Raw genomic sequence first — 57,671 nt, 5'->3', positions numbered from 1 at the left:
GAAGCTCGGTGGCAATTTGCTGCGATCGGCTGGAAAACTTTGGTGGAATACAATTCTGCCCTTTGTGCAAGGGTTGCTCCCGGCTCCCTGGAATCGTCGTTTGTCGAAACCTGTTCTCACCGGAATCACGATCGCCCTACTCACTCTGCTCTTGTGGCTTGCTTCTACGCTGTCTCGCCCTGCGGTTTCTTCGGTTGAGGAGCCTCCGACTTCCAGCCAGGAGCTGCGCGCTCCCGAATCCAGGGCTTCTCGTCCTGAACCTGCCCTCTCGCCCGAAAAGCTGATCCGCCTTCAGGAAAAGCTGGCGCAGGTGACAGAATCCTACGGCGAGGCATTTATCCTATCTGTGCAGCCCGGAGTCCGGCATCATCTAACGTTGACTCTAGGCGATCGTTGGTATAGCCTGCCTGCTGAAACTCAAGACCAGCTGGCCCGCGAACTCTGGGAGCGATCGCGCCAGTTTGACTTTACGCAGCTCGAAATTCTTGATCTAGAAGACCAGCGCATTGCCCGGAGTCCGGTGGTGGGGCAACAAATGCTAATTTTGAAGCGATCGGGGCGTCTGCCTGTGATTGAGCCGCAGTTTTCCGAAGGGGTTGAGCCTTCTCCAGAACTTGCTCCAGCAGACGTTTTAGAACCTGTTCTGGAACCCGCCTTAGAACCCGAAACTCCTTTTTTGGAATCGCCAGACCTGTAGAAGCCTGTAAAAGAAGGTTGGAGCAGTATATTGACTCCTTTGTTCCGTTGTTCAGTTTGGGTAGTAATGCCTTCTTTGCAACCTGCCCTTAACGCTCCTCGGCTTTAATAATGTGAAATCCGTTTAGAATGCCGATCGTCTCAACGTAGTAGGACGGCAATGACCCATCCAGCAGCGACGGCAGCAGCGGATCGAGAGACAGGTTGGTTTGATAGACGCTCCACAGCCCGTAATTCTCGCGACGTGTTCCCTTGGCAACTAGGCTGGCGATCGCGGTCTGATTGTCCTGAATTGCCTGACTGCAAGCACCCGTGAGCAGGCTACCTGCATCGGGGCAAACTTCGGTCTGCAAATATTCGCTGAGTCGCTCGGTCGCGTATTGATCGAACGATGCTGGGCGTGGGTTCGTGATTGCCAGTGCTGCTCCCAGTCCTGCAAAAACAATGCCTGCAATGGTCAGTCTGCGAAAATGTTTCATGCTCGATCGCCCAATTGCTGAACTCAAATTACCTATCTCCCGCTTGATTATGACATCTAGATCAACTGTGAAGCAGGATGCTATAATGACTAACGCATGGCGAGCGTGGCCAAGTGGTTAAGGCAGCGGATTGTGGTTCCGCCACTCGGGGGTTCGAGTCCCCTCGTTCGCCCTCAAAAAGGGATTGCAGCACTCACCATTTGCAATATCTACTAAGCGTTAGAAGGCAAACTGGGTTCTGAGGTTCCACTGTGTGATCTATCCTGCTGTTGCTCTTTCAGCAAAAGACTAAAACAAAGCCCCTAACTGCGACCGAGTTGAGGGGCAAAATTTTGGAGCTATCTCAGCAAAGTCGTCATTTTAGGCAGGATTTTAGGCAAGATTTCAGCCAATCAGTTTGCCTCAGCAGCAGAACAGAGCAATTAATCCTTGTCGTACAGATCTAAGCCCAGCCCAAACTTAGCGGCAGCACGGCGAAACGCCATCGATTCCGCGTTGCTGGAAGGATCGCCATAGCTGCCGCAGTCAAGCAGTTCTTGTCCGGTTGCGGTGCGAACAAAATCACCTTCTTCGGCGTGAATGGTCAGCGAGTAGGTCAGCACAATCCGTTCCCCCATCACCTGAATGTGGGTAATTTCCCCTTCCCAGGCCGGTGCGTAGAAGTCGAGCAGTTTTGCGACGTGATACCAGGGAATATAGTCTAGATAGCTGACTTTCCCAGTTCTGCGGTCTTTTTTCTCAAGCTGTCCGATAAAGCGACGGGGAATGGGTTTTGCTAGGTCAGCCAGGATATCGGCGATCGGACGCCTAAACGTTTTGTGCAGCGATTGCTCGGTTTGTGGCTTGAGAGGGGTTACTTTAGCGTGAGTCATCGTTCAAAATCCTTGAAGTCGAGTCGCTCTTGATGAAATTTGACTAGGTAGAGTCTGACCTTAAGTGGCTTCAAAAGTGGCTTCAGAAATGGCTTCAATATATTGGGCTTGTAGTTCAATTGTACTAAATCTTTCTGGAAATGACCATATTCGAGCAGCAAAAGAATTTTTTAGACAAGGTGGCGATCGTCACTGGTGGAGCACAGGGCATTGGCAAAGCGATCGCGCTGCGGCTGTTGCAGGCAGGAGCACGAGTGATAATTGCTGACCAAGATGCTGAGGCAGGACAAGAGACGATCGAGGAATATCGAGAACTGGGACAGGTGCGGTTTGTGAAAACCGATGTGGCAGATGAAACAGCAGTTCGATCGATGGTGGAGCAAACGATCGCAGAATTTAATCGCCTGGATCTTCTGGTGAACAATGCGGGGATTGCTAATCCAAACAATGAGCCGATCGAACAGCTCACTCTGGAACGCTGGAATCGAATGCTGGGCGTTAACCTGACGGGTGTGTTTCTCTGCACAAAATATGCCGTTCCCTATCTGAGGCGGCAGAGCGGAGCAATTGTCAATATTGCCTCCACGAGAGCAGCGATGTCTGAACCTGATACCGAAGCTTATTCCACTACAAAGGGTGGACTAGTCGCGTTGACCCATGCGCTGGCAAATAGCCTCGGTCCTCAAATTCGCGTGAACTGTATCAGTCCGGGCTGGATTGCGGTCAGTGAATGGCAAAAGCGATCGAAGCGTCGCCTACCAAAACTCAGCGAAGCCGACCATCAGCAGCACCCGGTGGGACGAGTTGGTAAACCCGAAGATATTGCAGCGATGGTGCTTTATCTGGCTTCAGAGGAAGCTGGATTTATTACAGGTGTGAATCTGACGATTGATGGTGGAATGACGCACAAGATGACTTATTTAGGATAGTCTCTGGCATTGCTGCATCACCGTTTTAATCGTGATCATGCTGCCTGCTGCTGCTGCTGCTGCACGGGAATTTCAATCGTGAATTCTGTTCCATTTCCTGGAGTAGAACCACAGCTAATTCTGCCAGCGTGCTTATTTACAATCACTTCATAGGCGATCGCCAAGCCTAATCCCGTTCCTTTTCCGACTCCCTTAGTCGTGAACAAATGATCATAAATTTTTTGCTTCACGTCCTCCGTCATTCCAATTCCATTGTCTTTGATTCGAATGACAACAGATTGTTTATCATCTGTCATGCCAGTTTTAATCGTAATTCGGTTGGGCTTTTCTTTGAGTGATTCAAAGCTGTGTCCCTGATTTGATTCCTCCAGTGCATCGATCGCATTCGCCAGAATGTTCATAAATACCTGATTAAGCTGTCCTGGAAAACAGGAAACTACCGGAATATTGTCATACAGCCGTACAACTTCGATCGCCGGACGTTCCTCGTTTGCTTTGAGGCGGTATTTGAGAATCAGGATTGTGCTGTCAATGCCTTCATGCAAATTGAACTCTACCGGATGGTCTGTGTCGGCTCTTGAGAATGCTCTCAGGCTGGTGCTGATATCGCGTATCCGTTCCGTTGCACCTTTCATCGAGTTAATGAGTTTGGGTAAGTCTTTGACCAGGAATTCCAGATCGATCGTTTCTGCATGGTCTTGAATCGTGGAGACCGGATCAGGATATGCCTGCTGGTACTGATGCAAATGGCTCAGCAAATCCTCAACATATTCCGTTGTGTTACCGAGGCTGCCTTTTAGGAATCCGATCGGATTGTTGATTTCGTGAGCAACGCCAGCCACAAGATTTCCAAGTGCAGACATCTTCTCACTCTGAATCAGCTGCATCTGTGCGTGCTGAAAATCCTGAATAGCTTGTTCTAAATCCTGTGCCTGCTGTCGAAGCCGTGCCTCTGACTGAAGTAAAGCTGCTTCTGCCTGTTTGCGCTGTGTGACTTCCTGCTCAAGCTGCTGATATGCTTCGACTCGCATTGCCGCCGCCTGAATTGTCTGGGCAAGAAACTGAATTTCGTTATCCGGCAATTCCGATGGCATCACAAAACGATCGATACTTTGACTTTCTGTAATCGCTTTGTTCAAACGCTGAATTGGACGCAGGATTGTCTGCTGGACTAGCATCGTCATGAGTACCAGAATCACTAACATTCCAACCAGCAGCGTCAGCGTTGAAGCCGAGAAAGTTTGCCAGGTCTGCTGCTGCAATTTTTCGACATCAAGAATCGCAACCACCAATCCGCGTTGGTCTGCTTGACCAAACAGGCTGCTGCTAAAGGGCAAAATTTCTACCAGTGCCGCTTTGCCGTCCACCGTCGTTCTAGAGCTTGTGTCTGAACCTGTGCGAGACGCTTGCTGCAAATCCTGCGCCAGTTCTGGATAAATCGAGGCATAGGGCAGACTTTGTGATACTGTGCCGCTACGAGCGAGAGTTTGCCCATCAGGACTGACGATCGCCACTTCAACCACGGTGGGGAGCGTGGCATAGTTTTGAACAATGCGCTTGATGATGCTGGTATTGCCCAGTTCGAGCAAACCTTCGGTGGAAAACCCGACTCCCTGCGTAATCGATTGGGCACGCTGCTGAAGCTCCTGCTCCAGTTTCACTTGGATCAGGAAGTAGTTTAATCCTAAGGTAGTTAAGCCAACGGTCACCAAGGAAAGACCAAATCCGGCAAGTAGTTGACGAGATAAAGAATGATTTCCAAATCGAGAGGGATATTTCTTCATGGCTTCCATGCTTTCATTGCCTCACTGACCAGTGCTCCACCGATTTCCACATCTTGTCGAATCGTGCGACCATGACGGCGATCGGTCTGCAATAGCTGAACAATTTCGGCTTGTGCAGCCTTGAGGCGACCATTTGCCTGAAACATGCGTTGGTTTAAAGCGATGTCTCCTTTTTCTAGTCCTGCATAGTCACTCGCAAAAGCTTCACCGCTTTGTCCAAGTTTTTGCCCAACGGTGTCAAATACCTGAGTCGGCTTTGTTTCGACGGCGTGCATAATGTCAAACCATGCCAGCATGAACTGCTTTAATTCTGCTTTTTTGGCATTCATCATGCTGTCACTAGACATCAATATGTCTATGACTAAGCTATCAACCTGTTTAGTAGTATGAATGACGTTGCCCTTGATCTTTGCAGCCGTTTCACTTAGCATTGGCTCCCACAAGACAGCAGCATCGATCGCTCCAGATGCAACTTGCTCCGCTGCGACCTCATTAGAATAATCGAGAATTTCGACTTCGCTGGGTTGAACTTGATGCGCTTTCAGTGCCTCTAATAAAATCAAATGATTGACGGTTCCTAGCTTTGCACCGACTCGCTTGCCGCGCAGGTCTTCAACTGCTTGAATACCCGATGTGGCAACCATTCCATCCGCCCCCGCAGAAATATTAGCCGTCATTAACACCACAGGTTTGGCATTGCCTGGATCAACCTGCATCACATCCCAGAAAGAAGTAAATGCGGCATCCAGGCTACCTCGCATTGCTGCCCGGCTAGCATCCTGGTTACTTTCAAATCGCACCAGTTCAACGTCCAGTCCTCGCTGCTTGAAAATCTCCGATGGCTCACCATAGAGTGCAACATCAAAACCAACCCAATTGGGAATTCCTACTCGCAATGGCTGGAGCGACTGATTAAACCCGATACTACAGGCATTGATCAACAGTGCGAGGGAAAGGGCGATCGCAAACAAACTGAAAAAGGCAGGCTGAATCCTGGGTCGCAGATTTTGCTTCCATTGCATCCCCAAACAAGCAGCGATCGGCGCAATTCCCATGAATTCCCTCACTAAGTCTTAGGAGTAAGGTTCAACATTCAGCATTCCCAAGGACTGAGAAGGCGTAACAAGAATTTTTAGGGAATAATAAAAAGAATCTTTTAGTTCCCTTGTGTCCGATCGCCCTAAATTTCAACTGGATTGGTTACAAATAAAATTGGCAAAATTTGAACTCTTGTAAAGAACCAGCACAATCTGTAAAACAAACGAATCAAATTAAAGAAATTCTGGGGATGATAAACGAATTATAGATAGCTCCAGCCTCACTCCGGTTTGGGCTTACTACGAGGAAAGACATTATGCAGATTTCGCTTCAAACTGCCTACAAAAATCTCTGCTTGCTGGATCAGGTAGATATTGCAACAAGCGCATCCTATCGGCAGTTGGCTCAAGACATTCTTGCTGATCCCTCGATTAGTCTGGAATGGCGACAAGCCATTAGCGATCGTTTGAATCGTGCTAATTATTTGCTGACTCTGGTTACAGTGAGCGGCGACGATAGCTATTAAAAGAAAAAGCTGATTGGCAGCAATTGGCAGGAAAAGGACTGTGTAGCAGTCATACTGTAGCAGTCACAAGGAGCTTTAAAACTGGGTTGTAAGGGAAATCCCTCTTGCAGCCCCTTTGTTTTTAGGCTTATTGCTCAACGCAGCTCAAAGCGTTTTTTCTTCTGGACGAGCGCAATTTGTCAGGCTCTGTTGGCAAGGTTAAGGAAAACCAAAAAAGATAATTTTGATACCATTTGCCGTCAGTAAATTCAGTGATTGGGAATCAATAGTTTACGCCGAAATAAAACTTTCTCTACAAGTAAACACCCCTCACCATTGATTGATCTGGGGTTAACCCGTGGCTGACCTACTAATTGGCTAATTTGAAAGTCTTTTATAAAGTTGTGTTTCGTGTTGCCGTTAAGAACAGCGAGTAGCAATGCTATGATAAAAAACGCTTTTGCCTGAAGCATTGCGTAAAACACCCCCTGAAAATTCTAAATTTGTTAGTTTTTAATGCTCCAAATGAATGCTTCAAATGATTGAGTCAATGAAAGTTCTCGAATTGTTACGAATGCTGCTAAATGACACCCAGTTGAGAATGCAGATCTGACAATTTCCTTAAGACCTGTGATGCGATCGCATAACTTATTAGAGAATCTCTCAATTAGCTCTCGAAGCGTCGCTTTTGAAACGAGATAGAAAAACACCGGTTTTTGCCCCCACTTCCTGCCACTTGTAAGGCATTTATCAATGAACAGTAATCAACTGCCACCGAAACAAGGTCTCTACGATCCACAATTTGAACACGACGCCTGCGGTGTTGGCTTCATCGTTCACATGAAAGGGCAAGCCTCCCACGACATTGTCGAGCAGGCACTCACCATTCTGCTGAACATCGACCACCGGGGTGCCTGCGGAGCCGAAACCAACACGGGCGATGGAGCCGGAATTTTGCTCCAGATTCCGCACCAGTTTCTGAAGAAAGTCGCGGCTACCGAAAACATCGCGCTTCCAGAGGCAGGTCGGTATGGGGTGGGGATGATCTACGGTTCCCCTGACCCTATCCGGCGGGAAGAAGGTCGCCGAGTGTTTGAGCAGATTGTGGCAGAAGAAGGGCAGAAGGTTCTGGGCTGGCGCGATGTGCCAACAGATAACGCGTCGCTGGGCAATTCGGCAAAAGCGAGCGAGCCGTTTATGCAGCAGGTATTCATCCAGCGAAATCCAGACCTGAAAGACGATCTGGCGTTTGAACGGAAGCTCTACGTGATTCGCAAACGATCGCACAGTGCCATTCGATCGCCCCAAATTGATTCTGCTTGGTATCCCTCTAGTTTGTCGTGCCGCACGATCGTCTATAAGGGAATGCTAATGCCCGTTCAGGTGGGGCAATACTATTCCGACCTGCATGATCCCGATCTGAAAAGTGCGCTGGCGTTGGTACACTCGCGCTTCAGTACCAACACATTTCCAAGCTGGGAGCGATCGCACCCTTATCGCTACATTGCCCACAACGGGGAAATCAATACGCTGCGCGGCAACATCAACTGGATGCACGCCCGTCAGTCTCTGTTTGAATCAGAGGCATTTGGGGAAGACATTCACAAAATTCGCCCGGTGATCAACATTGACGGCAGCGATTCGCTGATTTTCGACAACGCGCTGGAACTGCTGGTGCTGGCGGGACGATCGCTCCCCCACGCCATGATGATGATGATCCCGGAACCGTGGACAGCGCATGAGTCGATGAGTGATGAGAAAAAGGCGTTTTACGAATACCATTCCTGCCTGATGGAACCGTGGGATGGTCCTGCCTCGATCGCCTTTACGGATGGCACCATGATGGGGGCAGTGCTCGATCGAAATGGGCTACGTCCTTCTCGCTATTACGTCACGCACGATGATCTGGTGATTATGGCATCGGAGGCGGGTGTATTGCCGATCGAGCCAGAGCGGGTGAAACAAAAGGGAAGACTGCAACCGGGACGGATGTTCCTGGTGAATATGCAGGAAGGGCGAATTGTTGCTGATGAGGAAATTAAACAGCAGATTGCGACGGAGAATCCCTATCGAGAATGGCTGGATCAATATCTGGTGGATTTAGCACAGTTGCCGGAAGTGAATCTTGCCGATCCGGTTCTGGCAGCGAATCCTGACCTGACGACCGTAATGCAGCAACAGATCGCCTTCGGATACACCTTTGAGGAAGTGCGCTTACTGTTAACTCCGATGGCGCGAGATGGCGTAGAAGCCGTGGGATCAATGGGATCAGATACGCCGCTCGCTGTGCTGTCCGATCGCCCTAAGCTGCTCTACGACTATTTCCAGCAGCTATTCGCGCAGGTGACGAACCCGCCGATCGACTCGATTCGCGAAGAGATTATTACGTCTGCGGATACGACGATCGGATCGGAGCGCAATTTGCTGGAGCCAGTGCCGGAAAGCTGTCATTTAATCAAACTGAAAACGCCGATTCTTAGCAATGAAGACTTGGCGAAACTCAAGGGATTGAACGCGGACGGCTTTAAGTCGGTGATGATTCCGTCACTGTTTGATCCAAAGAACGGTGTACAGGGATTAGAACAGGCGATCGAATCTATCTGTGAACAGGCAGATCAAGCGATTGCGAATGGCGTAAATATCTTAATCCTGAGCGATCGGGGAGTGAATGCAAAGCAGGCTTCCATTCCTGCCCTGCTGGCAGTTGCCGGACTGCATCACCATCTGATCCGCCAGGGAACCCGGACGCGAGTGGGAATTGTCCTGGAGTCGGGCGAACCGCGCGAAGTGCATCACTATGCGACGCTGATTGGCTACGGCTGCGGCGGAATTAATCCCTATCTGGCGTTTGAGACGATCGCAAACATGATTGATCAGGGCTTGCTGGTGGGCGTAGACTACAAAACCGCCTGTAAGAACTACATCAAAGCCGCAACAAAAGGCGTGGTCAAAGTGGCTTCCAAAATTGGAATCTCGACGCTGCAAAGCTACCGGGGCGCGCAAATCTTTGAGGCGATCGGCTTGAATCAGACTGTGATCGATCGCTACTTTACCTGGACGGCTTCTCGCATTGAAGGGGCTGATCTAGAGGTCATTGCCAAAGAAGCAGTATCGCGTCATAGTCATGCGTTTCCCGAACGGGAAGTCAACGGTCACACGCTGGATGTGGGCGGCGAGTACCAGTGGCGGAAAGAGGGCGAGGCACACCTGTTTAGCCCAGAAACGATTCACGCATTACAAAAATCGGTTCGCACGGGCAGCTACGACCAGTACAAAACCTACGCCCGACTGGTGAACGAGCAAAACCAGAAGCATTTCACGCTGCGTGGTCTGCTCGACTTTAAACCCCGCCAAGCGATCCCGATCGAAGAAGTGGAACCGATCGAATCAATCATGACTCGCTTCAAAACGGGAGCAATGAGCTACGGCTCGATCTCCAAAGAAGCCCATGAGGCGTTAGCGATCGCGATGAACCGGATCGGCGGTAAATCGAATACGGGGGAGGGCGGCGAAGATCCCGAAAGATATACCTGGACGAACGATCGCGGCGATTCAAAAAATAGCGCGATCAAGCAGGTTGCCTCAGGACGATTTGGCGTGACAAGTCTCTATCTCTCGCAGGCGAAAGAGATCCAAATCAAGATGGCACAGGGGGCAAAACCCGGTGAAGGTGGACAGTTGCCCGGTCGCAAAGTCTATCCCTGGATCGCCAAAGTGCGTCACTCGACTCCGGGCGTAGGTTTAATTTCGCCGCCGCCGCACCACGACATTTATTCGATCGAAGACTTGGCGGAACTGATTCACGATCTGAAGAACGCCAATCGCAATGCCCGGATCAGCGTCAAGCTGGTGTCTGAAGTGGGAGTCGGGACGATCGCTGCCGGAGTTTCCAAAGCTCATGCCGATGTCGTGCTGATTTCTGGATTTGATGGCGGCACGGGAGCCTCGCCCCAAACTTCGATCAAACACGCCGGGTTGCCGTGGGAATTGGGACTTGCAGAAACGCATCAAACGCTGGTGCTGAACAATCTGCGATCGCGCATCGTGGTCGAAACCGACGGACAAATGAAGACCGGACGCGATGTGGTGATTGCGGCTCTGCTGGGCGCAGAAGAGTTTGGCTTTGCCACGGCTCCCCTGGTGACGCTCGGCTGCATCATGATGCGGGTTTGCCACTTGAACACCTGTCCGGTAGGCGTGGCGACCCAAGATCCGCAGCTGCGGAAAAACTTTGTGGGCGATCCTGAACATACGGTGAACTTCATGAAGTTTATCGCGCAGGAAACTCGCGAACTGATGGCAGAACTCGGCTTCCGCACGCTAGACGAGATGGTCGGACGAACGGAGGTACTGGAAGCGAAGCAGGCGATCGATCACTGGAAAGCGAAAGGTTTAGATATTTCCAAGATTCTGTATCAGCCAGAAGCTGGTGATGAAATTGGGAGATATTGTCAGATCGCTCAGGATCATGGTCTGGAGAAATCTCTGGATATGACGGTGCTGCTAGATCTCTGTAAAGGGGCGATCGAAAATGGTGAACCCGTCAAAGCCACCTTGCCGATTAAGAATATCAACCGCGCAGTTGGCACGATTCTCGGCAACGAAATCACCAAACGTCACTGGCAGGGATTACCGGAAGATACCGTTCATTTACACTTCCAGGGAAGTGCCGGACAAAGCTTTGGGGCATTTGTGCCAAAAGGGGTGACGCTGGAACTGGAAGGCGATGCGAATGATTACTTTGGGAAAGGGTTGAGCGGCGGCAAGATTATCCTGTATCCGCCCAGGAACTCGACCTTTGTGGCAGAAGAAAACATCATCGTCGGTAACGTTGCCCTGTATGGTGCGACTTCTGGCGAAATGTACATTCGCGGTATTGCCGGAGAACGCTTTTGCGTCCGTAACTCTGGGGTCACTGCCGTGGTGGAAGCGGTGGGCGACCACGGCTGCGAATATATGACGGGCGGTAAAGTCGTGGTTCTGGGAACAACGGGACGCAACTTTGCAGCAGGGATGAGCGGCGGCGTTGCCTACATCCTCAACGAGTCCGGTGATTTTGCCAATCGCTGCAACAACCAAATGGTCGATCTCGAAACTCTGAACGACCCCGAAGAAATTGCCGAACTGCGGCAGATCATTCAAAACCACGCTGCCTATACCGGAAGCGAAAAAGCCAAACAGGTGCTTGAACACTGGGAGGCGATACTGCCCAAATTTGTCAAAGTCATGCCCAGAGACTACAAGCGCGTATTGCAGGCAATTAAGAATGCGATCTCTGCCGGACTCAGTGGGGATGATGCTCTGACCGCTGCCTTTGAAGAAAATGCTCGTGATGTTGCCCGAATTGGAGGAAGTTGAGACATGGGAAAACCAACTGGCTTTATTGAATATCTGCGCGAATTGCCTTCAGAACTGGAACCTCTAAACCGGATTCGGAACTGGGATGAGTTCCACCTGCCCATGCCGGAAGACCGACTCCGCACGCAAGGGGCACGCTGCATGGACTGCGGCACGCCTTTCTGCCATACCGGAACCATGATTAGCGGCATGGCGAGCGGTTGCCCGATTAATAACCTGATTCCCGAATGGAATGATCTGGTGTATCGCGGTTTGTGGCAGGAAGCCCTCGATCGTCTGCACAAAACCAACAACTTCCCCGAATTTACCGGGCGCGTCTGTCCTGCTCCCTGCGAAGGTTCCTGCGTCCTGGGTATTCATAACCCTCCGGTGACGATCAAGAACATTGAATACTCGATCGTCGAAAAAGGCTGGGAGAATGGCTGGATTACCGCAGATCCCCCCCCGAAACGGACGGGCAAAAATGTCGCGATTATCGGATCAGGTCCGGCTGGACTGGCGGCTGCCGCGCAGCTCAACCGGGCGGGTCACTGGATTACGGTTTATGAAAGAGCCGATCGTCCCGGTGGACTGCTGATGTACGGCATCCCCAACATGAAGCTGGACAAAGAACAGGTCGTGCTGCGCCGCCTGGGAATCCTGGAGCAGGAAGGCGTGAAGTTTATCTGCAATACGGAAGTTGGAAAAGACATCCCTGCGGAAACGCTGCTGAAGGAATACGATGCGGTGGTTCTTTGCACGGGCGCAACCAAGCCGCGTGATTTGCCGATCGAAGGTCGTCCGCTCAAGGGGATTCACTTCGCAATGGAATTCCTGACGGACAACACCAAAGCGGTGCTCGATCGCCAGCCCGGAGACTCGTTCATCTCAGCGGCAGGCAAAGACGTGGTGATCATCGGCGGCGGAGACACCGGAACCGACTGTGTCGGCACTTCGATTCGGCACGGCTGCACCCAGGTCGTCCAGCTCGAAATCATGCCCAAACCGCCCTCTGAGCGAGCAGCAGACAACCCTTGGCCCGAATGGCCCAAAGTCTACAAAATGGACTACGGACAGGAAGAAGCCGCCGCACTGTATGGTCACGATCCTCGCGCTTACCTGACAACTGCGACCCACTTTGAAGGTGATGCCGATGGCAATGTCAAAGCTGTTCATGTGGTTGATGTGCAGTGGGAGCGGAACGAGAAAGGGCAATTCATCCCGAAACAGATTCCCGGTACAGAGCAGGTCATTCCTGCTCAGCTTGTCCTGCTGGCAATGGGATTTCTCGGACCCGAACAGCCCCTCCTCGATGCCCTCGGACTCGATCGCGATCCACGCAGCAATGTGAAAGCGGAGTATGGCTCCTATGCCACTAGCATTCCGGGCGTGTTTGCCGCAGGCGACTGTCGGCGGGGTCAAAGTCTCGTGGTCTGGGCAATGAATGAAGGGCGAGGGGTTGCCCGCGAGTGCGATCGATATCTGATGGGCACGACTGATTTGCCTTAGGTTTGTGAATTCAATAACCTGTAATTCCTGATCAGGAGTGCTTTTTGTGGGGTGGGTGTTCCCTCACCTGCCCAGTTCGAGCCGCAGACACTGACCTAGCTTTTGTTTTCGTGCTGATAGCTTGACGGACGATCGCTGGCAGAATCTTGATCGGCAGCGTGGAACTGTTGAGCGGTTCCCGTACCCACGATATTGCCAACATTACTGTCTGTGATATTAAAAGTGTTGCCAGCCGATCGATGGCTCAGTTCCTTTAAGGCGATCGCCTGACTGCCAGTAGCCGTAGCAAGTTGGCTAATCAATTGCTCACTTTCTGCCAGCCTTCGTTTTGTTTCTTCGTATTCGCGGTAAATCGAGTATTGAATCGTTTCTTGTCTGACGTTCCCGTTATCAGTGTTCTTATAAATTAAAGCGAGTCGTTCCTCAATCAGGCGTTCATTGAGCGAATCATTTGTGCTTCTAATTTTTGCAACCCACAAATCCTCGCGCTGTTCAATGCCTCTCAGCTCTAGATTTAGCTCTGGTGCATCGGTCTGTAATTTGTAGAGTGCAAGGCTAAGCGCAGCAATATTAAATTCGCCTTTGAACACTAGCTCCACTACATCTTCTGGTTCTGCATACAGTGCGGCAAACTCCCCCGGTTCAAAGTAGCGATCGGCGGGATAGCGATCGATCGGCTCTCCGTCCTGATATTTACGAAAAATATAATCGCATCGGACATTTGTAAAACAGGTCTTGCTGCTCACGCTCCAATCCTCAATACAAACGCCGGTCATGTCTGCCCCCGTAAAGTCTGCCCGCGCAACTTGGGCACGAACCAGAATGCTCCCTCGTAAATCTGCGCCTCGAAAATCCGCTTCCGTACAATTGGCATCGACAAGGACACTGTTTCGTAAATCGGCAGAGTTAAAGGCTGCTGCCGTTGCCTGAACCTGAGTCAAACAGCTATCTCTTAAATCCGTTTTACTCAAATTAGCACCCGTTAAATTTGCACAGGTAAAATCGAAGTCGCGCAAATCGGTTTTTGGAGGTATATAAGCGCCCCGAAGATTAATCGAGCTAAAGTTTCGGTCACAGCTGATTCCCTGAGTCAGAAGTTTCTGAACCTTGGTATTTCCTAGATCAAGGTAGCGGCTATCCACCCTAGCGAGTTCCAGCCCGGTAACACCCTTGAGGATCGATCGGTGCAGAGAACGAACTCTAAAATCTGAATTGGCAAGATTTGCGCCCGAAAAGTCTACGTTGCTTACGTCGAGATCGTAAAACGAAGTTCCACCGCAGGCTGCAAGAGCGATCGTCCAGAGTCGAAGGAATCTGAAGTTTTGAGCTGCCTTTCCTTCGAGTTGAGCAACTGATAATCCTGCTGCCACCACAAGCATTCCCGCTACAAATCCTAACAGCAGCTTGATAGGAATAAAGTAGTCTTGTGAAAAGGACGATTTTCCCGGAAAGTCCTGACCGACTTGGTAAGCAATAAAAGTTGAAATGGAAACTACAGCAACAGCAATAATTCTTTTTGAAAAAGCAGTTTGTTTTCTGGATAAACTGCTAATTAGAAATAGCGCAAAGACACAGCTTAAGAGAGCAAGTGAGATGCTGCCAAGAGCAAGAAAATTGAATAGGAGAGAAAGTCCAATGAAAATGGAACTCTTTAGAGCAACTGCGGCTAGCACAGTAAGGACGATCGCAATCAGAAAAGATCTCCCCAGGGAAGTTGCAAATCCACAATAAACACAGTTCCAGATCCAGGCGAAAGAGACCGTCAGTAGAACAATGAGCAGGGTAATTGAGAGCGCTGGAGGATCAGTGAAAGCGATGCGACCGCCATAAGCTCCGAACAACCCTGAAAAGAATCCAGAAAGAAAGATTGAACTAAGAAGTATCAGGTAGGTTGATCCATATAAAACAGAAGGCTGACCGCAGACAACGCCGCGCAGATCTGACGGCAAGGATTGCTGTGAAAACTTTTTGCCGTAGATCGATCGCCTTGTTATCATCAGTCTTTGTCAACTTTTTTATTAATTTACTAGGAGAAGGTAATGAGTCAGTATTCTCTTTTGAAGAATGAGATTGTTGGAGGAGCTATAGCAAGGTACTTTGACGAAAGTATACGAGACTATGTTACAAGTAACTATCCAACGGGACAGATTAAGCCGCCCTCAGGGTCAGCTTTAAAACCCGTTACCGGAAGAGAACTGGCTAAATTTGTCAATAAATATTATGCACTGAAAGAACAGGATTTGATGCGTAAAACTTTGGGTTCTTCCGATTTTCTGCCCTTTTCTTTCTTGAGCAAAGGACTTCGATCGGGTGCTCCAGTTTGCCTGCTACTTAGGCAGTACACAGACTTTAGCGTTCACGAAATATTTGACGCTATTCAAGTGAACAATTACAGCACTAGAGAACTCAGCAATCTTCTAAAGATTAAGAACTATAAAGAATTTTGGAAGGACTATGAATTTGTATCAGAAGCTTTAGAGAAAGTTGATGATATGAAAACACGCCTTGCAGAATATATCAAAAGTGAACCTTTAGCAGTGGGTACAGGGTTTCTGGTCGGCAAGAACCATATCCTGACCAATCACCATGTTCTGCCCACTGCCTCGATCGCGGGCGACTTTATTGCTCGGTTCAAATATGAGATTGATTCCCAGGGAAGTGAACTGGATTTTGTGGATTACAAACTTGATCCAAAGTTCTATGTTTCCAATGACAACGACCTGGATTATGCCATCATCAAAATTCTTCCTCTGGACAAAGAAGAGCGCAGAAAAGTACGGGTAACGTTTCTGGAAGCTGGAGATAACTTTGGCTGGCTTCGTTTGTTGAAGGAGGAGGATGAGGCAGTTGCGATCCCTCCAATTCCTTGTCTGAAACGAACCAATTTTCTGCCTGCCGTCTTCCGGGAGGTCAAGAAGTTGTTTGAGCAAGCAATGTCTAAGATGCCTACCAGCCGGGTCATATCCCCAATTATTGGTGAGAATGCCTGGGCTAGATCCTTGAGAAGCGACAAAGCTTTTCAGGAGGCATTAGAGCCGCAGGTTAAAGATAGACTGCAGGTTCAAGGATTCATGGGGCAAGCGGTTAGCATTATTCAACATCCCAAAGGCAATCGAAAAGAAATTGTTGTGTACGGCAATCAGGTTCAGGCAATCTACCAGAACTGGATTCAATACGAAACCGATGCAGAACCAGGAGCTTCGGGAAGTCCTATCTTTAATTCTCAATGGCAGCTTGTTGGCATCCACCACTCTGCTCTGATCGATGCAGAAGAGGGTCAAGTGGTGGGCTATATGGGAACTCGCGTCTGCCGGATTGTAGAAGATTTGAGAAAACAAGCGGAAAAGACCAGCGATGTAGAACTTAATGCAAAACTTCATGACTTCCTGGATCGGTATGTTGACAATCCAAGCAGAGGCAGAATTTTTATTTCAGCAGGACGCAAGAGAGATTTTGGATTAACAAACGAAGCCCAGTTTGAAGCCGATGTTCTATTTAAGCTTGGCAGTAAAATTGTAAAGCAGATTCAGTTAGAATCCGAGCAGCATGATTATGGCTTAGAAGCTGTTCATATTCAACAACAGTCTGCCGAAACATTAAGTCATGGCAATAAAGCGATCGAGTGGCTTCAGCAATATAAAAAAGACTATCAGCCGGGTCACGTTGCTCTTGAAATTCTCCTGGATGCCGCTCCTCAAACTGAGGTCTTTTCAGACAATGAGCAACTTGCTCAGGATGTGCGAGAGAATGTTCGTGGTGCAAAAGTCTATTATTTTCGGAATCGGGCAGAGCGTAAGCTCAATGCTGAGCTAGTTTTGAAGGAGTACCTTAGAGTTGCTGAGCTGGTAGACAAAAAAGCAAATGGGCAGCAGTCCTATTTTCCTAGCCAGGGGGCGCAGCCCGACACTGCCGTCAGAAGAATTGCATTCTGCGCAGATGTTTCAATGCCGTCGCTGGTTCTCTACGCTGGATATGTAACTAATGAAGAAGATCGCAATCTCTTTGATGACCAGTATCTCGATCAGCTAGCGGTTGGAATCGCGCATGGCGTAGTGATCTGGGCGAATAGCTTGAGTCCAACCGTTGTCTAATTGCTTTTTGGAACCAATACCGGAGTGAGATGCTCTGCGATTCCTTCCATCTGAATCGCAACCTGTCCTAATTGATACGCCCGCTCGATCGTCTCCCCTGCCCCCAAGGCATCATAAAACCCGATCGCAAACTCGATCGCTGCCCGATCGCCGATCGCCTGATTCATACCAATGACATAGGGGATGTGTTGGGCGATCGCTTGTGCCTGACGTTCTGAGTAGCAGGCATTGAGGACGACGCACTGAACGCGATCGGCAAATAGCTCAAACAGGGTCGATAGGGCTTCTGTGCTGATGAGTTTTGGCTGTCCAACCTGATCTTCTAAAATGATTCCCTCCTCGAAGGTTCCTGCTGGATTGACGGGTGGATCAACGAGCTGGAATTTGCGCGCTGCGTCTGGGAATTGAGTATCAGCAGATGGGGTATGAGTTGGGCGACCGATTCCATGTCCAGAAAAGTGGACGATGGAGGGGTTACATTCCAGCATGGCTCGCTGTAGGTCTCTGGGACGCACCGCCCATTTCTGGATTAGTTCAAATCGATCGCGGTATTTCGATCGCTTCAATCCCTCTTCGATTTCCCGGACTTCCTCATCCAGCCTTAATCGTGCGGTGGTGAGCGGTTGCGCTGCCAGGAAGAGAATTACTTTCTTATCGTTCTCTGATTCTGGTGAAACTTCAGCTTTTTGGGTTGCCGCATTGTACTGAATTGAGCCAGAGCCAACCAGATTGGTGATGGAGCTGTTGGATATATTAAACGTATTTTGGGTAGGGTCTGAGTTGGATTGAGGCATCTAGAAATTCCTGAAGGCAAGGCGTCCAATGAGGTGGGCTGAGAGTGGGTTGACGCCACGATCGCGTCTCTTGAATCCGAAAAAGCAGCTATCCCCTGGGTGGCTGCTCCTATACTATTTCAACTCGTCTGCGCTCGGACAACTCTTAAATGTCCAGATCTGTCGGGGGTTCATCGTGGTATCCCGGAACTGCTGGGGCATCGTTTCACCCAAACCCTTGAATCGCTGGATCTCGTACTTGGCGTTTCTCGTTTGTCCTGCTGGCAATGGGATTTCTCGGACCCGAACAGCCCCTCCTCGATGCCCTCGGACTCGATCGCGATCCGCGTAGCAATGTGAAAGCGGAGTATGGCTCCTATGCCACTAGCATTCCGGGCGTGTTTGCCACAGGCGACTGTCGGCGGGGTCAAAGTCTCGTGGTCTGGGCAATGAATGAAGGGCGAGGGGTTGCCCGCGAGTGCGATCGATATCTGATGGGAGCCACAGATTTACCCTAAGGCAACGTCTTTGAGATGTCCTGAATTGCACATCCTCTCCCATTTCAAGGAGTGCTGTTCTAAAAGAGCGAGGGGGGACTTTGAGTATCGGAAGGATGCTCAGTTCCCCTCAGAATTGACCCGTTCGGAGGGTGATCTGGGTTGCAATCGCGGCCCTTAAAACACCCTCTGAAATCAAGCCGATTAGACTGTTAATTAGACTAATTATCAGATTTTTCAATATGAGAACGAATATCGTTTAAATCAATATAGCGATCGGTGGCATTTCGCAGTTCTCGTGCAATCATGCCTTCGGTTGAAACGACTGTAATGTGGGTATTTTTAGCACGCAGAAGTTCGATCGCCCGCTCAAAATCTCCGTCTCCGCTAAACAAAATCACCTGATCATACTGATCGACGGTGCTAAACATATCAACGACAATTTCAATGTCCAGATTTGCTTTTTGAGAGATGCGACCCGAACTATCGTCGTAGTACTCTTTCAAAATTTTGGTGCGAACGGTGTAGCCCAAACTGATTAGCGCGTCGCGAAAGCCTCGCTGATCCTGCGGGTCTTTAAGTCCGGTGTACCAGAAGGCATTCACCAGCTTGACATCAGTAATAGTACGGGTAAAGTATTCCAGCACCCGTCTTGGATCAAAGAACCACCCATTCTTTTGTTGAGCATAAAACATATTGTTGCCGTCTACAAAAATCGAAAGACGGTTCATCGATGAAGACATAGAAGCTCTAGACCTATATTTTTTAGAATTTTTAGGAAAAAGTTGAAGGATGGAAAGTCAAATAAAGCGTTAGAGATAGGGGTGTCAATTGCGGCCCGCTGCCATTTTCAGGCAATCAGTAAAACCAGACAAATCAAAATCAACAAAATGACCGCTTCAGGCTGTAATCAGCTACTCGTAATCAACCATTTGTAGTCAAGTCAATTTTATACGCGCAGCCGCCAGACTTGTAAAGTCAACTGTGCTGGATCACAGCAATCTGAGTTGAGAAGTCACAGCCGCCGCCGCAGTCAATCATCCTCCTAATGTCAGCGAAATGTCAGCAAAAACCTAAATTTGAGCATTATTTTGAGCATTATAAATTGAACATTATAGAATTGTTAAGTTAAAGTCAGCGATACGCCTCCAATGTTACAGCAAATCGCTCTCAGTGCAGCTCTTGACCCGATCGCAGGCTTCCTGTTGCTGATGGTAAAGGGCGTTTTCCTCAGGAGGCAGAGGATGTATCCGTCTGATACGAGCACCAGTCACTCCAGCTTCCGGCATAGAGCTTTCCCTGGGGCAAGTCTGCCATTGCCAGCGACAGCAGATTGACACAGGCCGTCACACCCGACCCGCAGTAGACCCAAATTTCTGGCGCATTTTGAATGTCTGACCATCGCTGCTGCTGAACCACCGGAGGCTGTGCCAGTCCATCTGCGCCCGTCACTTCCTGCCAGGGATAGTTCACCGCGCCAGGAATATGACCTGCGATCGGATCGATCGGCTCCCGTTCTCCTCGATAGCGTTCTGCTTCTCGCGAATCAACCAGCACAATGCCTGGATGATTTTGGCTTGCCCTGACTGTTTCGATATCAACCACCCAATCTGAACGCACCTGGGGCACAAAGTTGCCGGGTTGGGCGATCGAAGGTTCGCGGCTGACGGGATAGCCTTTGTCCTGCCAGGTTTGAAAGCCGCCGTCGAGCAGCACCACCTGATCGTGTCCGAGATAGCGTAAGAGCCACCAGAGCCGCGCCGCAAAGCCAAACCGCGAATCGTCATAAGCCACGACGAGCGTTGGTTCCTGCCCGAATGCAGCCGATCGAATGCCGATCGCCTTGAGCTTCTCTGCTAGAATTGCCGGGTCGGGGAGGGGATGTCGTCCGCCGTGTTGCCCGACTGGACTGGATAAGTCCCGATTCAGATCCAGATAAAACGCGCCAGGAATATGGCTTGTGCGGTATTGTTCCTGTCCCAGCTCAGGCTGCATCAGCGAAAAGCGACAGTCTACGATCGCAATCCGGGAATCGTTCAGATGCTCCGCCAGCCAATCAGGAGAAACAATCCAGCCTGAGCGTGAGACATTCCAGATCGGAGAGTGGGTTGAATGGGTCATTGCCTGTAATTTTGTTCTGGTTTGTTCTGGGTCGCCCGCACCGTTTCTTAGCCCTTCCATTTTGGGAAAGCCTGGCTTATCGGCTTAAGTTGATCAAAGAAAACCCGTTGCCAGCAGTGCGTCATCGGCAATCTAGAAATCCTGTCCTGAATTATCTGAATTATAGGAATTATAAATAGTAAGTGCTGTGCATCAACTCTTGCGAGTCGGTTATTGCAGTCAGTCATTGCAATCAGTGATTGCGATCGCCCCAACTGTCCGGTAAAACCTTAGAGGAGGGTCTGTCACAATTGTGATCATGAAAACCCTATTTCGACAGTGAATTTCTTGCGTGAACGGGGGCGATCGGCGTGAAAATTTGGGTCAATGAGCAAATCGATTCTTCTGGGATTATCCGGGCTTGTATTGCTTGCTGCAATGAGGTTCAGGCGCAGGAGTGCCACGATTCGTTTGAAGCAAACCTGACGACGGCTCAGAAACAGGAGGGGTGGTTTACGCAGATGCGGGAGGTGGAGTCGTGGGATGAGGTTCCGGTGAATGCATTGAAGCTGGATTAGGGGGAGTCGAGGGAGTCGAGGGAGCCGAGGGGTGGAAAGGTGAGGGGATTAGTTGGGATGGGGAGAGGTGCGATCGAGGAAGAGGGTGACCAGGGCATTGACCAGGCGATCGCCTGCCAGGGGTGCAACCTCTTTGCCATAGAGAATTTCTTGAGCAATTAAGAAAGAGATCAGGGAGCCGCAGAAGATCTGGGCAGTGGCTTCGGGGTCGGCGATGCGAAGTTCGGGGTGACGCTGGAAGTAGTCGGTCAGGATCGATCGCCCTCGCTGAATGACCGTGCGGGTGTAGAGGTTGGCGAGTTCGGGGAAGCGGGCAGATTCAGAAATAATAATTCGCAGCAGGCTCAGGAATTCTGGGTTTGCCATTTTTTGAAGAAACGATTCGGCGAAGTATCGCAGCAGTTCGGGTTCGTCGCTCAATTCCTCGGCACGGAAGATGTGCTGCATTCGATCGATCGTCACCCGTTCGATTAGAGCGGTAAATAGCCCTTGTTTATCTTGAAAGTAACTATAGATAGTTTGCTTGGAGACACCCGCCGCCGCCGCAACCCGATCCATGCTGGTGCTGGCGTAGCCCTGGCTTAAAAACACCTGCATTGCGCCCTGCAAAATCTGCTCTCGCTTGTCGCTGCTGATTACCTCAAGGGGGGAACTGCTGTGCATTGTGGCTTTGCTTGTCTCTGGCTTCAAGGGGTGGGTTTCAAAGAGGGGTTCAAGGGGGTTAAAGCTCTATCCTGTTCAAGAGGTCAGACCCAAGAATTTGGTTCATGCTCCTAGATCAGGGTCGTTTAATCCCTGCTATGTAAACAATTTTCAGGGATGCTTGTCCGGTTTGGGCGATCGCGCTAGGATTTTGCTTGTAATCATACTAGACAGTCTAGTGTGATCAAAGTTCCTTCCCCGGCTCCCTTTTCAAAACTTATTTCTCTCTGTATCTCCTTCTATCTCTTTCTTTTCCCCGTATTTCTCTGAAATCTGTCTCAAGTCCCCCTCAAAGATTTCTCTCAAATCATTCGACTCTGGCAGTTCCCCGTATGGCACAAACACTTCCCAGTTCTGAAAAGACTGCCGTTCCGCCCGTAGTTCAGCCCCGATCGCGCCGCAAAAGGGTTCTGTTGCCGATCGCCCTGTTGGCTGCCGGGGGAGGATTAACTGCCTGGTATTTTCTGTCGCGCCCCGCTACAGACGAACTACAGCTCAGTGGACGGATTGAAGGCTACGAAACAGATGTGGGCACTCAGGTGCCGGGGCGAGTCGAAGAAGTCACCGTGCGGGAAGGGGCACAGGTGCAAAAAGGACAGCTTTTAGCGCGGCTGGACGATGATGAACTGCGGGCACAGCTCGCCGGAACCGAAGCCCGGATTCAATCTGCCAAAAATCAGGTACAAAATGCTCAGCTCCAGCTCAATGTGCTGCAAACTCAGATCGAGGAGGCACAGTTGCGGCTTCAGCAAGCAGAGGGCGATACGCAGGGGCGTGTTTCTCAGGCAGAGGCGCAGGTCGCCGCCGCCCAGGCACAGCTCGAACAGGCACGGGCACAGGTAACAGAGGCCCAGGCACAGCTTGAGCTAGCCCGCCAGGATCGCGATCGATTTGCTCAGCTCGTCCAGGAAGGGGCAGTCACTCAGCAGCGATTTGACGAAGCGAATGCCGCATTTCGCACCGCACAGGCAACCCTCACTAGTCGGCAAGCAGCGGTGAATGCAGCCCAGCGTCAGATTACGGCGGCTCAGGGCGGACTGACTCAGACGCAAACCACCACGCTTAACCCCGAAATTAACACCGTGCAGCTCGATCGCCTCAATGCTCAGGTAGCGCAGGCACGGGCACAGCTCGCCGCCGCCCAGGCAGAAGTCCGCAATGCCGAAGCAGAACGTCAGCGGATTGTGGCGCAGCTCAACGATCTAACGATCAATAGCCCGATTAACGGCGTGATTACCGATCGCACCGTAGAACCGGGAACGGTCGTGACGGCAGGCAAAACGCTGCTGACTGTGCTCGATTTAAACACGGTGTATCTGCGCGGCTTTATTCCAGCAGGACAGATTGGCTTAGTCCGAGTTGGGCAGCGTGCGAACGTGTACCTTGACTCTGACCCAGACCGCCCACTGGTTGCCAGCGTGGTCGAGATTGATTCGGAAGCCTCGTTTACCCCGGAGAATATCTACTTTCGAGAAGACCGGGTGCAGCAGGTGTTTGGTGTGAAGCTGGCGATCGAGGAACCGGGCGGATTTGCCAAGCCGGGAATGCCTGCGGACGCAACAATCGAACCTAATCGTTAGCCAATATGACTCAGACTCAGCCTGCTTCCTTTGCTTCTGCCCGTCCGGTTCCTGCTGCAACAGAACCCGTGATTCGAGTGGCAGGACTGCAAAAACACTATGGCAAAAAGAACAATCAGACGATCGCCGTTCAGAGCATTGATTTTGAGGTGCAGCGCGGCGAGATTTTTGGCTTGATTGGTCCTGACGGAGCCGGAAAGACGACGACGTTTCAAATTCTGGCGGGCGTGATGGAGGCAAGCGCAGGCGAGATTCAGGTGTTGGGACGATCGCCTCGCGATGCGCGGTTGGGCATTGGCTATTTGACGCAGCAGTTTTCGCTGTATCTGGACTTGAGCCTGGACGAAAACATACGCTACAGTGCCGGACTGCGCCAGATTCCGTCCGATCGTTTTCAGGAGCGGTGCGATCGCTATCTCAAGCTGATGGATCTCGATCGGTTTGGCGATCGGTTGGCGGGTCAGCTATCGGGCGGCATGAAGCAGAAGCTTGCCCTTTGCTGTGCGCTGGTGTCGGAGCCGGAAATTTTGCTGCTGGATGAACCCACGACAGGCGTTGACCCGGTTTCGCGACGGGAATTTTGGGATGTGCTGGCGACGTTGGCAAGTCAGGGCATGACGATCGTAGTCGCAACTCCCTACCTGGACGAAGCAGAACGCTGCAACCGAATTTCCCTGATGTATGAAGGCAAGATTCAGCAGACCGGAACATTGCGCCAGCTCAGGCAAAATCTGGGTTTATCTCGACTGGAACTGCGAACTCCTCAGCTTGCTGCCGTAGAACGGGCACTGTTAGCAGCGATGCGAAGCCCTTCCCCGTTGGGTGAAACCCGCGATTCGGCTTTAGTAGACGTGCAGACCTTTGGCGATCGGCTGGATGTGCTGGTGCATTCGCCGGAAGAGGGAACGAAAACGATTCAGCAAATTGCCCAACAGGAGCGGCTGAAAATATCGGAAATCGAACCCGTTGACGTGACGCTGGAAAATGTCTTCGTGACCCAGTTGCGCCATCAGGGGGCTGAGTCGCCGTTTGTGCCCTTTCCGCGATTACTCCCAAGCGGGAACTCCTTCGGATCGGATCGCGAAGGATCCAGAGCTGCGAAAGGAACTGCGGCGATCGAAACCCATCATCTCTACAAAACCTTCGGCAACTTTCAGGCGGTTAAAGATGTGACGCTGCAAGTTCGCTATGGCGAAATCTACGGCTTGTTGGGCGCAAACGGAGCCGGAAAAACCACCACGATCAAAATGCTCTGCGGCTTACTCTCTGCCAGCGGCGGCGAAATTTCCCTGGCAGGACAAACCAGTAATTTGCGCGACCCCGATTTGCGGCGACGGATTGGCTACATGAGCCAGAAGTTCACGCTGTACGACGACCTCTCGATCGTCCAAAATCTCGAATTCTATTGCGGGGTGTATGGCGTTCCTCGATCGCAGCGACGCGAAAAAATTGACTGGGTGCTGCACATCTGCGGTTTAGAAGGACAGGAGGACTTAATCACCGGAGGCTTGCCCGGAGGCTGGAAGCAGCGCGTTGCCTTTGGTGCATCCGTCATGCATGAGCCGGAAATCCTGTTTCTAGATGAGCCAACTTCGGGAGTTGACCCTCTGGCGCGGCGGCAGTTCTGGCGGTTAATTGAGGATTTTGCCCGTCGCGGCACAGCCGTTTTGGTAACAACGCACTATCTCGAAGAAGCGGAACACTGTAATTACATGGGATTTCTGGTGGCGGGCGAGGTCGTTGCAGAAGGATCGCCGACCCAGATCAAAGCAGCGCAGCCCGGACGATTAATCGAGCTGGTAACTAACCAAAATCAGGCAGCTTCAGATTTGCTAAAAACCCAGATGGAACCCTGGCGCGTCTCGATTTTTGGCGATCGACTTCACCTGGTTTTAGACAATCCCGATCGCGAGATGCCGCAAATTAAAACCTGGCTATTTGCCTATCAGAAGCCAGACGGAACCCGCATTGAAGTTCAATCAATTCGCCCAATTTCTTTCACGCTCGAAGATGCGTTTATCGGTATTGTGCAGCGAGCAGAAGCATAGCCAATTCAGAGGACAGCGCAATGATTAAGCCGCAGCGAATTTGGTCTCAGTGCATCAAAGAATTAGCTCAGTTCCGCCGCGATCGATTAACTGTTGCACTGGCGTTTTTGCTGCCTTTATTAACACTGTTTATTTTTGGCTATGCAATTCGATTGGAAGCAAAAAATATTCCGCTCACCGTACAGGATTTAGATAATACACTGCTAAGCCGCAGTTATATCGAAAGACTCTATGCGACAAATCAGCTGAATTTAGTTGAACGTCCCTTAAATCAGTCGGTGGTTGAGATGATCGATCGGGGCAAAGCGACAGCTGGAATTATTATTCCACCCGATTTCTCGCGCAATCTTAAGAACGGCGAATCTGTTACGGTTCAAGTTTTGATAGATGGAAGTGATGTCAATAATGCGCGGGTAATTCGCGGCAGTATTGAGTCTACCACGCGGTACTTTGTCAGAGTTTCTGGACTGCAGCAAAATCAGCCATTAATTGTTCCTCGAATTCGTATTTGGTTCAATCCGGGACGCAAAGAATCGCTCTACATTGTGCCGGGAACCTGTGCGGTGATTTTATGGATTTATCCATCGCTGCTATCATCGCTGGCAATGGTGCGGGAAAAAGAACAGGGCACAATTTTACAGGTTTATGCTTCCAGTTTAAGTGCGATCGAATTGATTCTCGGCAAGGCATTTGCCTATCTAGTGATTGGTTTATTGGAAGGACTGTTAATTATCGGCACAAGTGTGATTCTATTTGGCTTGCGCTTCACAGGCGACCCGACTCCATTTTTGATTGGAACGCCGCTGTTTATTCTGGTTGCGGTGCTGTTTGGCATCATGATCGGCACAAGAGCGGCAAGTCAAAATGCAGCAGTGCAGGCAGTCGCAACGATCGGCTTTCTCACCGCTTTTCTGCTCTCTGGTTTCATTTATCCGCTCAATAATATTCCCTTTCCGCTGTCGCTTATTTCTAATATTGTTCCTGCCCGATACTACATTCCCATTATTCGGGATGCCTTTGTGCGCGGAACCGGCTGGACTGGCGTGTGGTGGGCAGTGTTAATGCTGATTCTTTTGGGATTATTTTTATTTAATCGGGCACGGCAAAGTTTGAGCCGAATGCAGTTACCGGACTAAGAGGAGGTTTGAAACGTGATCACCACGACCCGAACCCCTAATTTTAAGGGAAACCGAGTTTTCTTTAAGATGCTCAAAGTTTCCCAGGCTTGAAGAGAATAGGGGCAATGTAGAACTCTTAAGACGGATTAAACAACTTCATCAATCAGGCAAACAAAGGTGTAGTTAAGGGTGATTCAGCGATGAAAAAAGTAATTGATTATCCACTGATCGATCGCCTGCTGAATAGCCGCGTTTGGGCACTGGCTCGCAAAGAAATCAATCAAATTCTCCGCAACAAACAGCTTATCTTTTTGCTGATCTTTCCACCCACCATTCAGCTTTTAATCTATGGATTTGCACTCAGCCCAGACGTGCATTTTATCAAGATGGGCGTGGTTGATTATGCCAACAGTAGCACGAGTCGCGAACTGGTGACGGCAATGACCGAAAACCGCATTTTTGTAACCGAAAATTATTTGTATAGCGAAGCGGAATTAGGGAAACAGGTACAGCTTGGCAAAATTACCGCAGGCTTGGTTATTCCACCAGATTTCGATCGCAAGTTAAAAGAAAATGAAACCGCAGAAGTCCAGGTTCTAATCGACGGCGTTGACGCTAATACTGCCGGAATCGCAAGCGGTTATCTCTCGCAAATTATCAATCAATTTAGCCGTCGATTGAATTCCAATCCTGTGTCTCCCTTGGTCGAGCCTGAAGTTGTTTTTCTGTATAATCCGGGCTTAATTAGTAGCTGGTTTTTTGTGCCGGGCGTGTTGGGACTGGTGCTCACGCTCACCGGCTCGTTGGTGTCTTCTTCAACCGTGGTGCGTGAAAAGGATACTGGAACCCTAGAACAACTTTTGATGACTCCCGCAGAAGCCTGGGAAATTTTACTAGCAAAAATTGTGCCGCTGTTTATTTTGCTGCTGGGGGATGTGTGTCTTGCGCTGACGGTGGGTAAGGTTGTGTTTAATTTGCCTTTTCGCGGTAATTTACTGCTGTTTTTCCTGATTTCTGCGCTGTATTTATGTGTGGGAATTGGGGTCGGAATTTTGCTTGCGACCATTTCTAAAAATCAGCGGCAGGTCGTTCTCACTTCGTTTTTTATTAACTTGCCGCTCATTCAAACTTCGGGGGCAATTGCGCCGATCGAAAGTATGCCTGCCTTTTTCCGCTACCTTTCCCTGCTCAATCCTCTCAGACATTATGTGGCGATCGCCAGAGGATTTTTATTAAAAGGCGTTGGCGTGGGTGAACTCTGGATCAATATTGTCGCGCTGGCTGTTTTTGCGATCGTCCTGCTTGGCTTCAGCATCCGACAGTTTCGCAATCAGTTGAGCTGATCAAAACTAAATTACAAACTGCTTTCTACAGTCCTTACAGAGATAGCACTGTTTGCCCCGTCGATACCCGTTCTTTGAGAGCTGTTTGGATTGGCAGTGAGGGCATATCATTACTTTCATTACATCACCTGACTGACGATCGCCCACATACGGTTCCAAATACGACACCATCACGTCCTCAATTTGCTGCATCAGTCGTTGACGATGTGCCGGATCAGGACTGCGAAGTGCCGCGAGAATCAGGGCATTGGTGCTATGCACACACACCTCTGCAAGGAGACTGTACTGCGCTTCAGGCAAGGCAGGGTTTCGATGCTTCAGAATATTCGCCATAAAGCCGATCGCGTCCTGCGTCATACTTTCATCGATCGATTGAAAAATCTGACGGGCTAGATAAAACTGTACAAACACCACACGCGATACTGGATGGGTAAACAGTTCTGCGGTTGCTGATACCAGTGTGTGAATCATTTGGCGCAGTGGTAGCTGAACGATCGAAGGAATCTCTGCCTGTTGCCAAAATGCGTTTACTCGCTCTGCATGGCGTAACTCCATCGCCTTGAAGATGGCAGCTTTGTCTGGAAAAAACTGATAGAGCGAACCGATCGCCGTTCCTGCTCTGGCAGCGATCATGTGAGTAGTTGCAGCTTCATAGCCAACCTCATCAAACACTGCCGCCGCCGCATCCAGAATTTTCTCAACCCGTGCCTTACTGCGCTGCTGTTTAGGCTGGCGACGCAAATTGATGGGCGAATGAGGGCTTGACGAATGTGAAAGTTCTGTCATATTTTGGAAACACGACGGATTTTTCACAATTTTAGCTTTAACGGAGAACACCATGCGCTCGATGCTTCCTGGTGCGCCTTGGCTATTGGCACATCAATCGATGCTAAAGGTAAACCAACCCCAAAAGATTGCTTTGTATGGCGTTGATTATGTGATGTGGAAGGATGGTGTGGGGAAAATTCATGCCTTACCCAATGCCTGTCCGCACATGGGAGCAATGCTGTCAGAAGGATGGTGCGAAATGCAAAAGGACGGCACCAGTGTGGTAGTGTGTCCGTTTCATGCCTTGCCCTTTGATCCGGCGGGCTGCACTGTTCTACCGGGTTCTGGTAAGAAAACATTGCCGCAATTGAAGCCCTTAGAACTCATTATTCAAGGCGATTTCATCTGGTCATACGGTGGATACGAACCCAAGGTTCCGATTCCGACTGTGTTGAATGAAATTGCCGAGAAATATTACTTTATTGGGCATACGGGCGATCGAAGTGTTGAAACTGATTTATTAACGATGCTGCTGAATATGCATGATTACAACCATCAAAACGGCACGCATCGAGACTTGTTTCGCATTACAGACGTAGAGTTTCATCAGTTTATGGATAACGGGCATCATTCCCATGCGTTCTATGACTTGCCCACCGCGCCCTACAAGCTAACCGAAAAACTGAGAAAACCTGATTTGTTTCTGCTTCCCACCGTAATTAAGGCACACCTGGAAAATCACTTTCCTTCTCTCATCATCTTTCATGGCGAAATGCCGTTGGGCAAAGCAGTACAGTGCCATTTCTTTGTCCCAGAAGCCGAGAATCGCACTCGCACCTACATTCTGCTGTTTGGTCAAGCGAAACATCCTGCCTTTAAGCTGTTTGGCAGTACCTATCTCAAATTCGGTAAGGTCGTTATTGATCAGGATGCTGACATTTTGGGCAAGCTTTATCCCGGCACGCTGCAGAAGATTAAACTCAACAACGAAGTGGGAATGGATTGGGTACGACGCAACTTTGAGAGTTTTCCCACTGTGGTCGAACCAAATCTTTCCAAATAATCACTCGTCTATTTACCCGTGAGCGAAGAAGCTCTTGCTCGAAATCCTGCCTGCATCAGGGCATTCACTGCGGCTTCCGGGTTGGGAATGCGAAACTGTGCCCCTAACCGCACCAGCTCACGCCGCTCCTGTCCGGTGACGACTGCGATTACAGGAATCTTACCCTGGTCGTCTGTGCCGCGCTGATCGAGCAGAATGGTTCGCAGTTCGTGCTGTTTGACGACATCGCCTGCCAGCCTTGCCTCTAACTCCACCATCACCATTCGCACTGCCTCGATCGCCTCCGCATCTTCAATCACAAGCTGATTGCGATCGTCTCGCCGATCGACCTTGCCCCACACCATCAGACGGGCATCGACTTCCAAAAGATGGGCAATTCGCTCATACGCTTTCGGGAAGACGACGGCTTCTGCCTGTCCGGTCAGGTCTTCGATTTGCAGCACTGCCATGCGATCGCCTTTCTTGGTCATCACGGGCTTGAGGTTGCTGATCATGACGATCGCGCTCAGGGTGACGCTATCCGGCTTGTCTCCCAGGTCAGAGAGGTTGATGGGTGCGAGCACTTTGGCGGCTTGATGCACGGATTTCAGCGGATGATCGGAGATGTAGAAGCCGAGCAATTCCTTTTCTAGCCTTAGCTTTTCCTGCGGCGGATAGTCCTCGGTGGAGGGAGCCTTGGGCGCACTTTCAAAGTTGGTAGTGGTGGTATTACTCTCACCCGTGCTGCCGAACAAATCAAACAAATTGCCCTGACCCACTGCCCGATCTTTTGCCCGCGACTGCGCCCAGTCCAGCACATATTCCAAATCGTTTACCAGCTGTTTGCGATTGAGATCGATCGAGTCCATTGCGCCGCACTGAATCAAAGCTTCTAAGGCTCTGCGGTTGACGGTGCGCGGATCAATTCGATCGCACAAATCTGCCAGTGATGTGAATTTGCCGCCTTCTGTTCGTGCCACCAAAACATGCTCGATCGCCCCTTCTCCGGCATTTCGCACGGCGGATAATCCGAACAGAATGGTGTCGCTTAAAGGTGTGAAGTCAAAGCCCGATCGATTAATGTCCGGCGGCTCAACCGTAATTCCCATGCTGTAGCAGGTGGCAATATATTTCTGCACTTTGTCCTGATCGCCGCTGTTTGCGGTCAGCAGTGCCGCCATGTATTCGACAGGATAATTTGCTTTTAGATAGGCAGTTTGAAACGTGACGTATCCATACGCTGTCGAGTGGGATTTGTTGAAGCAGTATTCGGCAAACTTAACCATTTGCTCAAACAAACCTGCTGCAACTTTAGGTTGGACTTGATTCTTTTTTGCCCCTTCCACAAAAATGCTTTGGTGCTTTTCCATTTCCTCCTTTTTCTTCTTTCCCATTGCTCTTCGAAGCAAATCCGCTTGTCCTAAGGAATATCCGCCCATATCCTGAGCGATCTTCATGATCTGCTCTTGATAGACCATAATTCCGTAGGTTTCATTGAGAATGCCTTTCAGCAATTCATGTTCGTATTCAATCTTTTCAATACCGTGTTTGCGATTAATGAATTTTGGAATCAGTCCTGCATCCAATGGTCCCGGACGATAAAGCGCAAGCACCGAAGAAATATCTTCTAAGCCCGAAGGTTTGAGGTCGCGCACGATTTGACGCATTCCCGAAGATTCAAGCTGAAAGATGCCTTCGAGTTCGCCTCTTGCAAGTAGTTGATAGGATTTGGGATCGTCTAACGGAAGGCGATCGAGATCCAGCTCAACCTGATGATTTGCCTTCACCAGATCCACCGTTTTCTGGATCATCGTCAGGTTTTTCAGCCCCAGAAAATCCATTTTCAGCAGTCCGAGCGATTCGATATCCTCCATCGGATACTGCGTCACTGCGCCGCCTTCCTTGCTCATTTCCAGGGGCACGATCTCATCCAGCGGTTCAGCAGAAATCACAACACCAGCCGCATGAACTCCGGTTGCTTTGTTCGTCCCTTCGATCCGCATCGCCATATCAATCCAGCGGCGATAAGTCACAGGCGGCTCAGTGGCCGGAACGACCATATCTTTGTCGTATTTCTCCTTGAATTCTGGAGCAGGCGTTCCCTCAGAAATCATGACCTTCAGCTTGGTCGGCTTGCCGCGAAAGACAGGAATCATCTTCGTCATGCGATCGGATTCGCCGTAGGGCACATTCAGCACCCGCGCCACGTCCTTCAGCACCGCCTTGGAAGCCATGCGGTTATAGGTAATAATCTGCGCGACTCGCTCTGTCCCGTATTTCTCGGTGACGTACTGGATGACCTCGCCCCGGCGATCGATACAGAAGTCGGTATCAATATCCGGCATCGATTTCCGTTCTGGATTGAGGAATCGCTCAAACAGCAGTCCGTGATGCACCGGATCGATGTTAGTAATACCCAGCGCGTATGCCACCAGCGACCCCGCCGCTGACCCCCGGCCTGGACCCACAGGAATGCCATTATCGCGAGCGAATTTAATATAGTCCCACACCACTAGAAAGTAGGCATCAAAGCCCATCTGGTGCATCATTTGCAGTTCGTATTCCAGCCGCTCCTGATACTCCGGCTCAATTTCTGCGTAGGATTGGCAACCAAAGCGATCGACCAATCCTTTTCGGGTCATTTCCTCGAAATAGGCGGCGGTTGTGTAGCCAGGGGGAACTGGGTATTCAGGGATTCTTGGTTCTCCCAAAATGTTGTAGTCTTCGACTTTCTCTGCGACTTCCAGCGTATTGACGATCGCTTCTTCAATGATCTCTGTGATCAGGTGATCGCGGAATAGCCGCCGCATTTCGTCCGCCGATTTTAGATACTCTGTGCCGCTATAGCGCAGCCGCTTTTCTTCGGTGATCAGCTTTCCGGTTTGAATGCACAGCAGCGCGTCGTGTGCCTCCACATCGAAACAGGAGATGTAGTGCGAGTCGTTGGTGCAGATCAGCTTGATATCCAGCTCGCGTGCAATTTTCACCAGCTCCACGTTTACGATCCGGTCTTCCTGCGATCCGTGATCCTGAAGCTCCAGATAATAATCGTCGCCGAAAACTTCCTTGTACCAGCCCGCCCGCTCTCGCGCAATTTCGGGTCTGCCCTGTAAGATTGCCTGCGGTACTTCTCCACCCAGACAGGCACTCGTCACCATCAGCCCTTCGCGATACTGCACCAGCAAATCTTTGTTAATGCAGGGACGCGCAAAAATGCCTTTCCCCTGATAGCCCTTCAGGTGCGAAATCGTCGTCAGCTTCACCAGATTCTTGTAGCCCTGCTTATTCTTCGCCAGGACGACCTGATGATATTTCGGTCGGCGTTCTTGCTTTGTGATGTCGCCGTTGATCACATACATTTCGTTGCCGATAATCGGCTTTACGCCCTTTGCCTTGCAAACCTTTAGCAGCTCGATCGCCCCATACATCACGCCGTGATCGGTAATGGCAACGGCAGGCATTTCCAGTTCCAGCACGCGATCGACGAGTTCGGGCAACTGACTCGCGCCATCCAGCAGGCTATAGTCGCTATGAATGTGAAGACCAACGAAAGACATAGGCTCTCATACCACACACAGGGCTGAGATAAGGTTAACCGAATTCCTGCAACGTGCAAACTATATATAGGATTTTCTACGAATTTTCACCACGGCAAACGCTATAAGTAGGATATGTCGATAAAACTCGATGCAAAACTCGCTAACGCTCAAACAAGGGTGGGCTCAAAGTAAAGATGGGCTTAAGCAAAAGATGGGCTCAAGCAAGGGTGGACGATCGGCAGAAACACTATCTACTTAGTACCAACGTACCAAATTTTTTAGGATCAGGTTCAGATCAGCGCAGGAATTTTTGGTGTTCGGGAATGCCAATGGTTTCAAGTCCTCTACTTGAGGGGGATTCGCGGGAGATTTCGGGGCGGGCAATCCGTGCAGTAAACCCCAGTAAATCAAACCACAAATCAAACCACAGTAACTCACTTGAACCCGATGCTTGAAGACTGGCTGGAAGTAAAGCAAGGCTTACCCCATTCAACGACAAAGCTCAAGAATGCGAGATAAAGTTCCGTATCGGAGCGTTAAATAAATCACCCCTAAGGAATAAAACAGCGTCTATTATCAGGGATGGTATGCACGCAGTTTCGGAGATGGTTCGACGGTGCTAGACCTGTTTCAAGGACTCCTTTCCCTTTTCTTTAGTCAACAAGAGCCAAAACTTCAGCTTTTGCGATCGACCAATCTTTCCCCCTGGCTCGATACTGTTTGGGTGCGATCGGCTGCCGTTCGCAAGCCCGACCCCCAGGCAGAACTCGCGGTGCGGCTCCATCTGGCAACCATGGCGCGGCTCAATTTACCGATCGAGGGCCAGGGTGTCTGGGTTCAGGCGGGCAACGAGATTCTGGCAGAAAATCAGGGGATTGCGCCGCTGTCGGCTGCATCTCTCACCAAAACGGCAACCACGCTTGCAGCCCTCCAAGCCTGGGGGATCGATCATCGGTTTGAAACGCTAATCAGCGCGTCAGGCCCGATCGAGGATGGCGTTTTGAAGGGCGATCTGATTGTGCAGGGGGGCGGCGATCCGTTTTTTGTGTGGGAAGAGGCGATCGTCCTGGGCAATTCGCTCAGCCAGAAAGGCATCCGGCAGGTGACAGGCAACTTGGTCGTATCTGGCAATTTTGCGATGAACTTTGAGACTGACCCCGCACAAGCCGGATCGCTGCTAAAGCAGGGAATTGATGCAAATCTCTGGTCAGCCGAAGCCGCAGCGCAGCACAGCAAACTTCCTCCCGGAACTGCCCGCCCGCAGATTCAGATCAACGGCACCATGCAGGTCAACTCCCTAGAGCAGCTTAAAGCCCGCTCGCTCACGCCCCTGATTCGCCACCGATCGCTGCCGATGATCGACATTCTCAAGGCGATGAATATCTACAGCAATAACATCATGTCTGAGATGATGGCGCAAATGCTGGGCGGGGCGGCAGGCGTGACGCAAAAAGTATTGCAGGCAACGCAGATTCCCCCGGAAGAGATTCAAATCATCAACGGTTCAGGCTTGGGAGAGCAAAATCGGCTGTCCCCCAGAGCCGTAACGGCAATTCTGATTGCGACGCAGCGATATCTTCAGCCGCGCCAGCTCTCCGTTGCCGATATTTATCCGATTCAAGGGCGCGATTCGGGCACGCTCAAATGGCGAGAACTGCCCAACGGCTCAGCCGTCAAAACGGGAACGCTGAATGCCGTCAGCTCGCTGGCAGGCGCGATTCCTACCCGCGATCGGGGCTTAGTCTGGTTCACAATCATCAACCTGGGCGCAGGCGACCTCGAAACCTTCCACCAACAGCAAGATCAGCTCCTCCAGAGACTTCAGCAAGCCTGGGGCGCACCCAACCCGCTCCCGCCAGCAATTCAGCCTAGCGATCGACCGCGTCCGTCTGCTTCTCGTCTGGGGGCTGCGGAGCGCAACGAGATACTATAGTCGCACCCGCTCTAAGCCCGTGTGGGATGGAAATATTGTGAGCTGGAAACGGTGAACTGGAGACTGTGAGCTGGAAACATTGAAGAGACCGGGTCAGCGAATCGGATCGTGAACGGTCACAAGCTTTGTACCGTCGGGAAAGGTGGCTTCGACCTGAACTTCGTGAATCATTTCGGGGATGCCTTCCATCACGTCCGCTCGTGTCAGCAGCGTTGTGCCATAGGTCATCAAGTCGGCAACGGTGCGTCCTTCTCTGGCTCCCTCCAGAATTGCTGCTGAAAGATAGGCGATCGCTTCTGGATAGTTAAGCTTGATGCCGCGATCCTTGCGTCTTTCGGCAACCAGAGCAGCCGTAAAAATAAGAAGCTTGTCCTTCTCTTGAGGAGTTAGTTGCATAAAATTAACTCTGAACTGGGGTGCTAGGATTCGAACCTAGGAATGGCGGGACCAAAACCCGCTGCCTTACCACTTGGCGACACCCCATCGTCTGCGCCTTCATCATATTACCAACACAGGTCGGCAAAGTGTCAAGCGGTTGGAAAAATTTTCCTGAGGCAAGGGCAGAACTCCTACCGTATTCGGGATGATATATAGAATCAGCCCTCCGGCAGAAGCAAACTGACCCCATTCTAGGCAATGGTGATTTTATACTCTGCTTACGGGGTTTGTGTGCGATCGAGCGATCGCCTCTCTTCACATAACCTTGTGTTAAGGATAGATGGAACTCAGTGAGAACTGCATAAAGAGATTCTGAAACTTGAGCGCAGCGGCGTATTTCCCTTTTGCTTTACGTTAGCTTTTTGACCGTAGCTTCCCAGAATCTCAACTTATATCTCAACCTCATCTTGACCCTTCGACTCAGGTTCCAGCGATATTTTCATCGATCGATTTTTCTCTCGTGCGGGTAGATTAAAATTATCCCCCTCCCTCTTCACACCTATGGATACTGTTCAAAGTCCCTTTAGCCGCGCCAATTATTCGTTTCGGCGGGCAGACTACGCTCACTGGCATCGACAGCAGAGCAAACAGCACATTCTTCGATCGCAGCTTGGCTTTCGGGACGTTAGCTCTTCGCGTCCAAGAGCCTGTGCGGGCTGTGTCCACTACCATGGCATTGCCTACGGCTATAATCGCGACAGTCGCAGTCTGCTGGTGTGTGGCTTTCATCCCTATGGCTGGCAACAGGACGATACCTGCCCAGACTGGAACGATCAGCAGTAGCCGCCCGATCGCTGTAAGATCCTACTGGATAGGTTTTGAGGAAAATGAATGCTGAAGCGGATTGCAGCAGTGCTGGTCGTTGTGTTGAGCCTGAGTCTACAGAGTTGCACTCCGGCGGCTACCGGAACCGGTTTGAAAAGCTATGTGAACACGTATCAGGGATACCAGTTCCTCTATCCCAACGGCTGGGTTGAGGTAAAGGTGAACAACGGTCCTGATGTAGTGCTGCATGACTTGATCGAGGAAACAGAAAACGCCAGCGTGATTATTAGCCCCGTCAGCGACAACAAAACGCTAGAAGACCTGGGCACTCCGACGGAAGTGGGTTATCGGCTCTCAAAAAGTGCGATCGCCCCAGAAGGATCAGGACGGCAGGCAGAGCTAGTATCCGCCGAAGCGCGGCAGGACGATGAAAAGACTTACTATCTGCTGGAATATGCTGTAACGCTCCCGAATCAGCTTCGTCACAGTATTGCCAGCGTGTCGGTGCGGCGGGGACAGCTTTATACCTTTAATGTTTCTACCACCGAGCGACGCTGGGGCAAAGTGGAAGACCTGTTTCGGGTCGTTGCCAAATCCTTCTCGGTCTATTAATCAATTTAATTTAGTGGAGTGAGGGTGGTTTCATGGCGGTTAATCCCTTGATTCCTCGCTTTGTTTTAGCGTCTGCGTCTCCGGCTCGTAAACGGTTGCTGCAAACGGCTGGAATTCCGGTGTTTGTGCAGCCGAGCGACTATGACGAGTCAAAAATTCAAGAATCAAAACCCGATCGCCTCGTTCAACAATTAGCCCAGGGCAAAGCCGAAACCGTTGCGCCGCTATTGTCGGATTCACTGATTCTGGGCTGTGACTCGGTGTTGGCACTAGAGGGCGAAATCTACGGCAAGCCGAAAGATGCGGCAGAAGCGATCGAACGCTGGCAGAAGATGCGCGGGCGAGTCGGGCAGCTTTATACCGGGCACTGCCTGATCGATCAGCCGCAACAAAAAACACTGGTGCGGGCTCAGGTGACGCAGGTGCATTTTGCAAACGTGAGCGATCGAGAAATTGAGGCTTATGTGGCGACGGGTGAACCGCTTCAGTGTGCAGGCTGCTTTGCGCTGGAAGGGCGGGGGGGACTGTTTGTAGAGCGACTCGAAGGCTGCCACAGCAACGTGATTGGGCTGAGTCTTCCCCTGCTGCGCCAGATGCTGGTAGATTTACAGTACGAGGTCGTGAACTTTTGGTTGAGCTAGCACTAAAAAATAAAAACTCGCCTCAGGGTTCATGTTGTCTTTATGAAGTCAATAGGGCTACGGATGCTATAGTCCCTAGGAAGACGGGACAATACGGATAAGCCGAGTGACAGCCGCACAAGTGCATGGATGCTTCAACTCCCCCTATCAATGATCTGCGTTCTGGCTCGCCTCAGCCAAGTCAACTCAATCAGCTCTGTGGTTCTGAAACGCGATTTCGCGATCGATATCAGATTGTGCGGGCACTGGGTCGGGGTGGCTTTGGGGTGACTTTTCTGGCAAGGGATGTTTTGCTGCCCCATCATCCCCTTTGCGTGATTAAGCAGCTCTGCCCCAAGGTTGCTAACCCGATCGTGTTGCAGCGCGCCTGCCAGCGGTTTGAACGGGAAGCAAAAACGCTCAGCCAGCTCGGAAGTCATGCCCAGATCCCCTGCTTGCTCGACTACTTTGAGCTGAATGGCGAGTTTTATCTCGTGCAGGAATATGTGCGCGGTCGCACCCTGGCAAAAGAAGTTAAACTGCGGGGCGTTTTTTCAGAAGCAGAAGTTAAAACTTTTCTGCGGGAGCTATTGCCCGTGCTGAGCTACATCCATCAGCAGCAGGTGATTCACCGCGACATTAAGCCACCTAATATTATTCGCTGTCAGGATGACGGCAGGCTGGTGCTGATCGACTTTGGAGCTGTGAAAGAACAGTTCATCAAGGTCGATGAAATGACTCATAAAGGGGCAACAACCCACTTTGTCGGCACGCTGGGCTTTGCTCCGCCGGAGCAGCTCTCTCTGCGATCAACCTACGCCAGTGACATTTTTGCGATCGGTGTTACCTGCCTTTACCTGCTGACTGGAAAGCCGCCGATGGAGTTTGACTATGACATCGAAACTGGGGAAGTGAAGTGGCAGGATGCTGTGCAGGTGAGCGACTATTTTGCCAAAGTGCTGGACAAAATGCTGAAGGTGTCGCCCCGCGATCGCTATCAGTCGGCAGAGGACGTGCTGCGAGCGATCGAGCTAGAACCGTATCTTGACAGTTTGGCGTCCTGCATGAGCAATCATCCCTTGGGAACGATCGAGGATGAAGACTTATTGCATGGCAGCTATCTTTCCCCGATCGTGCGAACCGCAATTGCGATCCGACGCTGGCGCAAACGTAGACTGGCAGCTGAACGGCAGCGAAAACGATCGGAGATGGTGATTTACTAAGAGGGAATTGGCGCAGGATTGAAGGGGCTGCAAAACCCGGAACACCGGCAGGATTAACTCGTGTACACACCATAGACAAATTCCTCTGTCAGAGAACTGCGCCGCATCGCCACATTCCACATCGTGCAATTCCGCGCCATACAGTTCTGCGCCGTATAGTTCTGCACCGTACAATGAAGAGCGTTGAGCGATCGAAAGCAGAGCTATGCCAGTTGCCCCCTACGGTTCTTGGAAATCCCCGATTACATCAGAGTTGATTGTGGCGGGAAGTTTGCGCCTGGGTGAAATTCGCCTGGATGGACAGGACATTTACTGGAGCGAGGGACGACCGACCGAAAGCGGACGCAATGCGATCGTTCAAAGAAAGCCCTCTGGAGAGGCGATCGATCTCCTCCCCATGCCCTTGAATGCGCGGACGCGGGTGCATGAGTATGGCGGCGGGGCGTATATTGTGGCGGATAGCACTGTTTATTTCTCGAATTTTGTCGATCAGCGGCTTTATCGTCAGTCACCGGGTCAGGCGGCAGAACCAATCACGCCCGAAGCCGATTTGCGCTATGCCGATGCGGTGATCGATCGCGTCCGAAATCGCCTGATCTGTGTGCGCGAAGACCATACGGGGGGTGGACATGAGCCGATAAATACGATCGCTGCCATCAGCTTAGCGTCTTCCAATCCGCAGACTGTTCTCGTTTCAGGGTCAGATTTTTATGCGGCTCCGCGTCTCAGTCCAAAAGGCGATCGGCTGGCATGGCTCAGCTGGAATCACCCGAATATGCCGTGGGATGGGACGCAGCTTTGGGTGGCAGAGGTTCGCCAGGATGGGTCATTGGGCGAGGCGCAGCTTATCGCGGGGGGAGAAACGGAATCAATTTTTCAGCCAGAATGGTCGCCGGACGGGACGCTGTATTTTGTCAGCGATCGATCGAACTGGTGGAATCTGTATTGTTGGCGGGGGGGAGAAGTTCAGCCCATTTGTCCGAAGGCGGCGGAGTTTGGGCAGCCCCTGTGGGTGTTTCGCATGACGAACTATGGTTTTGCCTCCGCCGATCGCCTCGTTTGTACCTATGTAGAATCGGGCATTCAGCATTTGGCACAGATCGATACCGCCTCGTTTGAACTCACAGAAATTCCAATTCCCTATTCCAGTCTGGGTGGTTTGCAGGTAGGGGATGGGTTTGTGGCGTTTGTGGGCGGCAGTGCAGCGGCTCCCAGCGCGATCGTCCGATTAAATTTAGCGACAGGGGAAACGGTAGAACTGCGGCGATCGAGTTCTTTGGAGATTGATCCGGGCTATATTTCTGTGCCTCAAGCGATCGAGTTTCCCACGGCAGAAGGAAAGACAGCGTTTGCTTTCTTTTATCCGCCGCAAAACAAAGACTTCCAGACTCCCAATGGAGAACGACCGCCGCTGCTGGTCAAGATCCACGGTGGTCCCACGGCAGCAACTTCTGCTAGTTTTAGCCCCGGCATTCAATATTGGACGAGTCGCGGCATTGCCATTCTAGATGTGAACTACGGCGGCAGTACCGGATACGGACGCGAGTATCGGGAACGGCTGAAGGGCAGATGGGGCATTGTCGATGTGGAAGACTGCATCAACGGCGCGAAGTATCTGGTGGATCAGGGCTTGGTGGATGGCGATCGGCTCTGTATCGATGGCGGCAGTGCGGGCGGTTATACAACGCTGGCAGCTCTCACATTTCACAGCACCTTCCGGGCGGGAGCAAGTCACTACGGCGTGAGCGATCTGGAAGCGTTGGCAAAAGATACGCATAAATTTGAGTCGCGCTATCTGGACGGTTTGATCGGCAAATACCCAGAAGAAGTTGCCCTCTACCACGAACGATCGCCCATTTACGCCGTCGATCGCCTCTCCTGTCCTGTAATCTTTTTCCAGGGCAATGAAGACAAAATCGTGCCGCCCAACCAAGCAGAAATGATGGTGGACGCACTGAAGGCAAAAGGGCTACCCGTGGCGTATGTCCTGTTTGAGGGCGAGCAGCACGGCTTCCGTAAAGCCGAAAATATCCGACGTGCCCTCGACGGCGAACTGTATTTTTATTCGCGGGTGTTTGGCTTTGACCTGGCGGAGACGATCGAACCTGTGGCGATCGAGAATTTATAATCAAGACTCTAGAAATTCTAGAAATTATGCGCGTCAAAATTTGCGGAATTACTGACCCGGAACAAGGAAGATCAATCGCTCAAATGGGAGCAACGGCGATCGGGTTTATCTGTGTGCAGCAGTCTCCGCGCTACGTCACGCCGGAACAGATTCGCGCTGTGGTCGATGATTTGCCTGAAGGCTGCACAGTCGATCGCGTTGGGGTCTTTGCCAATGCGTCGATCGAAGAAATTCTGCAAGTGGTGGCGATCGGGCGGCTTAACGTGGTACAGCTTCACAGCAGCGAATCGCCCGAATTTTGTCATCGGTTGCGCGATGCCTGCAAAAACAAATTTGGGATAATCGAGCTAATCAAGGCACTACGAATTCGCACAGAAGCAGACCTGGAACAGGCAGAAGCTTATCAAACCTGTGTCGAAACGCTCCTGCTCGATGCCTACCATCCAGGAATGCTGGGCGGCACAGGTCAAACGATCGATTGGTCAACCCTGCAAACCTTCCGTCCGATGTGCAATTGGCTCCTTGCGGGCGGACTCACCCCCGATAACGTGCGCGATGCACTGCGGCTCACCCGTCCAGACGGAATCGATTTATCGAGCGGTCTTGAGCATTCTCCCGGTCAGAAGGATTTGCAAAAAGTAGCGCGATTGTTTGCGGAACTGCGATCGATTTAGGATGCGGGTCTATGGATGTGGTTCAGCAAATTCTACCGACGAATCCAGCCGTTTACCGTGAATCGACTATCCGCAAACGATCGCGAAGGACAGCGCACAGGCAACACTTCGTGCATATAGCGGCTGAGGAACAGAACGATGCTGTTATTCCTGGGATCGATCGTCTGGAAGGTGTCAGCCTGGACAAAGAAATTATCTTCGATGCGGCTATCGTAAATTAATAGCTCTCCGCCGGAAAAAGCCTTGGGTTGACGATAGAAATAGTAGACATAGGTGAGTTCGCGGGTAGCAGTGTCAGGACTGCCATTGTCGTTGTGGATGCGGTAATAATTGCCGTCATTGTGTCCGGTAATTTGCGCTTCGATATCCTGAGCGGTGAATGGTGGAAGACCGAGTGCTTTGATGACATCGGGAACGATCGAGCGAATGCGATCGGTGATGAAACTGTGAACTTCAGGGAAATCGTACAGCACAACCGACTGGCGATAACTTTCATCTCCGGTTGAAGTCGTGGTGCTTACAAATTCTGCTTCGCGCTCCAGAACGTAATTGAGCAGCATCTGATGTTCTTCTGGCGAAAGGAAGTCATCAACCTGAACGGACTCGGACGGTAAAACGCCATCTGAAAAGCGCGGAATGCCAGCCGGAACAGGGGTCACGCTCTGGGTTTGCATCACGATCGGCGGCTCGGTCACCATGCCCACCAGTCGATCGCACGGAAACGCCAACACTGCCTGTCCCTGATTGAGCGGGACCTGAAACAGCCGCCGCACCCGCTTGCCTTCCCAATCTGCCAGCACTTCAAACAATTGCTCCAGCAAAGGATTCTCAGACTGAATGGCGACCTGGTACTGCTGCCCTCCTGACAGAAGCAGCGTGACTTTGACGATTTCCGGCAAATCCTGAAATTCTGGCATAGCGCGTAACCTTAGTGCAAGAAGTGTCTCATTCCCGTCAACACCATAACAATGCCCAATTCATTTGCTGCTGCGATCGAATCTGCATCGCGCATACTGCCCCCTGGTTGAACGATCGCCTCAATGCCTGCTGCCGCTGCCGTTCGCACCGAGTCATCAAACGGGAAGAAGCCATCGCTAGCCAGCACTGCGCCTTTGGTTTTGTCTGCTGCCTGCTCCAGCGCAATTTTCACCGACCCAACGCGATTCATTTGTCCTGCGCCGACTCCAAGCGTAGTGCGATCGTGGGTGATCACAATGGCGTTTGATTTAACGTGCTTACAAACCTTCCAGGCAAACAATAGCTCGGCAAGCTGCGACTCGGTGGGCTGGCGATCGGTAACAATTTTCCAGTCGGCAGGATTGGCAATTTGATCGTCTGCCGTTTGTACCAGAAATCCACCTGCAATCTGACGCACCAGTTCCTTTTCACCCCGGCTCAAATCCGGCAGCACCAACACCCGCAGATTTGACTTGGTTGCCAAAATCTCTGCCGCTTCTGCATCACAGCCTGGAGCCACAATACATTCGAGGAAAGTCTTCTTAAGTTCGTTTGCGGTGGCTCCGTCGATCGATCGATTTAGAGCCACAATGCCGCCAAATGCAGAAGTCGAATCGGCGTTAAATGCTTTTGTGTAAGCCTCTACCAGCGAACCGCCTAACGCCACGCCACAGGGATTGGTGTGTTTGATAATTACTGCCGCCGCTTCCGAATCGGGAAACTCTGCCACAATCCGCCGCGCTGCTTCCAGATCGACCAGATTGTTATAGCTCAGCTCCTTGCCCTGTAACTTCTCCGCCGCTGCCCAGCCGCTCGCACTTCCCCCAGTCTGATACCACGCCGCAGGCTGATGCGGATTCTCGCCGTAGCGCAATTCCTGCACTTTCTGTCCGTTGAGGCTGAATAGGTTAGGCAAACTGGCAGACGGAGCTTCTTCTTGCTGGCTCTGCTGACTCAAGTAATCTGCGATCGCCCGATCGTATGCTGAGGTATGCTCAAACGCCTGCAGCGCACAGCTCTGCCGAAACGCGATCGACGGAGTGCCGTTCTGCCGCAGTTCCTCTAGATAATCGCCGTACTGATTGGGATTGCAGAGAATCGTCACATGGGCAAAGTTTTTCGCTGAGGCTCGCACCATCGCCGGACCGCCAATGTCAATTTGCTCGATCGCCTCCGATAAGGTTACGCCCGGTTTCGCGATCGTCTGCTGAAACGGATACAGGTTGACGACGATGAGATCGATCGGATTAATCCCATTTGCTGCCAGATCGGTGACATCCTGAGGCACATCGCGCCGCGCCAAAATGCCTCCGTGAATGCGGGGATGCAGCGTTTTTACCCGTCCGCCCAAAATCTCTGGCGACCCTGTGTAGTCTGAAACTTTCGTCACGGGAATTCCCGCATCCTTCAGCGTTTGCGCCGTGCCACCACTGCTGATAATGCTGAATTCAAATTCTTCGACAAGCGATCGAGCCAGATCCACCAACCCTGATTTGTCCGAAACGCTCAGCAATGCAAACCGTGCCATGACTTCTACTCTTTATCGATCGCCTTATTCAGAATAGTACGGAGGTGGAGGGAAGGGTAGATGAATTGAGGGGTGGCGGAGTGGATGAGTGGGGGTTGGAGTTGAAGGGTTTATGGGTTAGGGCAGTGATTTGGGTTAGGGGGCTGGTTGTATTTCGTTACGGCTTCTTGCTGAGACTTGCGTTTGCGAAGCGCGCCGATGCCACCTAATCCCTCATCTCCCCTTTTCCCCATCCCCCATCCACGCTTTTTTTGATAAACTTTCACCGCATAAGATAAACCTTTACCGCATAAACAGGATGACGCTGCAAGCAATTTTGGTTCCGGCAAAACGAGAACCTGCAAAAGGATTACTCGTCGGGCTGCACGGATGGGGCGCAAGTGGTCAGGATGTAGCAGCCGTTGCCGCTTATTTGAATTTGCCAAACTATCAGTTTGCCTTTCCCGATGCGCCGTTTCCCTTTCCGTATGGCGGTGCGGGGCGCGTCTGGTATAACTTTCCGGCGAACTACTCCTTTGCTAGCAGCTCTGATTTTGCAAAGAATGCGGAGCTACAAGCCAGCCGTCAGCAGTTGACTGATTGGCTCCGATCGCTCGAATCTCAAACCGGGGTTCCCCTTTCCCGGACGGTGCTAGCAGGTTTTTCTCAAGGTGGCGCAATGACGCTAGATATTGGGCTGCAATTGCCTTTAGCAGCGATCATGATTTTGAGCGGCTATCTCCATGCGCCGATCGACCTTCCCCAACCGATTAATGCCGCTAAACTGCCGCAGGTGGTGATAATGCACGGACGATCGGATCAGGTGGTTCCTTTACGGGCAGCGCATCAGGCACGCGATCGGCTGACAGAGCTGGGACTTCCGGTTGTGTATGAAGAACTCACGATGGGACACGAAATTTCCATGTCTGTCTTAAGCCGGATGCAAAGTTTTATAGAAGATAAGCTTGAATAGCCCCGATGGAGGAGGGGTCTGCGAGTAGGATAGGGGTAAGTCGCGTCTGTGGCTTTGCGGATACGCACGTCAACTTCAACCCGCACAGATGCGGAAATTCGGAGGGGTCAGATGAAAGCATTACACTTTTCGCGTCAGGAAATCGAGAAGATTACGGATACGGAATTGGCTGCGCTGGCAACCCGGCTGGAGCAGGACGAATACACCAGTCCCTTTGAAGGGCTGCAAGACTGGCATTTGCTGAGAGCGATCGCCTTCCAGCGTCCCGAAATGATCGAACCCTACTTGTATTTGCTGGATCTGGAAGCATACGACGAAGCTTAGAAAAAGGCATCATCCCCGAGCCGCCCCCTGGTTTTGCAATGATGGGGAAAACCTGGCTTTCCTCTGGGTTTTCAGAGTCCCCATTTCTGGAGGATTGAGGGGGCGATGATAGGAGATTTAATATCCTTTGAACACCCCTGCAAGGGTTTGTGGCGAGATTAACAATGCTTCAAGGTCGCCGAATTCTCATTGGCGTGGGTGGCGGTATTGCTGCCTATAAAGTGTGCGAGGTCGTTTCGACACTGGCAAAAGCGGGTGCAGAAGTGCGCGTAATTCTGACCGATCGCGCCCAGCAGTTTATCTCACCCCTCACCCTTGCAACCCTGTCCCGTCATCCGGCTTACACCGATGCAGATTTCTGGCAGCCGACCCATCCCCGTCCCCTGCATATTGAGCTAGGCGAATGGGCAGACGTGTTTTTGCTGGCTCCGCTCACGGCAAATACGCTCGGCAAACTGATTTATGGCTTGGCAGATAATTTGCTAACCAATACGGTGCTGGCTTCGACCTGTCCGGTGCTGCTAGCTCCGGCGATGAATACCGATATGTGGGAGCAGCAAGCCGTGCAGCGCAACTGGCAGCAGCTTCAAACTGATTTGCGCTATCACGCGATCGACCCCACTGCCGGAATCCTGGCGTGCGATCGGGTGGGGAAAGGGCGCATGGCAGAACCCGCCGAAATTTTGTCCTATTTAGAATCGCTGCTCGTCACAGGCGGCAAACGCGACCTGAGCGGCAAGCAAATTTTGATTAGCGCAGGCGGAACCCGCGAATACCTCGATCCGGTGCGCTTTATTGGCAATCCCTCGACGGGAAAGATGGGCGTTGCCCTAGCACTGGCAGCCCTGCACCGAGGCGCAGCAGTAATGCTGGTTCATGCCCCGATCGAGCTAAATTTGCTTGCATCGCTTAAGACAGCCCGACTTGTGCCGATTGTAAGTGCTGCCGAGATGCAGCGAGAAATGCAGCAGCTCATGCTCCAAGCCGACTGGATTGTCATGTCTGCTGCCGTTGCCGATGTGCGTCCTGCCGAATTTCACCCGGAAAAATTACCGAAACGATCGCTTCCCGATACCCTGCCGCTCGCTGCGGTTCCTGATATCGTGGCAGAGTTGAGCCAGCGTAAGCAGCCGCGCCAAAAGCTCATCGGCTTTGCGGCACAAACCGGAGATATCCTGCCGCCTGCCCTGGAAAAACTTCAGCGCAAAAACCTGGACGTGATTGCAGCTAATCCAGTCGATCGTACGGACAGCGGCTTTGGCAGCGATCGAAATCAGGCGGTTTTTCTCGATCGAGCAGGACGAAAGCAAATTTTGGAGCCTTGCAGCAAGCTACAGATGGCTCACGCTTTGTATGATTTTGTGCAGTATGACTTTGTGGAGGGAGAATCAGGCTAGAGTTTGCCCGATCGCCAGGGTGGGCACCATGCCCACCCCATGAAATGACTGGAGAATTGCCCTGTTTTTGCGCCGATCGCCACGCTTAAAACCAGATAACCTCACAAGATAAGATTACACGGGCAAAACTTCTGCTTCTGGTTGCGCTTCGCCGGTTTCTTCACTGCCGTCTTGCCAGGGCAGAGCCATGTAAGCATGGGAAAGCTTTTGGGCAGCATCCTGCAAGTATTCCAGGAACGTGTTGGCGACAACCGAGAGCTGCTTGCCTGCCAAATAAACCACATACCACTGTCGCTGAATCGGGAAGTCTTCTACGTCCAGAATCGCCAGTTCGTTTGCAGTTGCATCCATCGCCAGCGTATGGCGAGACAGCACCGACAATCCCAGCCCTCCAGCGATCGCCTGCTTAATCGCTTCATTGCTACCCAGCTCTAGCCGCACTTTCACCGAGAGCTTGTGTTCATCGAGCAGCTTCTGGAGTGCGCCTCGTGTACCCGACCCTGGCTCCCGCATAATAAACGGCTCTTCGACCAAACGCTTCAGCGAAATGTGCTTTTCCTTCGCAAGCGGGTGATCATGGGGCGCAACGACGACGAGCGGATTGTCCAGGAATGGATAAGTTTTAATATCGAGATGCTCAGGAACCTGACTCATCACGTAGATATCATCCTGGTTGTTGGCAAGCCGCTCAATGACGCGCTCGTGGTTAGTAACGGTCAGCGACACATCAATGCCGGGATACTCCTTGCAGAACGGACCCAAAAGGCGCGGCATAAAATACTTGGTGGTCGTAATGACTGCAAGCCTTAAGCGTCCTTGTTTCATGCCCTTGAGGTTGGCAACGGTCATTTCAAGCTGCTCAAGTCGCTGAAAAATTTCCTGGCAGGTTCCAAACAGTTCTCGCCCAGCCTCGGTCAGGTACAGCCGTTTACCAACCTGCTCAAACAACGGTAGACCAATGGCTTTGGTAAGCTGTTTGACCTGCATCGAAACCGTGGGCTGTGTCAGGAACAACTCTTCTGCGGCGCGAGTAAAACTACCGTGGCGGGCGGTCGCCTCGAAGACTTTGAGTTGGTGTAGGGTCGCGTGTATCAACTGCGAATTCTCCTAACGAACGGGGACAAAAAAATCGAGCGGCGAGGCTTTAAATTCGGAAAAGGAGCGGTGTCGGTCAACGCTAGCCTGAAGTCAAGCCAGAAGAACAACCTTGCTCCTTATAGAACCAAGTCTATCATAGATATTTGAACTAATGATTTTTATCTATAGATTTCAAGGTTAAGATATTACGCAATGGAAACTACATGAGTTCCCTTCCAATAAGCGTTGCACGTTGAAAGGAAGACGGGTTGGGTTCAGGTAACCCCTTAATTCCCATTCCAGCAGTCTAGATTGAGAGTTGTCTCGTAATGGTCAGAGCTGCACGTCTTGCAGTCTGAGCACAGAGCGAGAGGCTGTTGAAGATTAAAGATTGCTCCAGCCCTTCCTCCTTAAAAATACGCTGCAACGCTCTTTCTTGAGATTTTTCCTTCAAAATTATTTTGAAAGGCTACTCGAAATTTTGTATTGTTCTTTATTGTGATGCTGATGCGTCAATCACAGCCTTCTTGTTCGCAGTTAGGTCATTTCTTATATGCCAGACATTGTTGATATTGCCGTTGGTGCTGGTTCGTTCAACACGCTTGTCACCGCAGTTCAAGCGGCTAACCTGGTGGATGTGCTAAAAAGCCCCGGTCCTTTTACGGTGTTTGCGCCTAATGACGACGCATTCGCCAAGCTCCCGCCCGGAACAATTACGACGCTTGTCCAAAACATTCCACAGCTCACAAGGATTCTCACGTTTCATGTGGTTCCGGGTCGGCTCAAGAAAGAAGACCTGGCGAAACTGGGCACGGTTACTTCCATCGAAGGGTCGCCTATCCCGATCGACTGCTCAGATGGGTTTGAGGTGAAAAACGCCACAGTGCTTGCTGCTGATATCGAAGCAGACAACGGGATTATTCATGTGCTCGATCGCGTTATTCTCATGGGCTAATCCCAGGGTTAATTTCAGGGGCTAAATCGAGAACAATTCGCAAATTGGCATTGCTGAATGGAAATTGGATTATCGGATAGGAAGTTCTGCGCTAGGGCTGGATTGCAAACTCCCCTTACAGAATTCATCCATTGATCAGCAATGCCCACAAGTTTTACTGCTGTATAAGCTTCTATCTAAGCTTCCAGTGAATGAGCTTTAGGGCGATCGGCTGGAAGCTTTTGCGCGTTTTCAATCTGAACGTGGTTAAATCTAATCAGGAAGTCGATCGCTCCAGGCGAACCGTCAGATCTTAGCCGCCAAACGCCGCAGGAAACGCCAGTTTCAATCCCGCAGTTGCAATGAGATTGACTAAAGAAATCGGCAGCATGAATTTCCAGCCGAGGTCTAGAATCTGGTCGATTCGCACGCGAGGAACCGTCCACCGAATCAGGACTGCGAGAAACACCATCAGATATGCCTTAAACAGCGTGGTGACAATGCCCAGGCCTGCCAGCAGAATTTGCACGGGGGCGGATAAGGAGATGTTGAACCACTGGACGATCGCCTCCGTCGAAACCGGGAACTCCCAGCCACCCAGATACAGCACCGCAAACAGCAGACCCGATAGCACAAGCTGCGTGTAGGACGTGCCGTAAAACAGCATGAAACGAATACCCGTATATTCCGTCTGGTGTCCTGCAACAAGCTCTTCTTCGGCTTCCGGCAGGTCAAAGGGCAATCGCTCACATTCTGCCAGTGCCGCGATCCAGAAAATCAGTAAGCCGATCGGCTGTCGCCACGCATTCCAGCCCAGAATGCCATAGCCTGACTGTTGCTGCACAATGTCGATCGTGCTGAGCGAATTCGACATCAGCACCACTGCCAGCACCGACAGCGCAAGGGGCACTTCATAGCTAATCGACTGAGCTGCCGCTCGCAGTCCCCCAATCAGCGAGTATTTGTTATTTGAGGCGTAGCCTGCCATCAATAGCCCGATCGGCGCAATGCTCGATAGCGCGATCCAAAGGAAAATACCGATGCCCAGGTTTGTAATCACGATCGTTTGTCCAAACGGCACAATCAGATAAGACAAAAACACAGGCACAAACACTAGCAGCGGCGCGAGGGTAAATAGCCAGCGATCGACCCGATTTGCCAAAATGTTCTCTTTAGTGAGGAGTTTTAAGACATCGGCGATCGGAACCAGAATGCCAAATGGACCCATAAACTCTGGACCAATTCGCTGCTGAGCTGCCGCCGAGACTTTGCGCTCCATCCAGGTTGTGACCAGCGCGAACAATGTTGCAAACGTAATAATCAAAATCATTGGAATTGGCATCCAGATCGCCTTCGCTGTGCCTGTGGGAATCCCGAAGCCGTTGAGCAAATCAATAAAGTTAGTTTGAAAATCGAGCGATTGCATTTTTCATACCTCCAACGAATAGGCTGCTTTCAGTATCAGCAGGAGCAGAAAAGGAATCTTGGAGATTTTTCCGATTTTTGGAGATTTTTGCGATCGATTGGGTTAGCGCAGCATTTTGGGGGTGATGCCAAATTGTCGTTTGAAGTGGCGATTCAAGTGGCTTTGATCGACAAAGCCGACCAGCAAGGCAGTTTCGGCGATCGATCGTCCCTGCTTTAAGAGCTGTTTTGCCCGTTCGACGCGACAGCGAATCACAAACTGATGCGGACTCATGCCGGTCGCCTGCTTGAATCGCTGAGCAAAATAGTGGGGACTCATCTGGGCAACGCTCGCCAGTTCACTCAAGCTCAAATCCTGATCCAGATGGGCGTGAATGTAGTCGATCACCTCCTGAATCTGGTGGTGTGGCAGTCGTTCAACTTCAGTTTGCAGCTTGAGCGGACGAACCGTGTAATGCTGGAGCAGATGCACCATCAGCGTGTTTTCCAGAGTTTCGGCATAAAGACGGTTACCGATCGCATCTTGCTCAATCGCCTGCTTGAGCGATCGTCCCAGTTGGTGCGTTAAGGGATCGGAGGTGGCAAAGCGCGGGGTTAGCTCAACCCGATCGGGATCAAGAAACTCGTACCCTGCCTGTGCTAAACGAACTGGCTCAACGCCCAGCAAAATTACGCCACCTGCTCGATTCCACCGGGTCGCACAGCTCACGCCTGCAGGGGTAATCACCATATCGCCTTCCTGCACATCTTCCTGCCGAAACTGCCCGTCGAGCCGTCGCTCTGCCCGAATCGAAGTGGGCATATCGGTAAAAATGGCGATGCCGTGCTGCTTAGTGCAAACTTCTGGCGTTTCACCGGGCGGCAGGTAATCGTAGGCAAAGTAAATGCCGCTCCAATTCCTCGCCAGATTTGTGAGCTGCGGTCGCCTGGCAAAGACGCGCTCGTAGCCCTGTTCTGGCTCCTGGGCAAAATCGATCGATAATTTTGCTGCCATCACCGATTCCCCTAATTCGCTGAAGGTTGAAGGACTGCGGTGATTTAATTTTGCATCAAGTTCCCGGTCGATCGCGCAACGTTTTGTCCATATAGGAGCGATCGCCCAAAATTTCCAGCATCGGACCATGAATGTTAAACTTCACCACACTCATCGAAGCCGCCAGCAGACCAATGCGATCGCGATAGCGTCCCAAATCAATGCCTAATAGACTGCATAGCAAAATCCGAATCGTGGCTTTGTGGGAAACCACCAGCACATTGCCCGTATGCTTTGCTTCGATCTCGGCAATCACGAGCGAGGCGCGACTGGCAATTTGCACCGAAGTTTCGCCGCCTGTGGGCGGATTCCAAGCGGGTTCGGTCAACCAGTTGATGTAATCATCGTGAAACTCGGATTGCACTTCCTGCTGAGTTTTGCCTTCCCATTTGCCATAGCGAATTTCCTTCAGTCCGTCTCGAAGCTGCATTTCCATGCCGATCGCATCACAAAGCGGTTTCGCAGTGGCGATTGTGCGCCGCATCGGGCTAACGTAGATTGCCTCCCAGTCCACGTCTTGATAAGCTTTGCCAAAGTCAGCTGCCATGAGATGTCCTTCCGCTGTCAAATCCGGGTCAATTTCGCCGCAGTAGCCCCCGGTTTGGCTGTAAGTCGTTTCCCCGTGGCGCAAAAAATGAAGCTTCAGGCTCATAGGTTGTTTAGAAAACGGTTAAAAACAGAATCTAGTCACACAATGCCGCAGAACTGCCAACTCAGCCTCTTCCGATCGAGTAATTCAGTTTAATTCAATGATCGATTTAACGATCGATTCAACGAGTAATGGTGTTGCTGAATCATGAGATGAACAAGCAAGCAAGATGCACTCATCCAGAGAATATTTCTACCAGTCTTGCAGATCACCTTTAGACTGAAAAAAGCCTTTCCCGTGGGGTGGAAGGAATTGGTATGTTTGTCTCTGTGTCTGCTCATGAAACCTCGATCGCAGCCGTTTTATCCTGCCCAAATTAATCTCCCGCTCTTGCGAGGGCTTCAGCAAATTGCGCCCTGGATAGTTCGATTGTGCTATCGGCTGGAACTGGTGATTAGCTCTGATCCGAGGGTGCAGCTTGAGACGCTGAAGGGGCGATCGTGTTTGCTGGTGTGTAATCATCCGACGTTTGATGATCCGAAGGCGGTTTTTTTGCTGTCGTCGCTGCTTCAGGAACCGTTTTATTACCTGACCGCGCATGAACCGTTTCGCGGCTGGCAGGGTTGGCTGTATCAGCGATTGGGAGCTTATTCGATTCGTCGCGGCTTAGCCGATCGCGACAGCATTGCTTACACGCTCAACCTGCTGCAACAGCCAAAGACCAAGCTGGTGATTTTCCCCGAAGGCGGCTGTTCGTTTCAGAATGATACCGTGATGCCGTTTCGATCGGGCGCGGTGCAAATGGCACTTCAGGCAATCAGCCGCAAAATGAAGCAGGGCGAGGCAGCTCCAGATTTGTGCATTGTGCCGATCAGCCTCAAGTATCGCTACACGGGCAAAATGGCTCCGGTGATTCACCAAACCCTGAGGCGATTAGAACAGGCGTTACGTATTTCGTCGGAGGGCGATGTGTATGAACGGCTGCGGCGGGTGGGGGCGGTGGTGATCGATCGCTGTGAACAGGAAGCCAATCTCATGCCTGTGCCGGGAGCCGACTGGAATCAGCGCATTGCCCGGCTCAAAGCCGAAGTGCTCGATCGCTGCGAACAACAACTGGAGATCACCTCAGCCACTACAGAACCAGATCGGGAGCGGGTTTATCGAATTCTGAACACGCTGGAAGCCCATCACAATACTTTGATGGCAGACGGAGCAGACGCGCTGGATGTAATGTTTCGCGCTGGGCGACGAGTGTTGAATTTTGATGCGATCTACGACGGTTATGTTGCTGCGAAGCCAACGCCAGAAAGATTTTTAGACACGCTGATCCGCCTAGAGCGCGAAGTTTTCGGCATCGACCAGCCTGCCCCTAAGGGACATCGACAGGCATTTCTGCGAATTGGTGAACCTGTGAATCTCAAAGATTATTATGCTGCCTACCGTGCCGATCGCACCAGTACGGTCAACCAGCTTACACGCCAGCTTCAGCAAACCGTGCAGCAAAATCTCGATATCCTGACTGAGGCTACTTCAAGAGGTATTTCATGGTAATCGAGACGATCGACTGATTTGCACCAAACTCAAATGCCGCTTTTTCAAATGAAGGGGCACCGAGCCAGATTGGAGGATTACTCGAAAAGCCGATGCCTTCTTGGGGAATACCGATCGCGTTGAAGTTCAGTTGACCGTCCATATTCTCGTCATGATGCACAGTCACGGCATATTTCCCGTAGGGCAAATCCGGCAGCTCAATTTCGAGCAGGGCTTCGTCCACTTCAAAACTGCCCGATCGCACGGCACGGCTGATGTCTTTAGGATATCCATCTGCACTGGCAAAAACGGCAAGATGAACCACACCTTTTTGGCTACGGAGCCCGTCAATTCTCAAAACCAGGGTTTGAGCAGCAAGCGTTATCGAGGAAGAACTAGAGCGGGGTAAGGGAGTCACAGGCAATCCTTGGGATAATAAACGACCTTAGGGAATAAAACTTTAATACAACGACTCGGGAAAGATACGGACATTCCGTAATTTCTCTTACCATTGCATAGCCATTAGCCGATCGCAATCCCTCAATTCATAGACCTCCGGCAGCCCACGGAGCATCAAAAGATAGAAAGGTAAGGGAAGTGTTTTACCCCCCGGAGGGAGCCTGAGAAATTGTTGGAGAAGCATCAGAAGTTTTACATCGCCCCCGCGATTTCCCAATCGGGTTCCCAATTTCGGGGAACTTTAGAATCCTTAGAAGCACTAAGTTCCCCTAGCATTGGAAGAGTCGGAGGGCGGTTCGGATTCACAATCCGCTGTTAGGTCACACAACACCAATTTGACACAACACCACAGAAATTAAAGTGAGTGGTGAAACGGGCTAGCGGTGCCCCAATTTCTGCATCCACCGTGTGTCTCATGGAATTTCTCCTGAACCTTAGGTTGAGTGACGCCTTTTCGCCATGTCTCTACCCTAAGCCAGTGCTTTTGTTGACTCAGCCTAAAAAAGTCAGCCGCTCAAGTCTGAAAAAGTCGTATCCAAGCTGGCTACACATTCACAGGTGTATTCTGATGCTCCCTTGGATGCTCTGGTACATGGAACTCGCCTTTGGCATCAATGCCTACCTCAAATAGGTCAGCTTCTCCGGTGATCAGTCTAGCTCCACGCTTGCGCGTAAAGTAGCTCCAGCCCCACTGGATCATGACCACCAGCTTGTTATCAAACTCAATGAGATAGTAAATGTGAGCGAACATCCAGAATAGCCATGCCAGAATGCCTGTGAATTTGACAAAGCCTAGATTGACCACCGCTTCGTTTTGCCCGATCACCGCCATGCTACCGAAGTCAGAATAGCTAAACGGCGGCAAAGTCAACTGATGAAGTCGCTGCCAAATCAGTTTCGCCACATACTGCCCCTGCTGCATGGCAACGGGAGCCACACCCGGTAGCACTTTTCCTTCCTGGTGAGCAAAGTGCGCCAGATCGCCAATCACAAAAATATTGGGATAGTTCGAAACGCTCAAATCGGGTTCGACCATCACTCGTCCCGCTCGATCGAGCGTTGCGCCCGTGCGTTTTTCCAGCACTTCGCCCATTCCCGATGCCTTGACTCCGGCTGCCCACAGCACCGTTTTTGCCGGGATTTGCTCGATGCGATCGCCCTCTTTTGCCGTCACAGTGTCGCCGTCGATCTGAGTAACCAGGGTTTTGGTCCGAACGGTCACGCCCAGCTTTTGCAGCGACGCCATCGCTTTCTCGGATAGTTCCTGTGGGTAGGGCGGCAGCACGCGATCGACTCCTTCCAGCAGAATAATTTGTGCCTCGCTGGTGTCAATCTTGCGAAAATCGTCCTTTAGCGTTTTATGGGCTAGTTCTGAGATTGCGCCTGCCAGTTCCACCCCGGTCGGACCGCCACCCACCACGACGAAATTGAGCCACGCCCGCCGTCTTTCAGGATCGGTTTCTTTTTCGGCTGCTTCAAACGCCATGAAAATCTTGCGGCGAATTTCCAGCGCGTCTTCGACGGTTTTCAGTCCGGGGGCGATCGACTTCCACTGGTCATTCCCAAAATAGAAGTGGCTCACGCCCGTGGCGATAATCAGCGTGTCGTAGGGCTGCTCCATGCCCGGCATGATGACGACCTGGCGTTCCGGGTCGATGTCAGTGACTTCTTCCAACAGCACATGGGTATTTCTGTGGCGACTCAAAATGCTGCGAAGCGGCGAGGAAATATCAGCAGGAGAGAGGCTTCCCGTTGCAACCTGATATAGCAAAGGCTGGAATAAGTGAAAATTACGCTTATCGATTAGCGTTACATCGACGGGGGCACGTCGAAAGGCTTTCGCGGCATACAGGCCACCAAATCCGCCACCGACAATCACCACTTGATGCCGCCCAGAAGGAGGGGCAGGTTGCTGTACAGAAGTTTGCATAACGCTCTGACTCTACTTGCTATCTCTACTTTCAGTTCAACCCAGTCAAATCAACCCAGTCAAATCAGCTCGGTCAAAAAATTCCTACTTTTCGTAGCTTAACGTACGTTCATGAAGTTACCGTAACAAGTGCTACGGCTTGGATAAATTATTGGATTTTTTCAATGGTTTCTATCGGGAGATAGAGAGGAGCTTGACCAATTACTGAAATTTTTCGATCGTTTCGATGAGGCGATCGATTTCAGATTCCAGCGTCAAATAATGCACGCAGGCGCGCACGCAGTCCGGGTCGAGAATCGTCCGCAGCAAAAAGCCCCGCTTTTCAAGGAACTGCACCAGTCGCCCGTGAACGTTGTCCTCCTGCCCCATCACCTGAAACGACACCAGCCCCGACTCCGGCGGACTTGTACGAAGGCATCGAATCCAGGGAATGTTGTTCAGCTTTTGCCAGAGAATGCGGCTGAGATGCAAAATACGCTGATAGCGAGCTTCGGTAGTGCCCCAAGTGCGATGGGTGGCGATCGCCTGTCTCAACCCGGCAAATAACGTATAGTCTGAGGTGGCAATTTCAAACCGTCGTCCGTCGGGCTGCCATCCGGTCGGATTGCCTTTGGCATCTTTTGTAATGCCGCGCCAGCCAATAAACGTCGGGCTAAAGGTTTCCAGAACAGGCGATCGAACGTATAGTCCCCCGATTCCGGCTGCACCACACCACCACTTGTGCCCGGTAAAAGCATAAAAATCCACGTCCAGGGCATCCAGATTTAGAGGCAGCATTCCCACCGACTGCGCCGCATCTACCAGCAAATAAATTGGCTCTCCCTTAGTCGGGTAGCTGTGGCATACTGATGCGATTTCCTTTAGCGGCAAGACCTGCCCGGTGTTCCACAGAATATGGCTAATCGCGACCATCCGAGTTGTCGGCTTGAGATGCGCTGCAAGGGTCGCCACCGGATCCCCTTCGTTCAGCGTTGACCGCAGGGGGCAGGTGGTAATTTCTACGCCAAACCGTCGCCTAATCTCCTGCGCTGCTGCAATCACCCCTGGATGCTCACAGTCCGACAGCAGCAGATGATCTCCCGCTTGCCAATCCACACCCCACAGCGCAATATTGCAGCCCACGGTCACATCTTCAGTCAGCGCAACGGTCGCGATCGAAACACCCAGCTCAACGGCGATCGTCTCTCGCATTTTTTGCCCTTCCTGCATCAGCCAGCGATTCGCTTCGTCAGAAAACGGTCCAATTTCCTGAAGGAACTGATGCCCATGCATAATCGCATCGATTGCGCTCTGGGTCATGGGTCCCTGTCCACCATAGTTAAAATAGGCTTTTTGCCGCAGTGCCGGGAATTGCTGACGGTGCTTTTCCAGTTCCAGGAGGATGGGGGTGAGGGTCATAGAAGAAGGGCGAAAGCATCGGACGCGGGGGATTGCTCGAATTCTAGCAACTTTGGCTGGGAGGGTGGGGTAAAGGGTGGATGAGGGGATGGGGGTAACGTTGCTTGTGTTGCTTATGCAGGATGCGTTAGCGCAGCGTAACGTATTATCTTTTGAGCTTTGCGGCTCAGGGAAAGCGGGTGAAGAAGCAGGAATTAGGAAGGAGTTAGTGGTCTGAAAAACTCGCGAACTTTAGCACAATTTTGCAAGATAAGTTAAAGTCATAGGAGAGCAATTGCGTAAATCTTCGTATGGATTTTAGGGTACGAAACGCTGCGATCGGAATTCCTAGTTGCCATCCTCGCTTCAGGATGGAGGACTTTGACGGCTAACCCTCACCAGCCGGAGTTTGTGGGGGCTGAGTCGTTGCCAGCCTCA

47 protein-coding genes, 2 tRNA genes and 3 pseudogenes (2 of these 52 running past the window's edge) are annotated in these 57,671 nt (G+C 51.2%); 28 read left to right on the top strand and 24 right to left on the bottom strand.

Annotated features, from left to right (window positions below; translation table 11 throughout):
- A protein-coding gene (locus tag NDA02_RS15365; RefSeq protein WP_190793820.1) for a hypothetical protein crosses the window boundary here: on the top strand, positions 1–697 show its 3' portion. Its footprint begins 98 nt before the window's first position; the window shows 697 of its 795 coding nt (coding positions 99–795); the start codon falls outside the window, past its left edge; its stop codon occupies positions 695–697.
- Between the two features lie 88 nt (positions 698–785).
- Here NDA02_RS15365 and NDA02_RS15360 read toward each other — a convergent pair whose 3' ends face one another.
- Complete coding sequence (locus NDA02_RS15360) at positions 786–1,202, bottom strand: DUF4359 domain-containing protein (protein ID WP_190793819.1); 417 nt, start codon at positions 1,200–1,202, stop codon at positions 786–788.
- A 72-nt stretch (positions 1,203–1,274) separates the two neighbouring features.
- Between NDA02_RS15360 and NDA02_RS15355 the strand changes: the two genes are divergently transcribed.
- A tRNA-His gene (locus tag NDA02_RS15355) sits at positions 1,275–1,347 on the top strand.
- Between the two features lie 250 nt (positions 1,348–1,597).
- Here the strand turns inward: NDA02_RS15355 and NDA02_RS15350 are convergent.
- Positions 1,598–2,047 (bottom strand): DUF1071 domain-containing protein, encoded by a 450-nt coding sequence (locus NDA02_RS15350; protein ID WP_190793818.1) that lies wholly within the window; start codon positions 2,045–2,047, stop codon positions 1,598–1,600.
- 140 nt (positions 2,048–2,187) lie between these two features.
- Between NDA02_RS15350 and NDA02_RS15345 the strand changes: the two genes are divergently transcribed.
- The gene (locus tag NDA02_RS15345; RefSeq protein WP_190793817.1) at positions 2,188–2,976 is read left to right on the top strand and encodes an SDR family oxidoreductase; all 789 of its coding nucleotides are present in this window, start codon (positions 2,188–2,190) and stop codon (positions 2,974–2,976) included.
- 35 nt (positions 2,977–3,011) lie between these two features.
- Here the strand turns inward: NDA02_RS15345 and NDA02_RS15340 are convergent, their stop codons facing one another.
- Together NDA02_RS15340 and NDA02_RS15335 are read right to left on the bottom strand one after the other, a co-directional pair.
- A complete protein-coding gene (locus NDA02_RS15340; protein WP_190793816.1) occupies positions 3,012–4,769 on the bottom strand; it encodes an ATP-binding protein in 1,758 nt (585 codons plus the stop codon).
- Complete coding sequence (locus NDA02_RS15335) at positions 4,757–5,815, bottom strand: ABC transporter substrate-binding protein (protein ID WP_348255224.1); 1,059 nt, start codon at positions 5,813–5,815, stop codon at positions 4,757–4,759. The genes NDA02_RS15340 and NDA02_RS15335 overlap by 13 nt, the downstream gene beginning before the upstream one ends.
- A gap of 299 nt (positions 5,816–6,114) precedes the next feature.
- Here NDA02_RS15335 and NDA02_RS15330 point away from each other — a divergent pair, with 299 nt between their 5' ends.
- The 3 genes from NDA02_RS15330 to gltD all read left to right on the top strand — a co-directional run bounded on the left by NDA02_RS15330 (position 6,115) and on the right by gltD (position 13,149).
- Complete coding sequence (locus NDA02_RS15330; protein WP_190793814.1) at positions 6,115–6,324, top strand: hypothetical protein; 210 nt, start codon at positions 6,115–6,117, stop codon at positions 6,322–6,324.
- A 732-nt stretch (positions 6,325–7,056) separates the two neighbouring features.
- The gene (gene gltB / locus NDA02_RS15325) at positions 7,057–11,661 is read left to right on the top strand and encodes a glutamate synthase large subunit (protein WP_190793813.1); all 4,605 of its coding nucleotides are present in this window, start codon (positions 7,057–7,059) and stop codon (positions 11,659–11,661) included.
- A gap of 3 nt (positions 11,662–11,664) precedes the next feature.
- Positions 11,665–13,149 carry a glutamate synthase small subunit gene (gene gltD, locus NDA02_RS15320; protein WP_348255222.1) on the top strand — a complete coding sequence of 495 codons (1,485 nt, stop codon included), beginning with the start codon at positions 11,665–11,667 and terminating at the stop codon, positions 13,147–13,149.
- Positions 13,150–13,244: 95 nt separating this feature from the next.
- Here the strand turns inward: gltD and NDA02_RS15315 are convergent, their stop codons facing one another.
- A complete protein-coding gene (locus tag NDA02_RS15315; protein WP_348255220.1) occupies positions 13,245–14,519 on the bottom strand; it encodes a pentapeptide repeat-containing protein in 1,275 nt (424 codons plus the stop codon).
- 115 nt (positions 14,520–14,634) lie between these two features.
- Here NDA02_RS15315 and NDA02_RS15310 point away from each other — a divergent pair, with 115 nt between their 5' ends.
- Both NDA02_RS15310 and NDA02_RS15305 read left to right on the top strand, forming a co-directional pair.
- Positions 14,635–14,880 carry a hypothetical protein gene (locus tag NDA02_RS15310; RefSeq protein WP_348255219.1) on the top strand — a complete coding sequence of 82 codons (246 nt, stop codon included), beginning with the start codon at positions 14,635–14,637 and terminating at the stop codon, positions 14,878–14,880.
- A gap of 761 nt (positions 14,881–15,641) precedes the next feature.
- Complete coding sequence (locus NDA02_RS15305) at positions 15,642–17,240, top strand: trypsin-like peptidase domain-containing protein (RefSeq protein ID WP_348255217.1); 1,599 nt, start codon at positions 15,642–15,644, stop codon at positions 17,238–17,240.
- Here NDA02_RS15305 and NDA02_RS15300 read toward each other — a convergent pair.
- Entirely contained in the window at positions 17,237–18,034 is a 798-nt protein-coding gene (locus NDA02_RS15300) for a CHAT domain-containing protein (RefSeq protein ID WP_348255216.1), read from the bottom strand. The genes NDA02_RS15305 and NDA02_RS15300 overlap by 4 nt on opposite strands.
- A 114-nt stretch (positions 18,035–18,148) precedes the next feature.
- Positions 18,149–18,301 carry a hypothetical protein gene (locus NDA02_RS15295; RefSeq protein ID WP_348255215.1) on the bottom strand — a complete coding sequence of 51 codons (153 nt, stop codon included), beginning with the start codon at positions 18,299–18,301 and terminating at the stop codon, positions 18,149–18,151.
- On the opposite strand from NDA02_RS15295, the pseudogene NDA02_RS15290 reads away from it, so the two are divergent.
- Positions 18,289–18,531 (top strand): annotated as a pseudogene (locus NDA02_RS15290) (glutamate synthase); the annotation flags it as partial. The gene NDA02_RS15295 and the pseudogene NDA02_RS15290 sit on opposite strands and share 13 nt — an antisense overlap.
- Positions 18,532–18,731: 200 nt before the next feature.
- Here the strand turns inward: NDA02_RS15290 and NDA02_RS15285 are convergent.
- Both NDA02_RS15285 and NDA02_RS15280 read right to left on the bottom strand, forming a co-directional pair.
- A complete protein-coding gene (locus NDA02_RS15285; protein WP_348246477.1) occupies positions 18,732–19,253 on the bottom strand; it encodes an NYN domain-containing protein in 522 nt (173 codons plus the stop codon).
- 487 nt (positions 19,254–19,740) lie between these two features.
- Positions 19,741–20,631: a sulfurtransferase gene (locus tag NDA02_RS15280; protein ID WP_348255214.1), complete on the bottom strand. Its 891-nt coding sequence runs from the start codon at positions 20,629–20,631 to the stop codon at positions 19,741–19,743.
- Positions 20,632–20,981: 350 nt separating this feature from the next.
- Between NDA02_RS15280 and NDA02_RS15275 the strand changes: the two genes are divergently transcribed.
- On the top strand, positions 20,982–21,188 hold the full coding sequence (locus tag NDA02_RS15275) for a glycogen debranching protein (RefSeq protein ID WP_190791761.1): 207 nt from the start codon (positions 20,982–20,984) through the stop codon (positions 21,186–21,188).
- Between the two features lie 48 nt (positions 21,189–21,236).
- Here NDA02_RS15275 and NDA02_RS15270 read toward each other — a convergent pair whose 3' ends face one another.
- A complete protein-coding gene (locus NDA02_RS15270) occupies positions 21,237–21,878 on the bottom strand; it encodes a TetR/AcrR family transcriptional regulator (protein WP_348255213.1) in 642 nt (213 codons plus the stop codon).
- A gap of 344 nt (positions 21,879–22,222) precedes the next feature.
- Here NDA02_RS15270 and NDA02_RS15265 point away from each other — a divergent pair, with 344 nt between their 5' ends.
- The 4 genes from NDA02_RS15265 to NDA02_RS15250 all read left to right on the top strand — a co-directional run bounded on the left by NDA02_RS15265 (position 22,223) and on the right by NDA02_RS15250 (position 27,979).
- The gene (locus NDA02_RS15265) at positions 22,223–23,470 is read left to right on the top strand and encodes an HlyD family efflux transporter periplasmic adaptor subunit (protein WP_190791763.1); all 1,248 of its coding nucleotides are present in this window, start codon (positions 22,223–22,225) and stop codon (positions 23,468–23,470) included.
- A 5-nt stretch (positions 23,471–23,475) separates the two neighbouring features.
- Entirely contained in the window at positions 23,476–25,518 is a 2,043-nt protein-coding gene (locus NDA02_RS15260) for an ATP-binding cassette domain-containing protein (protein ID WP_348255211.1), read from the top strand.
- 20 nt (positions 25,519–25,538) lie between these two features.
- Positions 25,539–26,654 (top strand): ABC transporter permease, encoded by a 1,116-nt coding sequence (locus NDA02_RS15255; protein WP_190791765.1) that lies wholly within the window; start codon positions 25,539–25,541, stop codon positions 26,652–26,654.
- 182 nt (positions 26,655–26,836) lie between these two features.
- Positions 26,837–27,979, top strand: a complete 1,143-nt coding sequence (locus NDA02_RS15250; protein WP_190791766.1) for an ABC transporter permease — start codon at positions 26,837–26,839, stop codon at positions 27,977–27,979.
- Between the two features lie 12 nt (positions 27,980–27,991).
- Here NDA02_RS15250 and NDA02_RS15245 read toward each other — a convergent pair.
- Together NDA02_RS15245 and NDA02_RS15240 are read right to left on the bottom strand one after the other, a co-directional pair.
- Positions 27,992–28,084, bottom strand: a pseudogene (locus tag NDA02_RS15245) (TetR/AcrR family transcriptional regulator); the annotation flags it as partial.
- Between the two features lie 63 nt (positions 28,085–28,147).
- Positions 28,148–28,765: pseudogene (locus NDA02_RS15240) on the bottom strand (TetR/AcrR family transcriptional regulator); the annotation flags it as partial.
- A gap of 52 nt (positions 28,766–28,817) precedes the next feature.
- Between NDA02_RS15240 and NDA02_RS15235 the strand changes: the two are divergent.
- Positions 28,818–29,810: a Rieske 2Fe-2S domain-containing protein gene (locus tag NDA02_RS15235; RefSeq protein WP_190791768.1), complete on the top strand. Its 993-nt coding sequence runs from the start codon at positions 28,818–28,820 to the stop codon at positions 29,808–29,810.
- Positions 29,811–29,818: 8 nt separating this feature from the next.
- Here the strand turns inward: NDA02_RS15235 and NDA02_RS15230 are convergent, their stop codons facing one another.
- Positions 29,819–33,346, bottom strand: coding sequence for a DNA polymerase III subunit alpha (locus NDA02_RS15230; protein ID WP_190791769.1), 3,528 nt, complete (start codon positions 33,344–33,346; stop codon positions 29,819–29,821).
- A gap of 598 nt (positions 33,347–33,944) precedes the next feature.
- Between NDA02_RS15230 and NDA02_RS15225 the strand changes: the two genes are divergently transcribed.
- Complete coding sequence (locus tag NDA02_RS15225; protein ID WP_190791770.1) at positions 33,945–35,261, top strand: D-alanyl-D-alanine carboxypeptidase; 1,317 nt, start codon at positions 33,945–33,947, stop codon at positions 35,259–35,261.
- Positions 35,262–35,354: 93 nt separating this feature from the next.
- Here the strand turns inward: NDA02_RS15225 and ureA are convergent, their stop codons facing one another.
- Together ureA and NDA02_RS15215 are read right to left on the bottom strand one after the other, a co-directional pair.
- Positions 35,355–35,657: an urease subunit gamma gene (gene ureA, locus NDA02_RS15220; protein ID WP_190791771.1), complete on the bottom strand. Its 303-nt coding sequence runs from the start codon at positions 35,655–35,657 to the stop codon at positions 35,355–35,357.
- Positions 35,658–35,672: 15 nt separating this feature from the next.
- A tRNA-Gln gene (locus NDA02_RS15215) sits at positions 35,673–35,744 on the bottom strand.
- Between the two features lie 456 nt (positions 35,745–36,200).
- On the opposite strand from NDA02_RS15215, the gene NDA02_RS15210 reads away from it, so the two are divergent.
- From NDA02_RS15210 to NDA02_RS15185, 6 genes are all read left to right on the top strand, one after another.
- The gene (locus NDA02_RS15210) at positions 36,201–36,482 is read left to right on the top strand and encodes a hypothetical protein (RefSeq protein WP_190791772.1); all 282 of its coding nucleotides are present in this window, start codon (positions 36,201–36,203) and stop codon (positions 36,480–36,482) included.
- Between the two features lie 48 nt (positions 36,483–36,530).
- A complete protein-coding gene (gene psbP / locus NDA02_RS15205; RefSeq protein WP_190791773.1) occupies positions 36,531–37,076 on the top strand; it encodes a photosystem II reaction center PsbP in 546 nt (181 codons plus the stop codon).
- Between the two features lie 32 nt (positions 37,077–37,108).
- On the top strand, positions 37,109–37,717 hold the full coding sequence (locus tag NDA02_RS15200; protein WP_190791774.1) for a nucleoside triphosphate pyrophosphatase: 609 nt from the start codon (positions 37,109–37,111) through the stop codon (positions 37,715–37,717).
- Between the two features lie 125 nt (positions 37,718–37,842).
- Complete coding sequence (locus NDA02_RS15195) at positions 37,843–38,919, top strand: serine/threonine-protein kinase (protein WP_190791775.1); 1,077 nt, start codon at positions 37,843–37,845, stop codon at positions 38,917–38,919.
- Positions 38,920–39,124: 205 nt separating this feature from the next.
- On the top strand, positions 39,125–41,047 hold the full coding sequence (locus NDA02_RS15190; RefSeq protein ID WP_348255209.1) for a S9 family peptidase: 1,923 nt from the start codon (positions 39,125–39,127) through the stop codon (positions 41,045–41,047).
- Positions 41,048–41,073: 26 nt separating this feature from the next.
- Complete coding sequence (locus NDA02_RS15185; RefSeq protein ID WP_190789994.1) at positions 41,074–41,721, top strand: phosphoribosylanthranilate isomerase; 648 nt, start codon at positions 41,074–41,076, stop codon at positions 41,719–41,721.
- Between the two features lie 32 nt (positions 41,722–41,753).
- On the opposite strand, the gene NDA02_RS15180 is transcribed toward NDA02_RS15185, so the two are convergent.
- On the bottom strand, positions 41,754–42,638 hold the full coding sequence (locus NDA02_RS15180) for a 2OG-Fe(II) oxygenase (protein WP_190789993.1): 885 nt from the start codon (positions 42,636–42,638) through the stop codon (positions 41,754–41,756).
- Positions 42,639–42,649: 11 nt separating this feature from the next.
- Entirely contained in the window at positions 42,650–44,206 is a 1,557-nt protein-coding gene (gene purH, locus NDA02_RS15175; protein ID WP_190789992.1) for a bifunctional phosphoribosylaminoimidazolecarboxamide formyltransferase/IMP cyclohydrolase, read from the bottom strand.
- Between the two features lie 298 nt (positions 44,207–44,504).
- Here purH and NDA02_RS15170 point away from each other — a divergent pair, with 298 nt between their 5' ends.
- The 3 genes from NDA02_RS15170 (at position 44,505) to coaBC (ending at position 46,879) form a co-directional block, all read left to right on the top strand.
- Positions 44,505–45,158 carry a hypothetical protein gene (locus NDA02_RS15170; RefSeq protein WP_190789991.1) on the top strand — a complete coding sequence of 218 codons (654 nt, stop codon included), beginning with the start codon at positions 44,505–44,507 and terminating at the stop codon, positions 45,156–45,158.
- A gap of 111 nt (positions 45,159–45,269) precedes the next feature.
- The gene (locus tag NDA02_RS15165; protein WP_190789990.1) at positions 45,270–45,482 is read left to right on the top strand and encodes a DUF2555 domain-containing protein; all 213 of its coding nucleotides are present in this window, start codon (positions 45,270–45,272) and stop codon (positions 45,480–45,482) included.
- Between the two features lie 164 nt (positions 45,483–45,646).
- Positions 45,647–46,879, top strand: a complete 1,233-nt coding sequence (gene coaBC / locus NDA02_RS15160) for a bifunctional phosphopantothenoylcysteine decarboxylase/phosphopantothenate--cysteine ligase CoaBC (RefSeq protein ID WP_190789989.1) — start codon at positions 45,647–45,649, stop codon at positions 46,877–46,879.
- A 114-nt stretch (positions 46,880–46,993) separates the two neighbouring features.
- Here the strand turns inward: coaBC and NDA02_RS15155 are convergent, their stop codons facing one another.
- On the bottom strand, positions 46,994–47,974 hold the full coding sequence (locus NDA02_RS15155; RefSeq protein WP_190789988.1) for a LysR family transcriptional regulator: 981 nt from the start codon (positions 47,972–47,974) through the stop codon (positions 46,994–46,996).
- Between the two features lie 535 nt (positions 47,975–48,509).
- Here NDA02_RS15155 and NDA02_RS15150 point away from each other — a divergent pair.
- The gene (locus NDA02_RS15150; protein ID WP_190789987.1) at positions 48,510–48,911 is read left to right on the top strand and encodes a fasciclin domain-containing protein; all 402 of its coding nucleotides are present in this window, start codon (positions 48,510–48,512) and stop codon (positions 48,909–48,911) included.
- 292 nt (positions 48,912–49,203) lie between these two features.
- Here NDA02_RS15150 and nuoH read toward each other — a convergent pair whose 3' ends face one another.
- The 3 genes from nuoH to NDA02_RS15135 all read right to left on the bottom strand — a co-directional run bounded on the left by nuoH (position 49,204) and on the right by NDA02_RS15135 (position 52,000).
- Entirely contained in the window at positions 49,204–50,316 is a 1,113-nt protein-coding gene (gene nuoH, locus NDA02_RS15145) for an NADH-quinone oxidoreductase subunit NuoH (protein ID WP_190789986.1), read from the bottom strand.
- A 102-nt stretch (positions 50,317–50,418) separates the two neighbouring features.
- Positions 50,419–51,309 (bottom strand): AraC family transcriptional regulator, encoded by an 891-nt coding sequence (locus NDA02_RS15140; protein ID WP_190789998.1) that lies wholly within the window; start codon positions 51,307–51,309, stop codon positions 50,419–50,421.
- 55 nt (positions 51,310–51,364) lie between these two features.
- Positions 51,365–52,000, bottom strand: a complete 636-nt coding sequence (locus NDA02_RS15135) for a histidine phosphatase family protein (protein WP_190789985.1) — start codon at positions 51,998–52,000, stop codon at positions 51,365–51,367.
- Between the two features lie 276 nt (positions 52,001–52,276).
- Here NDA02_RS15135 and NDA02_RS15130 point away from each other — a divergent pair, with 276 nt between their 5' ends.
- A complete protein-coding gene (locus NDA02_RS15130; protein ID WP_190789984.1) occupies positions 52,277–53,488 on the top strand; it encodes a 1-acyl-sn-glycerol-3-phosphate acyltransferase in 1,212 nt (403 codons plus the stop codon).
- Here NDA02_RS15130 and NDA02_RS15125 read toward each other — a convergent pair.
- The 3 genes from NDA02_RS15125 to NDA02_RS15115 all read right to left on the bottom strand — a co-directional run bounded on the left by NDA02_RS15125 (position 53,463) and on the right by NDA02_RS15115 (position 57,254).
- Positions 53,463–53,885 carry a DUF2141 domain-containing protein gene (locus NDA02_RS15125; RefSeq protein ID WP_190789983.1) on the bottom strand — a complete coding sequence of 141 codons (423 nt, stop codon included), beginning with the start codon at positions 53,883–53,885 and terminating at the stop codon, positions 53,463–53,465. The two genes, NDA02_RS15130 and NDA02_RS15125, sit on opposite strands and share 26 nt — an antisense overlap.
- 585 nt (positions 53,886–54,470) lie before the next feature.
- The gene (locus NDA02_RS15120) at positions 54,471–55,856 is read right to left on the bottom strand and encodes an NAD(P)/FAD-dependent oxidoreductase (RefSeq protein ID WP_190789982.1); all 1,386 of its coding nucleotides are present in this window, start codon (positions 55,854–55,856) and stop codon (positions 54,471–54,473) included.
- 201 nt (positions 55,857–56,057) lie between these two features.
- Positions 56,058–57,254, bottom strand: a complete 1,197-nt coding sequence (locus NDA02_RS15115) for an aminotransferase class V-fold PLP-dependent enzyme (protein WP_190789981.1) — start codon at positions 57,252–57,254, stop codon at positions 56,058–56,060.
- 360 nt (positions 57,255–57,614) lie between these two features.
- Here NDA02_RS15115 and NDA02_RS15110 point away from each other — a divergent pair, with 360 nt between their 5' ends.
- Positions 57,615–57,671 carry the beginning of a TM0106 family RecB-like putative nuclease gene (locus NDA02_RS15110; RefSeq protein ID WP_242067122.1) on the top strand. The gene runs 1,632 nt beyond the window's last position, so only the first 57 of its 1,689 coding nucleotides appear in the window; its start codon is at positions 57,615–57,617; the stop codon falls past the right edge of the window.

The sequence above is a fragment of the Leptolyngbya sp. ST-U4 genome (genome assembly GCF_039962215.1).
Taxonomy (GTDB): domain Bacteria; phylum Cyanobacteriota; class Cyanobacteriia; order Elainellales; family Elainellaceae; genus Leptolyngbya_A.
Note: the sequence above shows the minus strand (reverse complement) of the source record. Positions and strands in the feature narration are given on the sequence as shown.

What these genes read in the sequence shown, in the direction of transcription:
- NDA02_RS15120 (WP_190789982.1), bottom strand. Translation starts at nt 55,856, where the DNA reads ATGCAAACTTCTGTACAGCAACCTGCCCCTCCTTCTGGGCGGCATCAA.
- NDA02_RS15255 (WP_190791765.1), top strand. Translation starts at nt 25,539, where the DNA reads ATGATTAAGCCGCAGCGAATTTGGTCTCAGTGCATCAAAGAATTAGCT.
- NDA02_RS15200 (WP_190791774.1), top strand. Translation starts at nt 37,109, where the DNA reads ATGGCGGTTAATCCCTTGATTCCTCGCTTTGTTTTAGCGTCTGCGTCT.
- NDA02_RS15195 (WP_190791775.1), top strand. Translation starts at nt 37,843, where the DNA reads ATGGATGCTTCAACTCCCCCTATCAATGATCTGCGTTCTGGCTCGCCT.
- NDA02_RS15130 (WP_190789984.1), top strand. Translation starts at nt 52,277, where the DNA reads ATGAAACCTCGATCGCAGCCGTTTTATCCTGCCCAAATTAATCTCCCG.
- NDA02_RS15140 (WP_190789998.1), bottom strand. Translation starts at nt 51,309, where the DNA reads ATGGCAGCAAAATTATCGATCGATTTTGCCCAGGAGCCAGAACAGGGC.
- NDA02_RS15265 (WP_190791763.1), top strand. Translation starts at nt 22,223, where the DNA reads ATGGCACAAACACTTCCCAGTTCTGAAAAGACTGCCGTTCCGCCCGTA.
- purH (WP_190789992.1), bottom strand. Translation starts at nt 44,206, where the DNA reads ATGGCACGGTTTGCATTGCTGAGCGTTTCGGACAAATCAGGGTTGGTG.
- NDA02_RS15340 (WP_190793816.1), bottom strand. Translation starts at nt 4,769, where the DNA reads ATGGAAGCCATGAAGAAATATCCCTCTCGATTTGGAAATCATTCTTTA.
- NDA02_RS15285 (WP_348246477.1), bottom strand. Translation starts at nt 19,253, where the DNA reads ATGTCTTCATCGATGAACCGTCTTTCGATTTTTGTAGACGGCAACAAT.
- NDA02_RS15150 (WP_190789987.1), top strand. Translation starts at nt 48,510, where the DNA reads ATGCCAGACATTGTTGATATTGCCGTTGGTGCTGGTTCGTTCAACACG.
- NDA02_RS15135 (WP_190789985.1), bottom strand. Translation starts at nt 52,000, where the DNA reads ATGAGCCTGAAGCTTCATTTTTTGCGCCACGGGGAAACGACTTACAGC.
- NDA02_RS15165 (WP_190789990.1), top strand. Translation starts at nt 45,270, where the DNA reads ATGAAAGCATTACACTTTTCGCGTCAGGAAATCGAGAAGATTACGGAT.
- gltB (WP_190793813.1), top strand. Translation starts at nt 7,057, where the DNA reads ATGAACAGTAATCAACTGCCACCGAAACAAGGTCTCTACGATCCACAA.
- psbP (WP_190791773.1), top strand. Translation starts at nt 36,531, where the DNA reads ATGCTGAAGCGGATTGCAGCAGTGCTGGTCGTTGTGTTGAGCCTGAGT.
- NDA02_RS15300 (WP_348255216.1), bottom strand. Translation starts at nt 18,034, where the DNA reads ATGCCTCAATCCAACTCAGACCCTACCCAAAATACGTTTAATATATCC.
- NDA02_RS15305 (WP_348255217.1), top strand. Translation starts at nt 15,642, where the DNA reads ATGAAAACACGCCTTGCAGAATATATCAAAAGTGAACCTTTAGCAGTG.
- NDA02_RS15345 (WP_190793817.1), top strand. Translation starts at nt 2,188, where the DNA reads ATGACCATATTCGAGCAGCAAAAGAATTTTTTAGACAAGGTGGCGATC.
- NDA02_RS15235 (WP_190791768.1), top strand. Translation starts at nt 28,818, where the DNA reads ATGCGCTCGATGCTTCCTGGTGCGCCTTGGCTATTGGCACATCAATCG.
- coaBC (WP_190789989.1), top strand. Translation starts at nt 45,647, where the DNA reads ATGCTTCAAGGTCGCCGAATTCTCATTGGCGTGGGTGGCGGTATTGCT.
- NDA02_RS15280 (WP_348255214.1), bottom strand. Translation starts at nt 20,631, where the DNA reads ATGACCCATTCAACCCACTCTCCGATCTGGAATGTCTCACGCTCAGGC.
- NDA02_RS15190 (WP_348255209.1), top strand. Translation starts at nt 39,125, where the DNA reads ATGCCAGTTGCCCCCTACGGTTCTTGGAAATCCCCGATTACATCAGAG.
- NDA02_RS15250 (WP_190791766.1), top strand. Translation starts at nt 26,837, where the DNA reads ATGAAAAAAGTAATTGATTATCCACTGATCGATCGCCTGCTGAATAGC.
- NDA02_RS15350 (WP_190793818.1), bottom strand. Translation starts at nt 2,047, where the DNA reads ATGACTCACGCTAAAGTAACCCCTCTCAAGCCACAAACCGAGCAATCG.
- NDA02_RS15335 (WP_348255224.1), bottom strand. Translation starts at nt 5,815, where the DNA reads ATGGGAATTGCGCCGATCGCTGCTTGTTTGGGGATGCAATGGAAGCAA.
- NDA02_RS15170 (WP_190789991.1), top strand. Translation starts at nt 44,505, where the DNA reads ATGACGCTGCAAGCAATTTTGGTTCCGGCAAAACGAGAACCTGCAAAA.
- ureA (WP_190791771.1), bottom strand. Translation starts at nt 35,657, where the DNA reads ATGCAACTAACTCCTCAAGAGAAGGACAAGCTTCTTATTTTTACGGCT.
- gltD (WP_348255222.1), top strand. Translation starts at nt 11,665, where the DNA reads ATGGGAAAACCAACTGGCTTTATTGAATATCTGCGCGAATTGCCTTCA.
- NDA02_RS15115 (WP_190789981.1), bottom strand. Translation starts at nt 57,254, where the DNA reads ATGACCCTCACCCCCATCCTCCTGGAACTGGAAAAGCACCGTCAGCAA.
- NDA02_RS15210 (WP_190791772.1), top strand. Translation starts at nt 36,201, where the DNA reads ATGGATACTGTTCAAAGTCCCTTTAGCCGCGCCAATTATTCGTTTCGG.
- NDA02_RS15180 (WP_190789993.1), bottom strand. Translation starts at nt 42,638, where the DNA reads ATGCCAGAATTTCAGGATTTGCCGGAAATCGTCAAAGTCACGCTGCTT.
- NDA02_RS15310 (WP_348255219.1), top strand. Translation starts at nt 14,635, where the DNA reads ATGGAAACTACAGCAACAGCAATAATTCTTTTTGAAAAAGCAGTTTGT.
- NDA02_RS15260 (WP_348255211.1), top strand. Translation starts at nt 23,476, where the DNA reads ATGACTCAGACTCAGCCTGCTTCCTTTGCTTCTGCCCGTCCGGTTCCT.
- NDA02_RS15230 (WP_190791769.1), bottom strand. Translation starts at nt 33,346, where the DNA reads ATGTCTTTCGTTGGTCTTCACATTCATAGCGACTATAGCCTGCTGGAT.
- NDA02_RS15330 (WP_190793814.1), top strand. Translation starts at nt 6,115, where the DNA reads ATGCAGATTTCGCTTCAAACTGCCTACAAAAATCTCTGCTTGCTGGAT.
- NDA02_RS15185 (WP_190789994.1), top strand. Translation starts at nt 41,074, where the DNA reads ATGCGCGTCAAAATTTGCGGAATTACTGACCCGGAACAAGGAAGATCA.
- nuoH (WP_190789986.1), bottom strand. Translation starts at nt 50,316, where the DNA reads ATGCAATCGCTCGATTTTCAAACTAACTTTATTGATTTGCTCAACGGC.